General features: G+C 65.1%; 53 protein-coding genes and 1 pseudogene (2 of these 54 cut by a window edge). 39 read left to right on the top strand and 15 right to left on the bottom strand.

Annotated features, from left to right (window positions below; all coding sequences use genetic code 11):
* The 7 genes in view from PFLCHA0_RS03530 to PFLCHA0_RS03500 are tightly spaced (at most 16 nt apart) and all read left to right on the top strand, a layout consistent with a single transcriptional unit that may run on beyond the window.
* A protein-coding gene (locus tag PFLCHA0_RS03530; protein WP_015634014.1) for a type II and III secretion system protein family protein crosses the window boundary here: on the top strand, positions 1-1002 show its 3' portion. It extends 252 nt beyond the left edge of the window; 1002 of the gene's 1254 nt are visible here — the last part of the coding sequence; its start codon lies beyond the left edge, outside the window; the stop codon is at positions 1000-1002.
* Positions 999-2186: an AAA family ATPase gene (locus PFLCHA0_RS03525; protein ID WP_015634013.1), complete on the top strand. Its 1188-nt coding sequence runs from the start codon at positions 999-1001 to the stop codon at positions 2184-2186. The genes PFLCHA0_RS03530 and PFLCHA0_RS03525 overlap by 4 nt, the downstream gene beginning before the upstream one ends.
* The gene (locus tag PFLCHA0_RS03520; RefSeq protein WP_011059064.1) at positions 2183-3457 is read left to right on the top strand and encodes a CpaF family protein; all 1275 of its coding nucleotides are present in this window, start codon (positions 2183-2185) and stop codon (positions 3455-3457) included. Before PFLCHA0_RS03525 ends, PFLCHA0_RS03520 begins: the two co-directional genes overlap by 4 nt.
* Before the next feature lie 16 nt (positions 3458-3473).
* Positions 3474-4355: a type II secretion system F family protein gene (locus tag PFLCHA0_RS03515; RefSeq protein ID WP_015634012.1), complete on the top strand. Its 882-nt coding sequence runs from the start codon at positions 3474-3476 to the stop codon at positions 4353-4355.
* Between the two features lies 1 nt (position 4356).
* A complete protein-coding gene (locus tag PFLCHA0_RS03510; protein ID WP_015634011.1) occupies positions 4357-5241 on the top strand; it encodes a type II secretion system F family protein in 885 nt (294 codons plus the stop codon).
* 11 nt (positions 5242-5252) lie between these two features.
* The gene (locus PFLCHA0_RS03505; protein WP_015634010.1) at positions 5253-5987 is read left to right on the top strand and encodes a tetratricopeptide repeat protein; all 735 of its coding nucleotides are present in this window, start codon (positions 5253-5255) and stop codon (positions 5985-5987) included.
* Positions 5987-6256, top strand: coding sequence for a DUF3613 domain-containing protein (locus PFLCHA0_RS03500; RefSeq protein ID WP_015634009.1), 270 nt, complete (start codon positions 5987-5989; stop codon positions 6254-6256). Before PFLCHA0_RS03505 ends, PFLCHA0_RS03500 begins: the two co-directional genes overlap by 1 nt.
* Before the next feature lie 43 nt (positions 6257-6299).
* Here PFLCHA0_RS03500 and PFLCHA0_RS03495 read toward each other — a convergent pair whose 3' ends face one another.
* Together PFLCHA0_RS03495 and PFLCHA0_RS03490 are read right to left on the bottom strand one after the other, a co-directional pair.
* On the bottom strand, positions 6300-7091 hold the full coding sequence (locus PFLCHA0_RS03495) for a response regulator transcription factor (RefSeq protein WP_015634008.1): 792 nt from the start codon (positions 7089-7091) through the stop codon (positions 6300-6302).
* 126 nt (positions 7092-7217) lie between these two features.
* On the bottom strand, positions 7218-7685 hold the full coding sequence (locus tag PFLCHA0_RS03490; RefSeq protein WP_015634007.1) for a prepilin peptidase: 468 nt from the start codon (positions 7683-7685) through the stop codon (positions 7218-7220).
* Between the two features lie 74 nt (positions 7686-7759).
* Between PFLCHA0_RS03490 and PFLCHA0_RS03485 the strand changes: the two genes are divergently transcribed.
* Positions 7760-8197 carry a TadE/TadG family type IV pilus assembly protein gene (locus PFLCHA0_RS03485; protein WP_015634006.1) on the top strand — a complete coding sequence of 146 codons (438 nt, stop codon included), beginning with the start codon at positions 7760-7762 and terminating at the stop codon, positions 8195-8197.
* A complete protein-coding gene (locus PFLCHA0_RS03480) occupies positions 8194-10962 on the top strand; it encodes a PAS domain-containing sensor histidine kinase (protein ID WP_015634005.1) in 2769 nt (922 codons plus the stop codon). The genes PFLCHA0_RS03485 and PFLCHA0_RS03480 overlap by 4 nt, the downstream gene beginning before the upstream one ends.
* On the opposite strand, the gene PFLCHA0_RS03475 is transcribed toward PFLCHA0_RS03480, so the two are convergent.
* The 5 genes from PFLCHA0_RS03475 to PFLCHA0_RS03455 form a co-directional block, all read right to left on the bottom strand.
* Positions 10947-12965 carry a pilus assembly protein TadG-related protein gene (locus PFLCHA0_RS03475; protein ID WP_015634004.1) on the bottom strand — a complete coding sequence of 673 codons (2019 nt, stop codon included), beginning with the start codon at positions 12963-12965 and terminating at the stop codon, positions 10947-10949. The genes PFLCHA0_RS03480 and PFLCHA0_RS03475 overlap by 16 nt on opposite strands.
* 159 nt (positions 12966-13124) lie before the next feature.
* Positions 13125-13682 (bottom strand): DUF4136 domain-containing protein, encoded by a 558-nt coding sequence (locus tag PFLCHA0_RS03470; RefSeq protein WP_011059054.1) that lies wholly within the window; start codon positions 13680-13682, stop codon positions 13125-13127.
* A gap of 38 nt (positions 13683-13720) precedes the next feature.
* On the bottom strand, positions 13721-14329 hold the full coding sequence (locus tag PFLCHA0_RS03465; RefSeq protein ID WP_015634003.1) for a DUF4136 domain-containing protein: 609 nt from the start codon (positions 14327-14329) through the stop codon (positions 13721-13723).
* Positions 14330-14340: 11 nt separating this feature from the next.
* Entirely contained in the window at positions 14341-15090 is a 750-nt protein-coding gene (locus tag PFLCHA0_RS03460) for a methyltransferase domain-containing protein (RefSeq protein ID WP_015634002.1), read from the bottom strand.
* Positions 15087-15392: a MazG-like family protein gene (locus PFLCHA0_RS03455; RefSeq protein WP_011059051.1), complete on the bottom strand. Its 306-nt coding sequence runs from the start codon at positions 15390-15392 to the stop codon at positions 15087-15089. Before PFLCHA0_RS03455 ends, PFLCHA0_RS03460 begins: the two co-directional genes overlap by 4 nt.
* Before the next feature lie 190 nt (positions 15393-15582).
* Between PFLCHA0_RS03455 and PFLCHA0_RS03450 the strand changes: the two genes are divergently transcribed.
* Positions 15583-15876 (top strand): hypothetical protein, encoded by a 294-nt coding sequence (locus PFLCHA0_RS03450; RefSeq protein WP_011059050.1) that lies wholly within the window; start codon positions 15583-15585, stop codon positions 15874-15876.
* Between the two features lie 67 nt (positions 15877-15943).
* Positions 15944-17290, top strand: a complete 1347-nt coding sequence (locus PFLCHA0_RS03445) for an MATE family efflux transporter (protein WP_011059049.1) — start codon at positions 15944-15946, stop codon at positions 17288-17290.
* Positions 17291-17376: 86 nt separating this feature from the next.
* Here the strand turns inward: PFLCHA0_RS03445 and speA are convergent, their stop codons facing one another.
* The 4 genes from speA to PFLCHA0_RS03425 form a co-directional block, all read right to left on the bottom strand.
* Positions 17377-19290, bottom strand: coding sequence for an arginine decarboxylase (gene speA, locus PFLCHA0_RS03440; RefSeq protein ID WP_011059048.1), 1914 nt, complete (start codon positions 19288-19290; stop codon positions 17377-17379).
* A gap of 222 nt (positions 19291-19512) precedes the next feature.
* Positions 19513-19884 carry a translation initiation factor Sui1 gene (locus tag PFLCHA0_RS03435; protein WP_015634001.1) on the bottom strand — a complete coding sequence of 124 codons (372 nt, stop codon included), beginning with the start codon at positions 19882-19884 and terminating at the stop codon, positions 19513-19515.
* Between the two features lie 184 nt (positions 19885-20068).
* Positions 20069-20605 carry an NUDIX hydrolase gene (locus PFLCHA0_RS03430; RefSeq protein ID WP_011059046.1) on the bottom strand — a complete coding sequence of 179 codons (537 nt, stop codon included), beginning with the start codon at positions 20603-20605 and terminating at the stop codon, positions 20069-20071.
* A 3-nt stretch (positions 20606-20608) separates the two neighbouring features.
* Complete coding sequence (locus tag PFLCHA0_RS03425; protein ID WP_011059045.1) at positions 20609-21676, bottom strand: DUF2333 family protein; 1068 nt, start codon at positions 21674-21676, stop codon at positions 20609-20611.
* Positions 21677-21964: 288 nt separating this feature from the next.
* On the opposite strand from PFLCHA0_RS03425, the gene gcbA reads away from it, so the two are divergent.
* The 18 genes and pseudogenes from gcbA to PFLCHA0_RS03335 all read left to right on the top strand — a co-directional run bounded on the left by gcbA (position 21965) and on the right by PFLCHA0_RS03335 (position 42020).
* The gene (gcbA, locus tag PFLCHA0_RS03420; RefSeq protein ID WP_015634000.1) at positions 21965-23632 is read left to right on the top strand and encodes a diguanylate cyclase GcbA; all 1668 of its coding nucleotides are present in this window, start codon (positions 21965-21967) and stop codon (positions 23630-23632) included.
* A 1499-nt stretch (positions 23633-25131) separates the two neighbouring features.
* Positions 25132-25647 (top strand): annotated as a pseudogene (locus tag PFLCHA0_RS32230) (methyl-accepting chemotaxis protein); the annotation flags it as partial.
* A gap of 230 nt (positions 25648-25877) precedes the next feature.
* Positions 25878-26330, top strand: coding sequence for a type II 3-dehydroquinate dehydratase (gene aroQ, locus PFLCHA0_RS03410; protein WP_011059042.1), 453 nt, complete (start codon positions 25878-25880; stop codon positions 26328-26330).
* A 48-nt stretch (positions 26331-26378) separates the two neighbouring features.
* Positions 26379-26840, top strand: coding sequence for an acetyl-CoA carboxylase biotin carboxyl carrier protein (gene accB, locus PFLCHA0_RS03405; RefSeq protein WP_015633997.1), 462 nt, complete (start codon positions 26379-26381; stop codon positions 26838-26840).
* A gap of 17 nt (positions 26841-26857) precedes the next feature.
* Positions 26858-28219: an acetyl-CoA carboxylase biotin carboxylase subunit gene (gene accC, locus PFLCHA0_RS03400; RefSeq protein ID WP_015633996.1), complete on the top strand. Its 1362-nt coding sequence runs from the start codon at positions 26858-26860 to the stop codon at positions 28217-28219.
* 226 nt (positions 28220-28445) lie between these two features.
* Positions 28446-29324 carry a 50S ribosomal protein L11 methyltransferase gene (prmA, locus tag PFLCHA0_RS03395; RefSeq protein WP_011059039.1) on the top strand — a complete coding sequence of 293 codons (879 nt, stop codon included), beginning with the start codon at positions 28446-28448 and terminating at the stop codon, positions 29322-29324.
* A gap of 30 nt (positions 29325-29354) precedes the next feature.
* Positions 29355-30653 (top strand): DUF3426 domain-containing protein, encoded by a 1299-nt coding sequence (locus PFLCHA0_RS03390; protein ID WP_015633995.1) that lies wholly within the window; start codon positions 29355-29357, stop codon positions 30651-30653.
* A gap of 195 nt (positions 30654-30848) precedes the next feature.
* The gene (gene dusB / locus PFLCHA0_RS03385; RefSeq protein WP_011059037.1) at positions 30849-31862 is read left to right on the top strand and encodes a tRNA dihydrouridine synthase DusB; all 1014 of its coding nucleotides are present in this window, start codon (positions 30849-30851) and stop codon (positions 31860-31862) included.
* On the top strand, positions 31859-32179 hold the full coding sequence (gene fis / locus PFLCHA0_RS03380; protein WP_003186237.1) for a DNA-binding transcriptional regulator Fis: 321 nt from the start codon (positions 31859-31861) through the stop codon (positions 32177-32179). Before dusB ends, fis begins: the two co-directional genes overlap by 4 nt.
* An 82-nt stretch (positions 32180-32261) precedes the next feature.
* Positions 32262-33869 (top strand): bifunctional phosphoribosylaminoimidazolecarboxamide formyltransferase/IMP cyclohydrolase, encoded by a 1608-nt coding sequence (gene purH, locus PFLCHA0_RS03375; protein ID WP_011059036.1) that lies wholly within the window; start codon positions 32262-32264, stop codon positions 33867-33869.
* Positions 33870-34058: 189 nt separating this feature from the next.
* Positions 34059-35348, top strand: coding sequence for a phosphoribosylamine--glycine ligase (gene purD, locus PFLCHA0_RS03370; RefSeq protein WP_011059035.1), 1290 nt, complete (start codon positions 34059-34061; stop codon positions 35346-35348).
* A gap of 98 nt (positions 35349-35446) precedes the next feature.
* Positions 35447-38233 carry a hybrid sensor histidine kinase/response regulator gene (locus PFLCHA0_RS03365; RefSeq protein WP_015633993.1) on the top strand — a complete coding sequence of 929 codons (2787 nt, stop codon included), beginning with the start codon at positions 35447-35449 and terminating at the stop codon, positions 38231-38233.
* Between the two features lie 64 nt (positions 38234-38297).
* Complete coding sequence (locus PFLCHA0_RS03360; RefSeq protein WP_011059033.1) at positions 38298-38894, top strand: MarC family protein; 597 nt, start codon at positions 38298-38300, stop codon at positions 38892-38894.
* A 38-nt stretch (positions 38895-38932) separates the two neighbouring features.
* The gene (locus PFLCHA0_RS03355) at positions 38933-39841 is read left to right on the top strand and encodes a hypothetical protein (protein WP_015633992.1); all 909 of its coding nucleotides are present in this window, start codon (positions 38933-38935) and stop codon (positions 39839-39841) included.
* A 3-nt stretch (positions 39842-39844) separates the two neighbouring features.
* The gene (locus PFLCHA0_RS03350) at positions 39845-40522 is read left to right on the top strand and encodes a hypothetical protein (RefSeq protein ID WP_015633991.1); all 678 of its coding nucleotides are present in this window, start codon (positions 39845-39847) and stop codon (positions 40520-40522) included.
* Between the two features lie 32 nt (positions 40523-40554).
* Positions 40555-41007, top strand: coding sequence for a hypothetical protein (locus PFLCHA0_RS03345; protein WP_015633990.1), 453 nt, complete (start codon positions 40555-40557; stop codon positions 41005-41007).
* Between the two features lie 27 nt (positions 41008-41034).
* Positions 41035-41580: a CPCC family cysteine-rich protein gene (locus PFLCHA0_RS03340; protein WP_015633989.1), complete on the top strand. Its 546-nt coding sequence runs from the start codon at positions 41035-41037 to the stop codon at positions 41578-41580.
* On the top strand, positions 41577-42020 hold the full coding sequence (locus PFLCHA0_RS03335; RefSeq protein WP_015633988.1) for an SMI1/KNR4 family protein: 444 nt from the start codon (positions 41577-41579) through the stop codon (positions 42018-42020). Before PFLCHA0_RS03340 ends, PFLCHA0_RS03335 begins: the two co-directional genes overlap by 4 nt.
* On the opposite strand, the gene cobJ is transcribed toward PFLCHA0_RS03335, so the two are convergent.
* From cobJ to cobG, 4 genes are read right to left on the bottom strand one after another with little or no spacing between them, the layout of a single operon-like run.
* Entirely contained in the window at positions 42017-43738 is a 1722-nt protein-coding gene (gene cobJ / locus PFLCHA0_RS03330; protein ID WP_015633987.1) for a precorrin-3B C(17)-methyltransferase, read from the bottom strand. The two genes, PFLCHA0_RS03335 and cobJ, sit on opposite strands and share 4 nt — an antisense overlap.
* The gene (locus PFLCHA0_RS03325) at positions 43738-44469 is read right to left on the bottom strand and encodes a precorrin-2 C(20)-methyltransferase (RefSeq protein ID WP_015633986.1); all 732 of its coding nucleotides are present in this window, start codon (positions 44467-44469) and stop codon (positions 43738-43740) included. The genes cobJ and PFLCHA0_RS03325 overlap by 1 nt, the downstream gene beginning before the upstream one ends.
* Positions 44469-45095 (bottom strand): precorrin-8X methylmutase, encoded by a 627-nt coding sequence (locus tag PFLCHA0_RS03320; RefSeq protein ID WP_015633985.1) that lies wholly within the window; start codon positions 45093-45095, stop codon positions 44469-44471. Before PFLCHA0_RS03320 ends, PFLCHA0_RS03325 begins: the two co-directional genes overlap by 1 nt.
* Positions 45088-46401 carry a precorrin-3B synthase gene (cobG, locus tag PFLCHA0_RS03315; RefSeq protein WP_015633984.1) on the bottom strand — a complete coding sequence of 438 codons (1314 nt, stop codon included), beginning with the start codon at positions 46399-46401 and terminating at the stop codon, positions 45088-45090. The genes PFLCHA0_RS03320 and cobG overlap by 8 nt, the downstream gene beginning before the upstream one ends.
* 138 nt (positions 46402-46539) lie before the next feature.
* On the opposite strand from cobG, the gene PFLCHA0_RS03310 reads away from it, so the two are divergent.
* The 10 genes from PFLCHA0_RS03310 to PFLCHA0_RS03265 form a co-directional block, all read left to right on the top strand.
* Positions 46540-47754 carry a bifunctional cobalt-precorrin-7 (C(5))-methyltransferase/cobalt-precorrin-6B (C(15))-methyltransferase gene (locus tag PFLCHA0_RS03310; RefSeq protein ID WP_011059024.1) on the top strand — a complete coding sequence of 405 codons (1215 nt, stop codon included), beginning with the start codon at positions 46540-46542 and terminating at the stop codon, positions 47752-47754.
* 93 nt (positions 47755-47847) lie between these two features.
* Entirely contained in the window at positions 47848-48945 is a 1098-nt protein-coding gene (locus PFLCHA0_RS03305) for a cobalt-precorrin-5B (C(1))-methyltransferase (RefSeq protein WP_015633983.1), read from the top strand.
* Positions 48942-49670, top strand: a complete 729-nt coding sequence (locus PFLCHA0_RS03300; RefSeq protein WP_011059022.1) for a cobalt-precorrin-6A reductase — start codon at positions 48942-48944, stop codon at positions 49668-49670. Before PFLCHA0_RS03305 ends, PFLCHA0_RS03300 begins: the two co-directional genes overlap by 4 nt.
* 183 nt (positions 49671-49853) lie before the next feature.
* Entirely contained in the window at positions 49854-50156 is a 303-nt protein-coding gene (locus PFLCHA0_RS03295) for a type II toxin-antitoxin system RelE/ParE family toxin (protein ID WP_015633982.1), read from the top strand.
* Positions 50157-50159: 3 nt separating this feature from the next.
* On the top strand, positions 50160-50450 hold the full coding sequence (locus PFLCHA0_RS03290; RefSeq protein WP_015633981.1) for an addiction module antidote protein: 291 nt from the start codon (positions 50160-50162) through the stop codon (positions 50448-50450).
* A gap of 100 nt (positions 50451-50550) precedes the next feature.
* A complete protein-coding gene (locus tag PFLCHA0_RS03285; RefSeq protein ID WP_011059019.1) occupies positions 50551-50949 on the top strand; it encodes a DUF2946 domain-containing protein in 399 nt (132 codons plus the stop codon).
* Between the two features lie 49 nt (positions 50950-50998).
* Positions 50999-51493: a copper chaperone PCu(A)C gene (locus tag PFLCHA0_RS03280; protein WP_011059018.1), complete on the top strand. Its 495-nt coding sequence runs from the start codon at positions 50999-51001 to the stop codon at positions 51491-51493.
* A 55-nt stretch (positions 51494-51548) separates the two neighbouring features.
* On the top strand, positions 51549-51959 hold the full coding sequence (locus tag PFLCHA0_RS03275) for a DUF2946 domain-containing protein (protein WP_041115676.1): 411 nt from the start codon (positions 51549-51551) through the stop codon (positions 51957-51959).
* An 88-nt stretch (positions 51960-52047) separates the two neighbouring features.
* On the top strand, positions 52048-54180 hold the full coding sequence (locus PFLCHA0_RS03270) for a TonB-dependent copper receptor (protein ID WP_015633979.1): 2133 nt from the start codon (positions 52048-52050) through the stop codon (positions 54178-54180).
* Positions 54181-54279: 99 nt separating this feature from the next.
* Positions 54280-55403: the 5' portion of a PepSY-associated TM helix domain-containing protein gene (locus PFLCHA0_RS03265; RefSeq protein WP_015633978.1), read on the top strand. 259 nt of this gene lie beyond the right edge of the window; only the first 1124 of its 1383 coding nucleotides appear in the window; it begins with the start codon at positions 54280-54282; its stop codon lies off the right edge, out of view.

Genomic DNA, 55403 nt, shown 5'->3' with positions numbered 1-55403 from the left:
ATGGCGCCCGGCGCCACCAGCCTGATGGTCTGGACCGCCTGCGCCAGTACCCCACGCCAGAGCATGGTGTTTGTCCAGGGCCGGGCCACCGCCGACATGAGCACCGGCCGCCTGCCGGCCAGTGACGATCCACTGCTGCCCAGCCAGGTGCAGACCGACATCCGCTTTGTCGAAGTCAGCCGCACCAAGCTCAAGGAGGCCAGCGTTTCGATCTTCGGCCGCGGGCACAACTTCCTGTTCGGCGCGCCCGGCACCGCCCCCGTTACCAGTGGCACCTCCGGCAGCGTGACCCCGACCTTCGGCGGCCGCCGGACCAACATCCCGCTGGACAACGGCACCTTCAACATCGGCTTCGGCAACGGTCGGGTGCTGACCCTGATCAACGCCCTGGAAGGCAGCGGCTTCGCCTACACCCTGGCCCGCCCGTCCCTGGTGGCCCTCAGCGGCCAGAGCGCAAGCTTCCTGGCCGGGGGCGAAATCCCCATCCCGGTGCCCAGCACCGGCAGCAACAGCGTGACCATCGAATACAAGGAGTTCGGTATCCGCCTGACCCTCACGCCCACCATCGTCGATCGCGGGCGTATCTCCCTTAAGGTTGCCCCGGAGGTCAGCGAACTGGACTACAGCAACGCCGTGACCATTGCCGGGACCCAAGTCCCGGCGCTGACCATCCGCCGCACCGATACCAGCATTTCCCTGGCCGACGGCGAAAGCTTCGTCATCAGCGGCCTGATCAGCACCAACAACAGCTCTCAAGTGAACAAGTTTCCAGGGCTGGGGGACATTCCGGTGCTCGGAGCCTTCTTTCGCGACACCACGATCAATCGCGAAGAGCGTGAACTGCTGATGGTAGTGACCCCGCACCTGGTCCAGCCCCTGGCCGCCGACGCCAAGCTGCCGGCCCTGCCCGGCGAACGGCTGCGCAACTACGACCCGAACTTCTACCGCATGTTCTTCCTCGAGAACGGCAACTTCGACAAGCGCAGCGGGTTGTCGCAATGAACCAGGACCTGAGCCAGACGTTTCTCGCCATCACCCGCAACAGCACCGACCTGGAGTGGCTGCAAGGCGCCCTGGCGCCCCTGGGCCAGGTCGTGGGTGCCGACGGCAGTCTCGACGAGCTGCTGGCACTGGTGGATGTGACCTTCGCCAACCTGGTGTTCGTCGGCCTCGATCGCGAACACGTGGTGGCCCAGGCCGCCCTGATCGAAGGCGCCCTGGAAGCCAAGCCGATGCTGGCGATCGTCGCCCTCGGTGATGGCATGGACAACCAGTTGGTGCTCAATGCCATGCGCGCCGGCGCCCGCGACTTCGTCGCCTACGGCTCGCGCTCCAGTGAAGTCGCCGGGCTGGTCCGCCGTCTGAGCAAACGCCTGCCGGCAGTGACACCCAACACGCAACTGGGCGGCCTGACCGTGCTCTATGGCGCCCAGGGCGATGGCGACGGCGCCCTCCTGGCCAGCCACCTGGCGCTGGTGGTGCAGAAGAGTGGCCAGCAGACTCTGCTGCTGGACCTGGGCCTGCCCCGGGGCGACAGCCTGGCGCTGCTGGGCCTGGAAAGCTCGTTCCACTTCGGCGACGCCCTGCGCCACCTGCGGCGCCTGGATGCCACACTGATCGACAGCGCCTTCACCAGCGCCGAGGCGGGCCTGCGGATCCTCGCCTACGCCAGCCACGACGCGCCTCTGGAACACACCAGCGCGGCGGAGCTGTACATGCTCCTCAGTGCCTTGCGCCAGCACTTCCAGCACATTGTGGTGAACCTTGTCGGCCAGCCGGACAGCGAGGCCCTGCGTACCTTCGTCAGCCATTGCGACAAGCTGCTGTGGTGCACCGACCAGAACGTGCTCGACTGCCGGCGCAACCTGGCCATACTCAATCACTGGCGTGAAAAAGGCATGAAACTCGAGCATGCGCGCTTGCTGGTCGACCGCTACCTGCGCACCGTGGCACCGGATTCCGAAACCCTGGGCAAGACCTTCGGCCTGGAGGTGATCGCGGTGCTGGCCTACAGCCCCGAGGTGCGCCTGAACGCCAAGAACCAGGGCGTTACCCTGTTCGAACTGGCCCCGCGCGAGGCCCTGACCCAAAGCCTGCGTACCCTGGGCGAGCGGCTGGCGAAACGCTCCCAGGGCCTGCCCAAGCCCAAGGCCGGCTGGCTCAATCGCATCATGGGGGGCAGATGAGCGGCGAAAAACTCTTTGGCGCACCACCCCGCGCAGGCGCCGGCAACAGCGACCACGAAGGCCTGAAGCTGGTGCTACATCGCTACATCATCGATGCCATCGAAGAGTCGGGGAAAAACCTGCTGGAAAGCTCCCGGCAGAACCTCTCGCAATTCGTCACCGACAAGGTGGCGGAGTACATCGCGCGCATGCACCTGGCGATCTCGCGCTATGAAATGGAGCGGCTGGCCGAAGAGATCGTCGACGAGCTGACCGGCTTCGGCCCCCTGGAAGTGCTGTTGCGCGATCCGGCGGTGACCGAGATCCTGGTGAACGGCCCGCATCGGGTGTTCGTCGAACGTGAAGGCGTGCTGCACCAGAGCGACCTGCGCTTCATCGACGCCCACCATGTGGAGCGGGTGATGCAGCGGATTCTCGCGCCCCTGGGCCGGCGCCTCGACGAGTCCTCGCCGATGGTCGATGCGCGCCTGCCGGATGGCAGCCGGGTCAACGCGATCATCCCGCCCATCGCCCTGGACGGGCCCTGCCTGTCGATTCGAAAGTTTCGCAAGGACATGCTCAAGAGCAGCGACCTGATTGCCATGCAGACCATCGACCTGGCGATCTTCGAATTCATCCAGGAAGCGGTGGGCAAGCGCTGCAACATCCTGATCAGCGGCGGTACCGGCACCGGCAAGACCACCCTGCTGAACATCCTCAGCCAGTTGATCAACCCCCATGAACGGCTGGTCACCATCGAGGACGTGGCCGAACTGCAACTGGGCCACCCCCACGTGGTCCGCCTGGAAACCCGCCCGCCCAATGCCGAGGGGCACGGCGAGGTGAAGGCCAGCGACCTGATCCGCAACGCCCTGCGGATGCGTCCGGACCGGATCATCCTCGGCGAGATCCGTGGTGTGGAAGTACTGGACGTGCTGACCGCAATGAACACCGGCCACGACGGCTCCATGAGCACCGTGCACGCCAACAATGCCCAGGATGCCCTGCTGCGCCTGGAAACCCTGGTGGGCCTGACCGGCCGCCAGATCGCCGAGCGCACCCTGCGGCAGATGATCTGCGCCGCCCTGGATGTGGTGATCCAGTTGACCCGCATGCCCGATGGCCGGCGTTGCGTCAGCGAAGTCGTGGAAGTGGTGGGCATACGTGACGACATCTACGTCACCAACACCCTGTTCCGCCTGGATCGTCGTACCGGCTTCGGCTTCCTGCGCGAGGCAATGAACCCTGCGGGTGACAAACTGCGCCGCGAAAGCGGGCTGGGCGTCAATTGAACCGGCGAGGTGGCCCATGATCGGTCTGCTGTTTACCTTGATCTGCCTGCTTCTGCTGGGGCTTTCCGGCTGGCTGTTCTACCACGGCGTGCGCAAGACCGAGCGGGAACGAGTGCTCAACCGCCTGGCCGAAGGGCAGCCCGACCTGACGCCACAACGCACCTCCTGGGGTGGCCTGGAGCGCGCGTTCGCCCGGGCCGGCCTGGGCCAGCCCAGCGAGCGCCTGGGCCTGTGGCTGGCGGTGTGGGTGGTGCTGATGCTGCTAGGCTATGTGCTGGCGAGCTGGCTCGGCCTGTTGGGCGGCATCCTCCTGCCACCCCTGCTGCTGCGGCTGTATATCGCCTGGCTGTATCAGCGCCGGCTCAAGCGCATGATCGAACAACTGCCGGCCTTGCTCGATCACAGCGTGCGCAGCCTGAAGTCCGGGCGCACCCTGGCGGACGCCGTGCTGGGTGCCATCGAGGCCAGCAACGACCCGCTGAAGAACGCCATGGGCCGCATCCAGCGCAACGTGCAACTGGGGGTCAACCTGCCGGACGCGGTCAGCGATTTTGCCGAGTTCTACGAGCAGGACGAACTGCGCATGTTCGCCCTGGGCCTGAAGGTCAATCATCGCTACGGCGGCAACGCCAGCGAGTTGCTGGAAAACCTGATCAAGCTGATCCGCGAGCGCGAGCAAGGGGCGCGGCAACTGAGCGCGATGACCGGGGAAACCCGCATGACCGCCTGGGTCCTGGGGAACCTGCCGCTGTTGCTGGTGGGCTACTTCATGCTGACCAACCCGGGCTACATGCTGGGCATGTGGCACGACTCCGCGGGGCAGAAAATGCTGATCACCGCGGTGTGCCTGCAGATCTTCGGCTGCCTGGCCCTTTGGCGCATGTTGAGGAGCATCTGAAATGCTGGTTCTGGCCGCTGTACTGATGTTTCTCGGAGCGTTGCTGCTGCTTGGCAACGGTGTGCTGGAACAGCGCCGGCGCGAGCGCCAGATCGCCCAGCGCTTGCAGGGCAACATGACCCGCGACAGCCGCCTGGGCAACTGGCTGCGACTGCTGGGCGACAGCCGCTTCGGGCAGCGCGCGGTGAGCATGGACAGTGAAACCCAGACCCTGCTCAACCGTCTGGGCTGGCGCCGCGCCAGAGAGCGCTCATTGTTCGCCGCCAGCCAGATCGCCACACCGGTGCTGGCCGTGTGCCTGGTGATCTTCATCCAGGAAGTGGCCTTTCCCCAGGCCCAGAGCAAGTGGCTGGTACCCATGCTGGCACTCGGTGCCGGCTACCTGCTACCCAAGCGCGCGCTGGCCTACGCCGCCAAGCGCCGGCAGAAGCACATCGCCCTGGAGATCTCGACCTTCATTCCCCTGCTGCGCATCCTGTTCGAGTCGGGCATGGCAGTGGAACAGGCGTTGCGCGTACTGAGCAGCGAAGCGCAAAAGCTGCTGCCGGAACTGACCCACGAACTGCGCCTGATCCTGGCCCGTGTCGACTCGGGGCTGGAGCTGGGCCATGAACTCAACCAGACCGCCACCCTGCTGGCGGTGGACGAGTTGACCGACACCTGCGTGATTCTCCAGCAACTGATCCTGCAGGGCGGCGGGGCAATGAAATCGCTGCAGGCGCTCAAGCAACTGCTGGACGACCGGCGCCTGACCCGCCTGCAGGAATACATCTCGAAAATGTCCGCAAAAATGTCGGTGGTGATGATGCTGTTTCTCTTCCCCGCCCTGTTGATCGTGCTGGCCGGGCCAGGCTTCACCGCCATCGCCCGGGCCTTCGCTTCCTAAGAGGGAACCTGATGAAAACCATGATTGTCGTTGCCAGCCTGTTGCTGCTCGGAGGGTGCGCCAGCAACGGCCAGACGCCCTGGGCGGCCCTGACCAACTCCAGCAGTTGCGCCAAGCTCAGCTCCGAGCAGGAACTGGCAGTGAACCTCGCCGACGAAATGGCCACCGATGGCAAGCTGCACGCCAGCCTGGCCAACCTGCAGAACCTGCCGGACAACCTCGCCGAGGTGCGCGTACGCAAGGCGCGAGTCTATCGGTTGCTGGGCCGCAGTGAGGCCGAACCCTTGTACCGCAGCCTGCTGGGCTCGTGCCTGGCCGCCGAAGGCGAGCACGGCCTGGGGCAGTTGGCGGCGGCCAGGGGCGACAACGGCCAGGCCCAGGCGCACCTGCAACGGGCCGCGCGCCTGGCGCCGACCAATGAAAGAATCCGCAATGACCTGGGGGTGGTCTACCTCAACCAGTTGCGCATCGAGGATGCGCGCTTCGAGTTCCTCACCGCCATTGAGCTCAAGCAGTCCGAGCCCCTGGCGGCCATCAACCTGGTGACCCTGTTGCTCTACCAGGACAACTGGCAGCAGGCCGCGCAAGTGGTCAGCCAGGCGAGCCTGAACCCGCAGCAGTTCGCCCAGGCCCAGGCCCGCGCCGAAGAGCTCAAGGCCCCGACCGCCCCGCGCGCCAAGGTGACCCAGGTCGCCAGTGGCGCTACCACCTTGCAGCCAGACGCCGCACCCGCCAAGGAGCGCTGATGATGAAACTGCCGATGTTCTATTGCACTGCCCTGCTGGCGCTGCCCCTGGCCGCCCAGGCCATCGAGGCCGGCCCTGCTTCGCCCCAGCAACAGGAAACCGAAGCCTGGCTACTGTTGCAGAACCGCAACCTGGCGTCCTCGCCCCAGCCTCAGACGGCCACGCCCACCGAACGCGAGCTGGCGCTGCAGCGCTGGCTGAAGAAATACAAATACGAGATCCCGGACCTGTACGACCCGGACGCCGGCGGCAAGGTGGAAACCAAGTAGGAGAAAGCCCGCAACCGGCGGCGAACGGCTCGCCGCCGCAGGCTCAGTGGGCAGTCACCCGCTGGCGCAGCCCGGAATTGCTCGGCGACAGGGCCAGGGCCAGCTGTGTGCGGTTATGCATGTGGGTCAGGCGCAGTACCTGGGAGACATACAGCTTGACGGTGTTTTCGGTGATCCCCAGCTCGCAGGCAATCTGGTAGTTGGTCTGGCCCTTGCCCACCAGTCGGGCCACATCCAGCTGCCGTGGCGACAGCTGGTTGAAGATGGCCGGGATCTCGATGGCATCCGTTTCGCCGGCGCCTTCGCCCCGGGGCTCTTCGCTGCGGCTGGTAGCCGGGCTGCGCCGGACCTTGTCCAGGTCCTGGTACAGATCATCGATGGATTCGGAAAGAAACTGCAGCTTCTGGTTGAGGTGCCCCAGGTGCAGGTTCTTCTGCCGTTCCTGCAAGGCGACCTCCTGACGCTGCAGGCCTTCGAGGAGTTCGTCCAGGTCGATGGGCTTCTGGTAGTAGTCGGCGATGCCGGCGCGCAGGGCCTTGATCACGTCCTGCTTGTCGGACTGCCCGGTGAGCATGATGGCTTCGAACACCCGCTGCTTGCCGGCCATCCGTTGCAGTTCCTGGACCAGCTGAATGCCGTCCATATCGGGCATGTGCAGATCGCAGAGCACCAGGGAAATTTCCGAGTCCCTGTTGAAGCACTCCAGCGCCTGGCGGCTGGATTCGCAAGGGACACAACGGTAACCGCTGCTTTCGAGGAACTCGCAAAGCTCTTCGACAATCAGGGGCTGATCGTCGACCACGAGCACCTTCATCTGTGAGGTGAGCTTGTTCACGTGCTACTCCGTGCGGGCCAATCGCCGATTGGCCACTCCTGTGCTGCCACGCATGATCCGGGCAGCCACGACTTAAAACCTAGACCTACTTTCCGACTATGTACATAGCATTAATGGGTCCGGCGACTAGTGGATCACGCTCACAGTTAAGACCATTCCAGCCAGGACAAAGGGGGCAAAAGGGTATTTTTTTGACCCCCTCCCAGCGCGCCCTGCCACGGGGGTATCAAGTGCTTGTTTCTGCTGGGGCCAGAGCCTGAGCACAAGCAGCCAAAGCAGGCTGCACAGACCGGCGGCGATGAACGTCCCCAGCAGATACAGAGGGCCGGAGGCCAGCCCCAGGGCCGCCATCAACTTGACGTCGCCGGCGCCCATTCGTCCGCTGGCGTAGCCGGGCAAGGTGAACAGCAACGCCAGCAACAACGCCCAACCGCCCTGGCTCGCGCCGGCCCCCAGCCAGGTAGTGCCGTTCCACAGCAGGTAGACCGTCGCCAAGAGCGCGGCGCCAAGAGTCAAGCCATTGGCAATATGCCGCTGACGCAAATCCTGCAGCGCACAGATTGCCAACCAGACCCACAAAACCCAGAAATGCATCAGCCAGAACGGTCCCTTTTGCCGGAATGGTCCTATGCTCAATGGACATAGTGGTTGTCAGGGTAGACGCACTCATGAAACCGGGCCTCCCTAGAAAGCAGAAAGGCGCTGTGGCGATCGAATTCGCTGCGGTGTTCGTGATCTTTTTCGCGGTGTTCTACGGTCTTGTCAGCTACAGCCTGCCGCTGCTGATGATGCAGTCGTTCCACCAGGCCACTGCCGAAGCGGTGCGTCGCGCGGTGATGGTCGACCCCAATACCCCGAACTACGCCACCACGGTGCAGAACCTCGCCAACAGCGTGGTGCAGACCCAGACTCAGTGGATTCCCCCGCCCTTCAACTTCGCCGCCACCGACTACAGCGCGGTGTACAGCGCCGGGGTGCTGACGGTCTCGGTGAACTACCCCACCAGCAAGCTGAACCAGGTGCTGCCGCGGCTGGTGCTGCCAGGAATCGGCCCGGTACCCAGCCTGCCCACCTCCCTGACCGCTAGCTCGAGTCTGCAATTTTGACCTCTGGCGACAAGCTGCTCGGACGTCTACTGGGCCGCCAGGCGCTTCCCGCCGCACAGCCGCACAGCCCGCTGCCGCCCCAGGCGGTGGGCCTGCAACTGGTGCTCGATCAACAGGGGCGCATCCTCACCAGCCACGGCCCGCTGCGCCACAGCCTGATCCAGCTGCCCCCCTCCCGCGAGCCACCGCTCCTGCTGGACTACGTATTGCCCGGCAGCGTCCTGGCCCTTGAGGGCGCCCCTGCCGACTGGAGCGGCCAGGTGCTGGACCTGGACCTGCGCGGCGCCGGCGGCCAGCCCCTGCACCTGCGCGGCTGGGTCCAGCGCTGGGGGCAGGAATGGCAGCTGCAACTGCTGGATATCGGCGACCTGGTCCAGCAGCGGCAACAGGCCCTGGGGCGCGAGCAGTGCCGGGTGTTTGCCGCCCAGGCCAGCGAACAGTTGCGCCTGTGCAACCTCACCCGCCTGCCGGACGTGCTCCACGACCAACTCACCGACCTGGCCCGCTATTGGCACATTCCCTGTCTCGGCCTGGCCCTGCTCGACGAGCAGGAGCAGGGCTGGGTGATCCACAGCTGCTACAGCGCCCATGACGCCCCGCGCCTGTGGCAGGAAGGCCAGGCTCTGGGTGCCGGCCTGGACAGCCTGAGCGGCAACACCCCGCAGCACCTGAACCAGATCCAGGGCCTCAACGAACACCCGCGACTGCAAGGCATCTTCGGCCATCGCGAAGGCTTCCTGGTGCCGTATCGGGATGATCACGGCGTCGCCGCCTGGCTCTTGTGCGGCTGCTACGCGGTCCAGCAGCATGCCCCGTACCTGCTGGATCGCGACTGGCTGATGCTCGCCGCAGCCCTCGCCGGGCCCTTGCTCAGTCGCCTGCGAGAGCATCGCCATCACCTGCACCTGGAACGCCTGGAGGCCCTCCAAGGGCTGCTGGGCGCCGGCTGGTGGGAGCTATGCCCGGACACCGCCGAAATACTGCTGGCCAGCCGCCTGGCCGCCAGCCTGCACCTGCCTGAGGATGGCGCTCGCCTGAACGTGCAAGCCTGGCTGGAACTGATTCATCCCGCCGACCGCGGTGAACTCAGCAGCCGCCTGCAGGAACTGAAACTGGGCAAGCCGCTGCTGCTCAATGTGCGCCTGCACGAGCCCGACCCCAGCGCCCCCCAGCGCTGGTATCGCTTGCAGGGCCAGGCCCTGGGCCGAGGGGAAAGCCAACGCCTGGTGGGTTTCATGCTGGACATCAGCGACATCAAGAACCAACAGCAGCAGGCCGCCGCCGCCCATGCCCGGCTGGACAACCTGATCGCCAGTTCACCGGCGGTGATCTACGTCCAGCGTTACCAGGAAGGCGCCTTGCAGCCGAGCTTTTTCAGCGCCAGCCTGCAACCCCTGCTGGGCTGGAGCCTGGCGGACTGCACGGCGCAGCCCCTGGCGGAGTGGGTGCACCCCGACGACCGCGACCTGTATTTCCAGCGCTGCCGCCAGTTGCTGCGCGAAGGCAGTGTGCATACCCGCTATCGGCTGCGCGATCGCCATGGGGCATACCACTGGGTGCTGGACGAAGCCAAGCTGCTGCGCGACGACCTGGGGTTGCCAGTGGAAGCCGTCGGCCTGTGGCTGGACGTCACCGAGGCAACCCTGGCCGCCGAGCAGGTGCGCCAGAGCGAAGAGCGCTATCGGATCCTGGTGGAGGATTCGCCGGCGATGATCTGCCGCTATCGCCCGGACCTGACCCTGACCTTTGGCAACCGGCCGCTGGCGGCCTACCTGGAATGCGCCCCCGAGGAACTGCCGGGCAGCAACCTGGGGCAGTGGCTGTCCGCCGAACAGCGTGAAGGCTTCGAGCGCCGGCTCAAGCTGTTGAGCCCGGAATATCCCGTGAGCACCGCCGAGATCAACCTGCAATTGCCCGGGCGCGAACATGCCTGGTGGGTGTGGTCGGATCGCGGAGTGTTCGATGAACAGGGGCAACTGCTGGAAATCCAGGCCGTGGGCCGCGACAACACCGAAGTCCGGCGCGCCCAGCAGCAGCTCACGCAAAGCGCGAAAATGGCCACCCTGGGGGAAATGGCCACCGGGCTTGCCCACGAGATCAACCAGCCGCTCAACGTGATGCGCATGGCCATCGTCAACGTGCTCAAGCGCCTGGGCAATGGCGACGTGCAGATCGACTACCTCACCGACAAGCTCAAGCGCATCGACGCCCAGGTCCAGCGTGCGGCCCGGGTGGTGGACCACATGCGGGTGTTCGGCCGACGCTCGGAAGTGGAACAGCAGCCGTTCAACCCGGCCCACGCCATCGAAGGCACCCTCTCGCTGCTGGCCGAAGGCATGCGTGGCAAGGGTCTAGAGTTGCGGATCAGCGAGCTGGGGTTCGAGGTCCAGGTGCTGGGGTTTGTCGACCAGTTGGAGCAGGTATTGATCAACCTGCTGGTCAATGCCCGGGACGCCCTGCTGGGCAAACAGGAAAAGCAGCACGACTTCAAACCCTGGATCGCCGTGTACGGCCAGCGCGACGAGCAGTGGGTGCGCCTGTGGGTCGAGGACAATGGTGGCGGTATCGACCCGCGCCTGCTGGAGAGGATCTTCGAGCCGTTCTTCACCACCAAGCCGGTGGGCATCGGCACCGGGCTCGGGCTGTCGGTGAGCTATGGCATCGTGCAGAACATGGGGGGCCGCCTGAGCGTCAGCAACAGCCAGGACGGCGCGCGCTTCTGCATCGAACTGCCGATCGCCGAGGCAGATCAGATCACCAGATAGGCCTTGCCGGTCTGCCCGCAGGTGAGGTTGGTCCCTACTTCCACGTCCATCAGGTTGATCCCCAGCGCCGTCAGCAGGTTGTTCAGCAGCGGATCGAGCAGGGGGCTCAGCAGGTTGCTGATCAACGGCATGATCAGGCTGGTGACACCGTTGATCACTCCTCCCGCTACTGCCACCACCGAGCCAAGGAGGTTGGCGCTGACCGGCTGGTAAACCTGCAGGCTGATCCCGGCAATAGTGCCCGACAGGCTGTTGACGAGGTTGTTGGTCGGGGCGGCGTTCTGGTAGGTCGGCGCCTGGTTGACATTGCGCGGTACGGAAAAATCCGGCGCACCGCTTGAGTAGATCAGATCCCGCCCCACGTTCGGTCCGGTCTGGCTGAGCCCCAGCGAACTATCGACCTTGATGCCGATGCCCCCTGCGGCGAAAGCCGTGCGCGCCGGCCCGCAACTGCCGATCCCCAGAATCTTGTGACAGGTCCAGATACCCAGGTCGATGATCGGCAGCGGCGTCACCACAGGTTCCGTCGAGGAAGAGAACGCGGTGTTGGGATCAATCTGCCCCACCTTGATGTCGGCCAGGGACGACTCGCTGTGCACCGTGAGGCTTTTGGTTCCGGTGTTACCCGTCGGACAACTGTAGTTGGTGACATAGGCCTTGGCGCCCCCCAGCTCCAGGTTGATATCGATTCGCGGAGAAGGCAGCACTTGCGGATCCACTTGCTGGCACCCGGCGCCCAGCAGGCAGCCCAAGGAGTTGATGGTATCGGCCAGATTCAGGCTCAGGACACTGTTGAGGGTCGGAGTCAGCGAGCCCACCAGCCCCAGCAAGGCGTTGGCCAGGCCGGTCACCCCGGACAGGCCTGTGAGGTTGACCGAAACCAGCGTCCGAACCTGGGCTGTGCGCACGTAGATGCGATTGGCCCCCAACGGATCGAGGATGGCCAGCCGAGGGTCACCGACAGCGGAGAACTGAGGCGGCTCAATGACCTTGACCCGGACCGTCACACTGGCCAGGCCCAGCAGGTTGGCCGGTATCACCGCTGCCACTGCGCTCTTGCTGTTGGCCAGTTGAATCATCGCTTGCAGCAGTTGAAAGAGCTGCAAGTTGGCATCCAGCGCGGTGGATGCAGCACCGGTCTGCAGTTTCAGGATGTCTCCCAGTTTCAACTGCGGTATCTGGGCACTCACCGCTACTTGTAGAGCCCCCAGGGCCGCCAGTATGTCGGCGGTCGCGCCATTGGCCTGGACCACGGTGGCGGCGGTCTGGATCAGCCGGGTCAGACTGGCCTGGGTGTTGAGCAACTGGGTGTAGTTGCCGGCGGCGACGCCCAGGTCGATCGCCAGTTGATCGAGGTAGCGCAGTAAATTGATATCGCTGTTGAGCAGGCCATTCCAGCCCACAGCACTGATGTTCACACTGCCGCCGAGCATATTGCCCACCACGGAATTGAGTATCGGTGAATTGGTGCTGTTGACGGTGGCTATGGTGCTGCGAATGCTCAGTTGCGCCAGCGGTGGCGTCGGCGCAGCAGCCACGGCCGTGGCGCTGAGCTGAGTGGTGAGGTTGATCGGGCCTGGCGAGAACAGCGCCCCCACCCCCGACGCCACGCTGATGGGTACGGTGTTGGTGGCGATCACCCGCACGGCCGCCGACTGCGCCGGGTTGGCATTGAAGGTACGCAAGCTGTTGGCTCCGGTGGTCAGAGAGCCACAGGTGGTGGTGAGAGTACTGCCGGTGGCGATGACGAAACCATTGCGCACTGCACTCTGTCCGGCATAGGTGGCGGCAGTCAGGCCGGCCTGGCAATTGCCGCCACGGCTGACGGCTTCCAGGGCCGCGTTGTCCGCGACCCGTTGCAACTTGCGCTGTTCCATGTAGAGCCGACCGCTGTCCACCACCAGCAACATGAGCAACAGCGCCAGACCCAGGGTCACCGCCGCCATCAGGCCAATGGCCCCGCGCTGACGGGCCGGGCCGTAAAACCGCTTCAGGGGAGACATCGGGGCACTCCTTTACCGGCTCGCAGCCGAGCGCTATCTCCATCGATGAAAGCAGTGTAGTCAAAGGCCGTGGCAGACGCCGGCCGGGGCGCAGGGGCGCCGGACTGGCGGCAGCAGGCAGGGCCGCACACCCTGTGCCGCCCTGCCCGGTCGAAGGTTTCAGTGGGGCGGGTAGTTCTGCAGGATGCGCATCACCGTAGTGCGAACCGCGGCGCTGCGATCTGCCGGGTTGGGCGAGCTGCTGAGCATCTGCTCGTCGCTGCCGCGCCACACCAGCTTGCCGTCCTTGCCGTCCAGCAGGTCGATCTGGATGGTTGCTACCTTATAGGTGATGTTGCGGGTTTCGTTGTACATCGGCCCGCCCCAGTAGCCATTCCACGGGCCGCCCCAACCGCCGCCATAGTTGGTAGTGACCTGCTGCTGGCGGTCCTCGACGATCAGGTACGCCTGCACATTCAGGTCGGCCCGGGCACCGCCCTGGGCCGGACGCAGGCCGCGCTGGTCCAGTTGCTCGGCCACCGCCTGGCGGATGCGCTGTTCGGTCAAGTCACTCTTGATCCGTGGATCATCCGGCCGGTATTGCAGGGCGGGTTCTTTCCAGTTCCAACTGCGATAGGCGCCAAAGTCCCGGCTGGCGTCGAAGTCATGATTGACCTGGTTGGCGGCGCAGGCACTGAGCAAGGCGGCACACACCAGTAGAGCGATTCGATGGAACATGCTGTTTCTCCGCTTGAAGACAAAAACCGGGGGCGATCCTAACTGGGAGGATAGGTCGCCATTGCCTTTTGCACCGCCTCACGCAAGGCATCGGCCCGCTCGCCGAGGCTGCCGCGGCTGCTGGTCTCGGCGCTGGCGCTCCAGACCGGTTGGCCGCTGGCGCCGTCATACAGGTTGACCCGCACCACCACCACTTCCACCTCGTAGGTGCGCACCACCGGCACGCTGCCGTACATGCCGTAGCCCGGGCCATAACGGTTATAGCCGCCGTAACCGCCATACCCGTAGTCGTCCTGGACCTGGCGCAGGCGCTTTTCCAGGTGCAGGTCGGCGCTGACCCACAGGTCCGCCGGCCGGTTGTCATGCACAGGGCGCAAACCCTGCTGATCCAGGGCATTGCTGACCGCCTCGGCAATCTGCGCCGAGTCGGCCCAGGCCGAACCGCTGGGCAGGCGGCCATTGAGCCAGGCCCAGTTGCGGTAGCGGCCATAGTCCCGTTGCGGCGCCGGGTAGGCGCTGCGGTCAAAGGTGTTGGCCGCTTGCGGCGGGGCCGGCGGCAGCGGGTTGGAGCTGGCGACATAGGGGTTGCTGCCCTGACAGGCGGCAAGCCCCGAACACAGGAGGATCAGACCCAGGCGGTGTTTCATTGCACACTCCGTTAGACCGGCCGGCACAGCCAATGCAGATAACGCCCAAGCCCGGCGAAACTTGGGTGTCGACGGTGAGCCAGCTCCATTTCCAGCAGATCCGTCAGCTCGGCACGGGCCTGGAACTCCACCGGCATGTAATCGTGGAAAACCCGCACTCCGCTCTGGCTTTCGACTCGCCACAGGCCCTCAAGTTGCGCCGCCAGCTCGCGAGGATCAAGGGGTTGTTGCGGGGTCAGGCTCTGTTTCTCGCCGGCCATGTCGTTCTTGCGCATCTTGCGGAAGTGGCCCTTGAGCAGGTTGCGGTAGACCAGTGCGTCGCGGTTGTAGAAGGCCAGGGACAGCCAGCCATCGGCGGCGGTCAACTGATGCAGCACCGGCAGGATCGCGTGGGGTTCGGCCAGCCATTCCAGCACCGCGTGGCACAGCACCAGGTCGTAGGGTTCGGTCAGTTGCCCCAGCAGTTCCTGCCAGGGCGCCAGGATGAAGGTGGCCTGCTGCCCGGCGTCGGCAAAGCGCTGGCGGGCGCCTTCAAGCATGGGCGCGGCAGGCTCGGCCAGGGTGACCTGGTGCCCGCGCTCGGCCAGCCACAAGGACATGTGCCCCAGCCCGGCGCCGATATCCAGCACCCGCAGTGGCCGCTCGGGCAGCGCTTCCTTGAGATCGGCCTGGAGCACCGCCAGGCGGATCGCGCCTTTGGCGCCGCCATAGATCTTCTCGGCGAAACGGGTCGCCAACTGGTCGAAATGCCGGTCGCTCATGAGCAGAACCGCCGTTCGCTGTCCGCCAGCTTGCTGCGTACCACCTGGTCCATGTCCAACCCCAGCTCGCTGCACAGCAACAGCAGGTAGAGGACGATATCCCCCACTTCCTGGCCGGCATGGGCCAGCTTGTCTGCTGGCAGTTGCCGCGACTGGTCCTCGCTCAGCCACTGGAAGATTTCCACCAGCTCGGCCATTTCGACGCTGGCGGCCATGGCCAGGTTCTTCGGGCTGTGAAATTGCCGCCAATCGTTGCGGTCACGAATGGCGTGCAGGCGTTGGGTCAGTTGCTCTAGGTTCATCGGGGTCTCCTGAAGGCGTATAGCTTCCGGGGGATGGGCGTGGGACGCAAGAGCGCTTTCGCCGGCAAGCCGGCTCCTCCAGAATGCGCAACCCCCGGCAGCTTCTATGCTTAACAGGGAACTCGCCACGGGTGTTCATGGCCCAAGCTTGAGCTCGGGCACTCGGCCCATCTTTCATCAGGACGCACACATGCAGGTAGAAAGTTTCTTCGAATGGCTCGGCCAGGCCATCGGCTCGGTGATCCGCTTTATCGTCGACCTGCTCAGCGGGTTGTTCAATACCCTGACCCACGCCGGTGGCAACTTTGTCGACGGCCTGTCCCGCGCCCTGGGCATGGACACCTCGATCGTCAGCATCATTGCCCTGATCATCGGCCTGATGTTCCTGTACTCGGCGATCCGCGCCTTCATGCGAGCCTCGATCATCCTCGGCATCATCTGGCTGGTGCTCGGCCTCTGGCTGCTGAGCTGGATCATCCACTGATCCCCCCGCACTAACCCCCGGCGCCCGCGGGCGCCGGGTACAATGCCCGCTCTCGCAAGGAGCCTGCATGCCCCCCCTGATTTCCGATTGGCGTCACCGCCCCACCCATCGCCGCGTCTGGGCCCTGGCCGCGCCGATGATCCTGTCGAACATTTCCGTGCCCCTGGTAGCGCTGGTGGACAGCACGGTGATCGGCCACCTGCCCCACGCCCACCAGCTGGGCGCCGTGGCGGTCGGTGCCAGCCTCTATACCTTCCTGGCCTGGGCCATGGGCTTCCTGCGCATGGGCGCCACCGGCTTCGCCGCCCAGGCCGCCGGGCGCGGCGACGGGGCGGCGCTGCGGCAGATCCTGCTCCAGGGCTTGATACTGGCCATGGGGCTGGCGCTGCTGCTGGGCGCCATAGGCGTGCCCCTGAGCGGCGCGGCGCTGCACCTGATGCAGCCCTCGGCGGAGCTGGACCAGATGACCCGGAGCTTTTTCCACACCCGCCTGCTGGGCCTGCCCGCGGCCCTGGCCAGCTTCGCCCTGGTGGGCTGGTTTCTCGGTACCCAGAACGCCCGGGCACCGCTGGCCATCCTGCTCAGCACCAACGTGCTGAACATCGCCCTCAACCTGTGGTTCGTCCTCGGCCTGGACTGGGGCGTGGTGGGCTCGGCCCGGGCTTCGGTGATCGCCGAATGGAGCGGCGCGCTGGTCGGCCTGGCCATGACCCGGCCGGCCCTGCGGGCCTATCCGGGGCAAATCGCCTGGGCGGCATTGCGCCGCTGGCAGAGCTGGCGCCCGCTGCTGGCGGTCAATCGTGACATCTTCATCCGCAGCCTGGCCCTGCAATCGGTGTTCTTCCTGATCACCGTGCAAGGCGCCCGTCTGGGCGATGCCACAGTGGCGGCCAATGCCCTGCTGCTCAACGGCCTGCTGCTTACCGCCCATGCCCTCGATGGCCTGGCCCACGCAGTGGAGGCCCTGTGCGGCCACGCCATCGGCGCCCATGACCGCCCGGCCCTGCGCCGCTCGCTGGTGGTAGCCGGTGGCTGGTCGCTGCTGGCCAGCCTGGGGTTCGCCGTGCTGTTTCTGCTGGGCGGCCACCTGTTCATCGAAATGCAGACCGATATTCCCGACGTGCGCCAGACCGCCTTTACCTACCTGCCCTACCTCGCCGTACTGCCGTTGATTGCGGTCTGGAGCTACCTGCTGGACGGCCTGTTCATCGGCGCCACCCGGGCCCGGGAAATGCGCAACGGCATGTTGCTGACCGTGCTCCTGCTGCTGCCTTTTGCCTGGGCGCTGCAAGGCCTGGGCAACCACGGCCTGTGGCTGACGTTCCTGCTGTTCATGTTCCTGCGCAGCCTGACCCTGGGCGCCTTCGCCTGGCACCTGCAGCGCCGCGACCGCTGGTTCGCCGAGGCTCGCTGAACCTCGTGCCCGCAGGCCGTACAGCCTGAATTGCGGGCAAAAAAAACCCACCGCAAGCGGTGGGTTTCCAGGGTTCGCCGGGGCTGTCAGGAAGACAGGTAGGACGAACGGGTCAGGCCCAGGCGCAATGCGTCAAGGAACTGGGTACGCTCGGCCGCGCTGATCTTGGCGCTGGCCACCTTGTCGCGGTAGTGGGTCATCAACTCCTCCGGCGACAGGTGCACGTAGCGCAGCATGTCTTCGATGGTGTCGTGGGTCTCGATCCCGGCGTGGTACACGCTGCCATTGGCCCGCTGGTAGATGTTCACCGAGTCGGTGTCGCCGAACAGGTTGTGCATGTCACCAAGGATTTCCTGGTAGGCGCCCACCAGGAAGATCCCCAGCAGGTAGTCCTCGCCCTCGTTGAGGCCGTGTACCGGCAGGCTGGTCTCGATGCTCTGCTCGTCGACGTACTGCTTGATCTTGCCGTCGGAATCGCAGGTCAGGTCCTGCAGCACCGCGCGGCGCAGCGGCTCTTCGTCGAGGCGGTGCAGCGGCAGGATCGGCAGGACCTGGCCGATGGCCCAGGTGTCCGGCAGGCTCTGGAATACCGAGAAGTTGCAGATGTACTTGTCGGCCAGCTTGTCGTTGAGTTCGTCCAGCACCTGGCGGTGGGAACGCTGGCGCGCCTTGAGCGAGTTGTGCAGGCGCCGGCATACGGCGAAGTAGCACTGCTCGGCCAGGGCTTTCTCGGCCAGGGTCAGCTTGCCGTCGGCGTACTGGGCGGCCACGTCGCTCATGTAGTGAGTGGCGCGCCAGTAGGTTTCGGTGACCATTTCAATGTCGGTCGGGCCCAGCAGGTCCACCAGCCATTGCACGGTTTCCGGCAGCTCCTGCTTGTTGTCGATCTGCGGCACGTCGTCGTTGTGCTTCTCGACGTCGGTGACCTGCACCACCAGCATGGCGTGGTGGGCGGTCAGGGAGCGGCCGCTCTCGGAGAAGATGTGCGGGTGCGGCAGGCTCTGCGCGTCGCAGAATTCCTTGAGCATGCCCACCACCACGCCGGCGTAGTCGTCCATGTCGTAGTTGATCGAACTGGCGTTGCGCGAGTGGGTGCCGTCGTAGTCCACACCCAGGCCGCCGCCGACGTCGATGTGGTCCACCGGCAGGCCGAGGTTGCGCAGCTCGCCGTAGTAGCGGATCGCTTCCTTGAAGCCGTGCTGGTAGTCCGCCAGGTTGGCGATCTGCGAGCCCATGTGGAAGTGCAGCAGGCGGATGCCCTGGTCCAGGCCGGCGGCGCGGAAACGCTCCACCACCGACAGCAGTTGCGCCGCCGACAGGCCGAACTTGGACTTTTCACCACCGGTGTCGGCCCACTTGCTCGAAGCCAGGGACGACAGGCGCACCCGCAGGCCCACCTGTGGCTTGACCTTGAGGGACGCCGCTTCCTCGATCACCAGGCCCACTTCGGACTCTTTCTCGATGACGATGAACACGTTGTGGCCCAGCTTCTGGCCCATCAGCGCCAGGCGGATGAATTCGCGGTCCTTGTAGCCGTTGCAGACAATGGTGCCGCCCTTGGGCGCCAGGGCCAGTACCGCCAGCAGCTCCGGCTTGGAGCCGGCTTCCAGGCCGATGGAAACATTCTGGGTGGCGATGATGTTCTCGATCACCGCTTCTTGCTGGTTGACCTTGATCGGGTACAGGGCGGTGTACTTGCTCTGGTATTCCAGGCGCCCGATGTTGGCATCGAAGGCACCGGTCAGCTGGCGCACGCGGTCCTGGAGGATGTCCGGGAAGCGCACCAGCAACGGCAGGGACAAGCCGCTCTTGCGCAGTTCTTCGACCTGTTCGAACAGATCGATGGGCAAGCTGCTCGGGCCGTTCGGACGAACTTCGACGCGACCGGCGTCATTGATCGCGAAATACCCGGCCCCCCAATGGCGAATCCCGTAGACACTGCGGCTGTCCGCAACTGTCCATTGGCTGCCATCGTCTTTACGTGTGCGTCGTACGGACATCGAAGTCCCCTATAAAGAAGTCATAGAGCGCCGCCCCACTCCAGGGCTGGCGCAGTCTAAAGAATGAAAATGACGATTAGCCTGCAAGCGCAATAGACCGCGCCCGCCGTGCCGAGTTTAGAAACCGTTCATGAACAGGCTCTGTGAAAACCATGGAGACGACGCCGGTGTCCTGAGCGAATCAAGACAGGGTCCAGTCACAGGTGGTTTTCACAGAGGCTGCTAGCCGCCGGACTTCTTCGCCTTGAAACCGTGCTTGACCAGTTCCGCCAAGAGTAGCTCGACATGGTCGCCCTGGATTTCGATGACGCCGTCTTTCAGGGCGCCGCCGGTGCCACAGCGTTTCTTCAGCGTCGTGGCCAGCTCCTTGAGGGCATCTTCGGCCAAGGGCACGCCGGTGATGGTGGTCACCGTCTTGCCACCACGGCCCTTGCTTTCGCGGCGCACGCGGGCAATGCCGTCGCCGGCCGGGATCACGGTTTGTTTGCAGATACAGGCGGCTACCGGCTGGCTACAGTCCGGGCAATGTCGACCTGCGTCGGTGGAAAATACCAGGCCACCAAGGGCGGCGAAGGATGCGGCTTTTTTGGCCACCGGCAATCCTCTTGGGAGGACAAAGACTGGTCGAAGCACATGGCGGTGCCATCGACCGCGAAGCCCCACTCAGGCAGGGGCAGCGCTACTGAACCAGGGCAGCCTGGTTCAGCTTGAAAAGTCGCGCAGTGTAACGGCAAAAAGCCCGGTTGCTAAGAGCCAATCAGCGCCAATTTATGCAACTTTAGCGACGCCGTGCCAGATAGCGCTGCAGGGCAGCCAGGGAGTCCGGGCAATAGGGCTTTTCGTGGATTTCCCGCAGCACCTGATCCAGTGGCATGAAGTGCGCTTCGAGGACTTCTTCCGGCTGCAGGCGCAGCGGGCCGTCCCACACCGCACAGAACGCCGAGCACCAGAGGCGGTTGCCGGTGTCCTCGAAGAAGAAATGATCGTGGGCGACCAGCTCCACCCCGCTCACCCCCAGTTCCTCCTCCAGTTCCCGGGCGGCCGACTCGGCGTAGCTCTCGCTGGCCAGGACCATGCCGCCGGCGGCGACGTCCCAGTAGCCCGGGTAGATGGCCTTGCTCAGGGTTCGCCGGTGCACGCACAGCTCACCGGCGGAGTTGAACAGCATGATGTAGGTGCCACGCCCGATCAGGCCGCGCTCGCGCAACTCGGAACGGACCATGGCGCCCAGCAACTGGTCTTCGCCATCGACCCAGGCAATCTGTTCTGCATCGGAGGCGGCGCGGTGGGCCGCCTCTTTGTCGGTTGCGACCATGGATCAGCCTTGATTGAGCAATTGACGCAAGTCGATGACCGCCGCGTTGGCCCGGGAAATATAGTTGGCCATCACCAGCGAGTGGTTGGCCAGCACGCCGAAGCCGCTGCCATTGAGAATCATCGGGCTCCAGACCGGCTCCTGGGACGCTTCCAGTTCGCGAATGATCTGGCGCACGCTGACGGTGGCGTTCTTCTTCGCCAGCACATCGGCGAAGTCCACCTCGATGGCCCGCAGCAGGTGCGACAGCGCCCAGGCCTGGCCACGGGCTTCGTAGAACACGTTGTCGATCTGCATCCACGGGGTTTCCACCACTTCTTCATCGACCTGCGGGCCCTGGCCCGGGGCCGGCACTTCGGTCTTCAGAGCAGTATTGAGCTTGACCCGGCCGACGCTGGCCGACAGGCGCTGGGACAGCGAGCCCAGGCGCGTGCCAACGTCACCCAGCCAGTTGTTGAGGTTGTCGGCGCGGGCATAGAACTGCGCGGTCTTCTGGTTCGGATCGGACAGACGCGCCTGGTAGCGGCTCAGGGAGTTGATGCCTTCCTGGTACTCCGATTCGCTGGACGGCAGGATCCAGCTCTTGTTGTCGAAGTTGAAGCGCGGCTCGGCCTTGGCCAGGTCGGCGTCTTCGGCGGACTGCGACTGGGAACGGGCGAAGTCCTTGCGCAGGGCACGGGTCAGGTCGCGGACCTGGACCAGCACGCCGTATTCCCAGCTCGGCATGTTGTCCATCCACAGCCCCGGTGGAAAACGGTCGTTGGAAATGTAGCCACCCGGCTTGTCCAGCAGGGTGCCGACCACGGTCTTCAGGGTTTCCACGGTGGTGTAGCCCACCACCATCTGTCGGCCTTCCTTCTCGGCGGCGATCTGGGCGTTCTGCTGGACCGGGAACAGCGCCGGCTCCTGGCTCCAGTACCAGCCCAGGGCACCGGTGACCAGCAGATACAGGCCCAGCAAGGTGGCCAGGGCACGACTGAACAGCAGGCCACCGAAATAGCTGCGTGTCGCCGACTTGGGTTCGGCAGCACGATCTGGCGCGCTGCCTGCGCGATTCTTCCAATCCAGCATGGCTATGTCCTTTCAATCACTTGAGTTCATCGGTTCGACCACAACCCTACTCCATCGTGCCTTGCCTTGACGGGATAAATCTTCCGGCAAATGCGCGCCGCGCAATGATTGCGAATCAGCTGGCCACTATAAATGAAGCACAGTCCGGAGCCTACGCGACCAGTCGGTCAGGAACTGAATAACGTCGCTTTGCACATTATTGACGTACGACACTCATGGGACACAAAAGTGGTGCTAGCATAGAGCCACCAGTCGATCTCAGCATGCACCCTAACTAGTAGTCAGGATATGACCGAGCCAGAAGACCCCAGCCGTGAGCGCCTCAAGCACCACTTTGCCCAGCGGGTAATTCATCAGGCACGTCAGATTCTTGAGATATGGCAGCGTCTGCAACGTAGCGAATGGTCGACCACCGACATGTCGGAGCTGTGCGAGGCCAACCTGCGCCTGCTGCGCTTCGCCGAACGTTTCGAACAACCCGAACATACCCAGCTGGCCCGCAGCATCAGCCAGTCCCTGGAAGCGGTGGACGCCAACCGTGGCCGCCTCAGCAGCAACCTGATCACCGACCTCAACCGCCTGATGCAGCGCCTGTCGCGCACCGGGCTGCGCCACGGCGACCAACTGGAACAGACCTTCCTGCCGCCCCTGCGCAAGCCGATCTACGTGATGCTGCAGGACCACGACCGGGCCGAGCGCCTGGCCAAGCAGTTGGAATTCTTCGGCCTCAGCGCCCAGTCCCTGGACAGCATTCCGGCCTTTCGTTCGTCCATGGTCGAACGCCTGCCGGCGGCCATCGTCATCGATGTGGATTTCTGCGGTGCCGGCATGGGCCTGACCCTGGCCGCCGAGGCCCAGGTCGGCCTGGAGCAGAAACTCCCGCTGCTGTTCTTCAGCCTGCATGAAACCGACACCCCGACGCGCCTGGCCGCAGTGCGCGCCGGCGGCCAGGAATTCCTCACCGGCACCCTGGAAGCCTCCAGCCTGCTGGAAAAAATCGAAGTACTGACCTGCGTCGCCCAGTACGAACCTTATAAAGTGCTGATCATCGACGACTCCCGGGCCCAGGCCCTGCACACCGAGCGCCTGCTCAACAGTGCCGGGATCGTCACCCGCACCCTGATCGAACCGATCCAGGCCATGGCCGAGCTGGCGGACTTCCAGCCTGACCTGATCATTCTCGACATGTACATGCCGGCCTGCACCGGCACCGAGCTGGCCAAGGTAATCCGCCACAACGACCGCTACGTCAGCGTGCCGATCATCTACCTGTCCGCCGAGGACGACCTGGACAAGCAGCTGGACGCCATGAGCGAAGGCGGCGACGACTTCCTCACCAAGCCGATCAAGCCCCGGCACCTGATCACCACCGTGCGCAACCGCGCGGCCCGGGCGCGCAACCTCAAGGCGCGAATGGTCCGCGACAGCCTCACCGGCCTGTACAACCACACCCATATCCTGCAACTGCTGGAAGACTGCAGTTTCCGCGCCCGTCGCGAGGGCAAGCCGCTGAGCTTCGCCATGCTGGATATCGACCACTTCAAGCGGGTCAACGACAGCCACGGCCACCCCATGGGCGACCGGGTGATCAAGAGCCTGGCGCTGTTTCTCAAACAGCGCCTGCGCAAGACCGACTTCATCGGCCGCTACGGCGGCGAAGAATTTGCCATTGTCATGCCCGACACCGACCAGGACGCCGCGTGCAAGGTTCTGGACGAAATCCGCCAGCGCTTTGCCGAGATCCACTACCCGGCCCAGCCCCAGGACCTGTGGTGTACCTTCAGCGCCGGGGTGGTGGAAATGCAGGAGGATTCCGACAGCCTGATGATGGCCAGCCAGGCCGACGAAGCCCTGTACCGGGCCAAGCATGGTGGGCGCAATCGGGTCCAGGCCGCGCGATCAAGTCAAAGTGCCATCTTTTCATCCGAATCCACCGATTCGGTCATAACCTTGTAATACAAACGCAATAAATTCAGGCGCTTACCATTTAAGCCGTTGGTAGAGCCCCGATGCGCCTGAAGCTGCTGACCAATCTCAATACCCTGCTGCTCGTTGCCGTTTGCCTCGCCCTGGGGGCGACGCTCTGGTGGTCGCAACGGGCCCTGGAACGCCCCTATCTATTGATGGAGCGCTACCTGGGGCTGTCCCAGCAGTTTCAGAACCAGGTGGCGCGCAATATCGAAGACTACCTGGCCAGCGGCGATGCCCTGCGCCTGAGCAGTGCGGCCCAGGCCCTGGAAACCCTGCAGGGCGAGCTGGGCGAACTGCCGCCACCGCTGGCGCAAAGCCTGCGCCCGAGCCTGGCCAGCCTCGACGACTTCAGCAAGACCGACCTGCTGGCCGCCGGCAAGCTGGCAGGCGATCCCCAGGCCCTGCTGTTGCAGGCCGAACGCGAGCTGGGCGCGAACCTGGAGCAGCTCAGCCAGTACGCCAGCGGGGCCAAGAGCGCGGAAGCGGCGAACTACCTGCCTTTATTGCTCACCGCCTCCCAGCACCTGGGCAAGCTCTCCCTGGCCCGGGACAAGCTGGTGAGCAGTGGCCGCAGCGAGCTGGCCGCCGATGTGGAACGGGAAGTGAACAGCATCCGCGCCCAGGCCGATCAGCTCGAAGCCCTGCCTTTATTGGGCGTGGCCGCCAGCAGCGAATCGGGCACCGATGATTTCGCCGCCATGATGGGCCTGGAAAACACCGAAAAAGCCGCCGCCGAAGATGCCGGCATAGGCTTCAAGCGTGAACTCAACAGCCTGCTCAGCCGCTATCCGGCAGAACTGCAGCGCACCCGCGAGCAGATCCAGAAGCGCGCCGACCTGAGCGCCGCAACCCTGCTGAAGATCAACGCCGTGCGCCAGGCCATCGCCGAACTGGAACCGGCGGTACGGGCCCAGCACGGGCAGATCCAGGGCGAAGTGCGGCTGATGCAGGGGCTGATGATCGGCCTGATCCTGTTGATCGCCCTGGTGATCGACACCTTGCAGCGCAAGCTGGCGCGGGTTCTGACCAACCTCGCCCCGGCGCTGTCGACCTGGGCCGAAGGCGACTTCAGCCGACCGATCCAGCTGGGCAAGACCAACCGCGAGCTGCATGACATCGAGGAATCCCTGAACCGCCTGCGCGCCTACCTGGTGGACCTGGTGGGCACCATCCGCCAGAACGCCGAACAAGTGGCCGGCAGCAGCCGCGCCCTGGCCGACCTGAGCAGCGGCCTGCACAGCGGCGCCGAGCGCCAGGCCGGCGACACCGCACAGATCCGCGATGCCCTGGGCGAACTGGAAGCCACCATCCAGCAGGTCGCCGGGGACGCCAGCCAGGCCGCCGACGCCAGCCGCAGTGCTGGCCTCGCCGTGCAGCAGGGGCAGAAAGTCATAGGCCTGAGCCTCACCGGGCTGCACGCCCTTGTCGGGGAAGTCCAGGGCAACGCGCAGATGATCGAACACCTGGCGCAGGAATCCGCCACCATCGGCGGCGTGCTGACGGTGATCCGCTCCATCGCCGACCAGACCAACCTGCTGGCCCTCAACGCCGCCATAGAAGCCGCCCGCGCCGGGGAAATGGGCCGCGGTTTTGCCGTGGTCGCCGAAGAAGTGCGCTCCCTGGCCCAGCGCACCGCCGGGGCCACCGCGCAGATCCAGACCCTGATCGCCGGCCTGCAGGCCGCCGCCCAGCAATCGGTACAAGGCATGCGCGCCCAGGTCGAACACGCCGAGGCCACCGCCGGCCAGGCCCAGGCCGCCGATGGCGCCCTGGACGAAATCGTCGGGGCGATCCAGACCATCGCCGATACCGCCGTGCGGATCGCCGATGTCACTGCCCAGCAGAGCGGCGCGGTGAGCGAAATCCGCGATCACAGCGAACGCATCCACCAGTTGGGCGGCGACAACCTGCTGCGCATCGGCGAAGGCCGGGCCCAGGGCGAGAACCTGCTGGACCTGGGCGGGCAATTGCATACGGCAGTCCAAGCGTTCCGCGTCTAGGCTCTGAAACGGGCGCGCAAACCACAACCCACCGCCATCAGCGACGAAACGGGCGACAAGAAGCACGACCCCCTTCTTGAGGGCAAATGACCGGATTTAACCTGTCGGTCACATATTTTGCGCAAACATCGGTCATCGTGCTGGCTATTGCAGAGAACTGGACAGTCATAAAGTCTTTCCGGCATAGTCGCCGGGTTCTGACAACAGCCCCCGATAACAAGGAACAACCGATGGCCACCCTACTGGTTCTTCACGGACCCAACCTGAACCTGCTCGGCACCCGTGAACCGGGGGTCTACGGTGCAACCACCCTGGCCCAGATCAACCAGGACCTGGAGCAACGGGCCCGTGATGCCGGGCACCATCTGCAGTACCTGCAGAGCAATGCCGAGTACGAATTGATCGAGCGCATCCATGCCGCCCGCGATGAAGGCGTGGATTTCATTTTGATCAATCCAGCAGCTTTTACGCATACAAGCGTCGCATTACGTGACGCGCTGCTGGCGGTGAGCATCCCATTCATCGAAGTGCATTTGTCCAACGTGCACAAACGCGAACCTTTCCGTCATCACTCCTACTTCTCCGATGTTGCGGTGGGAGTGATCTGCGGCCTTGGCGCCAGCGGTTACCGACTGGCCCTGGAGGCCGCCCTAGAACAGCTTGAACGTCAGGCAAACGCTTGAACGACAAGCGATAAACGCCCCTGACCGACCCTTGGGAGTTGATGATTCATGGATATCCGTAAAGTTAAGAAACTGATCGAACTGCTGGAAGAGTCCGGCATCGACGAGCTGGAGATCAAGGAAGGCGAAGAGTCCGTACGCATCAGCCGCCACAGCAAGACTCCAGCCCAGCAGTACTACGCACCGGCTCCGGTTGCCGCTCCAGTGGCTGCGCCTGCCGCTGCCGCTCCTGCTGCTGCCGCCGCTCCTGCAGCACCGGCCGCACCCGCGCTGAACGGCACCGTGGCCCGTTCGCCAATGGTCGGCACTTTCTACCGCAAGTCTTCGCCTACCTCGCCAGCCTTCGTTGAAGTCGGCCAGAGCGTGAAGAAGGGCGACACCCTGTGCATCGTCGAAGCGATGAAGATGATGAACCACATCGAAGCTGAAACCAGCGGTGTGATCGAGTCCATTCTTGTCGAAGACGGCCAGCCGGTTGAGTACGACCAACCGCTGTTCACCATCGTTTGAACCGCGGAGAGTCTTTGATGTTGAAGCCTGCGAAGTTGGAAAAAGTCCTGATCGCCAACCGCGGCGAAATCGCCCTGCGGATCCTGCGTGCCTGCAAGGAAATGGGGATCAAGACCGTAGCCGTCTACTCCAAGGCCGACAAGGAGCTGATGCACCTGGGCCTGGCAGACGAATCGGTATGCATCGGCCCTGCGCAAGCCGCGCAGTCCTACCTGCACATCCCGGCCATCATCGCGGCCGCTGAAGTCACTGGCGCCACGGCGATCCACCCTGGCTACGGCTTCCTCGCGGAAAACGCCGACTTCGCCGAACAGGTGGAAAACTCCGGCTTCGCCTTCATCGGCCCGAAAGCCGAGACCATCCGCCTGATGGGCGACAAGGTTTCCGCCAAGCACGCCATGATCGCTGCCGGCGTACCGACGGTTCCAGGTTCCGACGGCCCGCTGCCGGAAGACGAGGAAACCGCCCTGCGCATCGGCCGTGAAGTCGGCTACCCGGTGATCATCAAGGCCGCCGGTGGCGGTGGTGGTCGCGGCATGCGCGTGGTGCACAAGGAAGAAGACCTGATCGCCTCGGCGAAGCTGACCCGCTCCGAAGCCGGCGCGGCGTTCGGCAACCCGATGGTCTACCTGGAGAAGTTCCTGACCAACCCACGTCACGTGGAAGTCCAGGTGCTGTCCGACGGCCAGGGCAATGCCATCCACCTGGGCGACCGCGACTGCTCGCTGCAGCGTCGGCACCAGAAGGTCCTCGAAGAAGCGCCGGCACCGGGCATCGACGAGACCGCCCGCCAGGAAGTCTTCGCCCGCTGCGTCAAGGCGTGCATCGACATCGGCTACCGTGGCGCCGGCACGTTCGAGTTCCTCTACGAGAACGGCCGCTTCTACTTCATCGAGATGAACACTCGCGTGCAGGTAGAGCACCCGGTATCGGAAATGGTGACCGGTATCGACATCGTCAAGGAAATGCTCAGCATTGCCGCCGGCAACAAGCTGTCGTTCACCCAGGACGACGTCGTGATCCGCGGCCACGCGCTGGAATGCCGGATCAACGCCGAAGACCCGAAAACCTTCATGCCAAGCCCAGGCACGGTCAAGCATTTCCATGCCCCGGGCGGCAACGGCGTGCGCGTCGACTCGCACCTGTACAGCGGCTACGCGGTTCCACCGAACTACGATTCGTTGATCGGCAAGCTGATCACCTACGGGGCCACCCGTGACGAAGCCATGGCGCGCATGCGCAATGCGCTGGACGAAATCGTCGTCGACGGGATCAAGACCAACATCCCGCTGCACCGCGACCTGACCCGTGACGAAGGCTTCTGCAAAGGGGGCGTGAACATTCACTACCTCGAGCACAAGCTGGCCGAGCAACACTGATCGGCACCCGCCACACCGACAAGGCCGCTTTCGAGCGGCCTTGTCGTATCCGCCGCCCCGCAGGAGCGAGCCTGCTCGCGAACCGCGCAGCGGCCATTCCCTGATCAACCGTCCTTGCGACCAAGCACAGGGCATCCCCCTCGCTCCCAAGGGGCGTCTCGCGTAAACTTGCGCGCTTCTCGCGGCCCACTAGGCTGCACATCACATATTTTCAAAGGTGCCCGCCATGCCTTGGCTGCAAGTCCGTCTCGCCATCAGCCCAGAACAAGCCGAAACCTACGAAGACGCTTTTCTTGAAGTCGGTGCCGTCTCGGTCACCTTCATGGACGCCGAGGATCAGCCGATCTTCGAACCTGAACTGAACACCACCCCGCTCTGGTCCCACACCCATCTGCTGGCCCTGTTCGAGGGCGGCACCGAAGCCGCCAGCGTACTCGCCCACATGGAGCTGCTGACCGGCGGCCCGCTGCCCGAGCATCACAGCGAAGTCATCGAAGACCAGGATTGGGAGCGCAGCTGGATGGACAACTTCCAGCCCATGCGTTTCGGCCAGCGCCTGTGGATCGTTCCCAGCTGGCACGCCGCGCCGGAGCCCGAGGCAGTGAACCTGCTGCTGGACCCGGGCCTGGCCTTCGGCACCGGCACCCACCCGACCACCGCCCTGTGCCTGGAATGGCTGGACGGCCAGGACCTGAAGGACTGCAACGTGCTGGACTTCGGCTGCGGCTCGGGGATCCTGGCCATTGCCGCCCTGTTGCTGGGCGCCAAACAGGCGGTGGGCACCGACATCGACGTGCAAGCCCTGGAAGCCTCCCGTGACAACGCCGGGCGCAACGGCATTGCCGACGAGCTGTTCCCGCTCTACCTGCCCGAGCAGCTGCCCCAGGTGCAGGCCGATGTCCTGGTGGCCAACATCCTGGCCGGGCCACTGGTGGCCCTGGCGCCGCAGCTTTCGGGGCTGGTCAAGTCCGGCGGGCGCCTGGCGCTTTCCGGCATCCTTGCCGAACAGGGCGAGGAAGTCGCCGCGGCTTATGCCCAGGACTTCGATCTGGACCCGATCGCCACCCTTGATGGCTGGGTGCGCATCACCGGCCGTCGGCGCTAGAATGGCCGCCTGCATAATCCGGATGGCCGCATGACCGACAGTTTCGTCACCCAGTGCCCGCATTGCCAAACCCGCTTCCGCGTCAGCCACGCCCAGTTGAGCGTGGCCCGTGGAGTGGTTCGCTGTGGCTCCTGCCTGCAGGTGTTCAACGCCGCACGGCAGTTGCTCGAGCAACGCGCGGCCAAGGAAGCTGCCACCTCGAAAGCCGCTGCCAAACCCGTAGCGCCACCGGCTGCTCCCGCAGCGACCGTGGCGCCGGCACCGGCGGCACCGGATCTGCCACCCCCCGCGGCCCCTGCCGCTCCTCAGCGCGCCATCAGCCAGAAGCAATGGTCGGCCGCCGAGATGGATCTGGATCACCTGGACCTCGATGAGGAACTGGCCAAGCTCGAACAGCGCGAAATCCAGCCAGCCAAGGCCTTTGGCCAGGAACGCGAGCACAAGGAAGGCAGCCTCAGCGCCCGGCGCGATACCCAGGACGCCGACGAGGCGCACTGGCCGGACGAACTGTTCGGCAGCGCCGCCGAACGGGACGACAGCGAGCCTTCGCCCCCCAAGGTGCAACCGGACGACGCCGAACCCAGCGCCGAACCACCCAAGCCCAGCCGCACCGAACCGTCGCTGTCGTTCAACCTCGCGGACCTGGACGACGAACCCCAGGCGCCCAGGTTGCGCCTGGACGATGACCTGGAACCTCACTCGCCTGCCAACCCGGAAGACCAGGACGACGAGCCCGCCGTCTCCGGCAAGAAGCGCCGCGAGCGCAACGAGCCCGGGGTCAAGGAAGAGGTGCTGCTGGACCTGGTGGACGACCCGCTCCACCTCGACTGGCAGAAGCGCCGCTCGCCCTGGGGCAAGCGCCTGCTCTGGCTGCTGCTGATCCTGCTGGCCGCCGGCGGCCTGATGGGACAATACGTCGCCTATCACTTTGATGAGCTGGCCCGCCAGGACCAGTACCGTCCCTGGTTCCAGCAACTGTGCCCGGAATTCGGCTGCACGGTACCTTCCCGGGTCGACATCGCCCGGATCAAGAGCAGCAACCTGGTGGTACGCAGCCATCCGGAATTCAGCGGCGCCCTGGTGGTGGACGCCATCATCTATAACCGCGCGCCCTTCTCCCAACCCTTCCCGCTGCTTGAGCTGCGCTTCGCCGACCTCAACGGCCACCTGATCGCCAGCCGCAGCTTCAAGCCCGGGGAATACCTGGGCGGTGACTTGCAGGATGCGGCGGAAATGCCGCCGCAGACCCCGATTCACATCGCCCTGGATATTCTTGACCCCGGTCCGAAAGCGGTGAACTACAGTCTGAGTTTCCACTCGCCTGAGTGAATCGGCTGCACAAGTTCACGGACGACTCTGGATTAACGACAGTTTTATGACTGTTTCGCCTGGATTGCTCCCAGGACGTTACAGAAGAACTGTTCAGATTTTATCCAATTCAGCCTTTATCCGGTCATCGAGAGCGGGTATCATGCCAACCCTTTTTCGAACTCTCATGATCCGGCCCCACAACAGGGAAGTCCTATGTCGGCGGTACGCATCGGCCCATATACAGTGCACAACGGTTTGATTCTCGCCCCGATGGCGGGGGTTACAGACCAGCCCTTTCGTCAGCTTTGCAAGCAATTGGGCGCGGGCCTTGTAGTCTCGGAAATGGTCACCAGCGACATGAGCTTGTGGAACAGCCGCAAATCGCGGTTGCGCATGATCCACGAAGGCGATCCCGAGCCCCGCTCGGTGCAGATTGCCGGGGGTGATGCACAGATGCTGGCAGACGCCGCCCGCGCCAACGTCGAGTTGGGCGCACAGATTATTGATATCAACATGGGTTGCCCGGCCAAGAAGGTCTGCAACAAGGCCGCCGGCTCCGCGTTGCTGAAGGACGAAGCCCTGGTCAACGAGATTCTCCAGGCAGTAGTGGCCGCTGTGGATGTACCGGTCACCCTGAAGATCCGCACCGGCTGGGACCGGGAGAACAAGAACGGCCTGACGGTGGCGAAGATCGCCGAGCAGGCCGGCATCACGGCACTGGCGGTCCATGGTCGGACCCGGGCCGACCTGTACACCGGTGAAGCCGAGTACGACACCATTGCCGCGATCAAGCAGGCGGTGTCGATCCCGGTCTTTGCCAATGGCGATATCGACTCGCCGGAAAAGGCCCGGCGGGTGTTGCACGCCACCGGCGCCGACGGGCTGTTGATCGGCCGGGCCGCCCAGGGGCGGCCATGGATTTTTCGTGAGATCGAACACTTCCTCAGTACCGGTGAAACCCTCCCGGCACCGGAGCTGTTCGAGGTGGAACGTATTCTGCTAGAGCACCTGGCCGCGCTGCATGCCTTCTATGGAGATGTCATGGGCGTACGCATTGCGCGCAAGCATGTGGGCTGGTATCTCGCAACCCTGCCGGGCGCCAGGGAGTTTCGCGCCCACTTCAATCGTTTGGAAGATACGGAAGCACAATGCGCCAACGTTCGTGAGTTCTTTGCCGGACGTTACAAGAGCCTGGAAACAGGGGACGGAGAGGGGGTGGCCGCATGACGATGATGACCGAGACTTTAGTGAGTGGAACAACACCCGTGAGCGACAACGTGAATTTGAAACAGCACCTCAATACACCCAGCGAAGAAGGCCAGACCCTTCGCGGGAGTGTCGAGAAGGCGCTGCACAATTATTTCGCCCACCTTGAGGGCGCTGCCGTCACGGACGTGTACAACCTGGTGCTCTCCGAAGTCGAGGCTCCGTTGCTCGAAAGCGTGATGAACTACGTCAAGGGCAACCAGACCAAGGCCAGCGAACTCCTGGGTCTGAACCGCGGTACCCTGCGCAAGAAACTCAAGCAGTACGATTTGCTGTAAGCATTCAATCAAACCAGAAAGGCGCCCGCGTAAAAAACGGTCGCCTTTTTTGCTGACTCCTTTGCTTTTGATGGAAATTGAGATGACCGACCAGACTACCCGCCTGCCGATCCGCCGCGCCTTGATCAGTGTTTCCGACAAGACCGGGATCCTCGAATTCGCCAAGGAGCTGGAAGCCCTTGGTGTGGAGATCCTCTCCACCGGCGGGACCTTCAAACTGCTGCAGGACAACGGCGTGTCCGCAGTGGAAGTCGCGGATTACACCGGTTTCGCGGAAATGATGGATGGCCGGGTGAAGACCCTGCACCCGAAAATCCACGGCGGTATCCTCGGCCGTCGCGGCATTGACGACGCCATCATGAACGAGCACGGGATCAAGCCGATCGACCTGGTCGCGGTCAACCTCTACCCGTTCGAAGCCACCATCAACAAGCCAGGCTGCGACCTGCCGACCGCCATCGAGAACATCGACATCGGCGGCCCGACCATGGTCCGCTCGGCGGCCAAGAACCATAAGGACGTGGCCATCGTGGTCAATGCCAGCGACTACGCCGGCGTCCTGGAAAGCCTCAAGGCCGGTGGCCTGACTTACGCCCAGCGCTTCGACCTGATGCTCAAGGCCTTCGAACACACCGCTGCGTACGACGGCATGATCGCCAACTACATGGGCACCGTGAACCAGGCCGCCGAAACCCTCTCGACATCCGGCCGCAGCGAATTCCCGCGCACCTTCAACAGCCAGTTCATCAAGGCCCAGGAAATGCGCTACGGCGAGAACCCGCACCAGAGCGCGGCGTTCTACGTTGAGGCCAAGCCTGCTGAAGTCGGCATCGCCACCGCGACCCAACTGCAAGGCAAAGAACTGTCCTACAACAACGTGGCCGACACCGACGCCGCGCTGGAATGCGTGAAGAGCTTCGTCAAGCCGGCCTGCGTCATCGTCAAGCACGCCAACCCGTGCGGCGTGGCGGTCAGCCCGGACGCTGAAGGCGGTATCCGCCAGGCGTACGAACTGGCCTACGCCACCGACACCGAATCGGCCTTCGGCGGCATCATCGCCTTCAACCGCGAGCTGGATGCAGCCACCGCCAAGGCCATCGTCGAGCGTCAGTTCGTCGAAGTGATCATTGCCCCGAGCGTCAGCGAAGAAGCCCGCGCCATTGTCGCTGCCAAGGCCAACGTGCGCCTGCTGGCCTGCGGCCAGTGGTCGGCTGAGCGCGCTGCGGCCTGGGATTACAAGCGCGTCAACGGCGGCCTGCTGGTGCAGAGCCGCGACATCGGCATGATCAGTGCCGATGACCTGAAAGTCGTGACCAAGCGCGCCCCGACCGAGCAAGAGATCAACGACCTGATCTTCGCCTGGAAAGTCGCCAAGTACGTCAAGTCCAACGCCATCGTCTACGCCAAGAACCGCCAGACCATCGGTGTCGGCGCCGGCCAGATGAGCCGCGTGAACTCCGCGCGAATCGCCGCCATCAAGGCCGAGCACGCCGGCTTGCAAGTCGCCGGTTCGGTCATGGCCTCCGACGCGTTCTTCCCGTTCCGCGACGGCCTGGACAACGCCGCCAAGGTCGGCATCACCGCAGTGATCCAGCCCGGCGGCTCGATGCGTGACAACGAAGTGATTGCCGCGGCCGACGAAGCGGGCATTGCCATGGTGTTCACCGGCATGCGCCACTTCCGTCACTGATACGACAACGGTCGCACTGACACCGGCATCTGCTGCGTTGGAGCCCACCTCGATGATGCTCATTGCCAACAGGCAACTGCGCTCATCGAGGTGGGCTCCGCCTTGCATCTACCACTGTCATTGCAACCTCCTGAGGCGTCCAGCTCTTCAGGTTCCAAAACAGAATTAGCGTCATCCGAGGTTTTTGAAATGAATGTACTGATCATTGGTAGCGGCGGTCGTGAACACGCTCTGGCCTGGAAAGTCGCTCAGGACCCACGGGTTCAGAAAGTGTTCGTCGCCCCAGGCAACGCCGGCACCGCCATCGAGGCCAAGTGCGAGAACGTCGCCATCGACGTCCTGGCCCTGGAGCAGCTTGCAGACTTTGCTCAGAAGAATGTGTCCCTGACCATCGTCGGCCCGGAAGTGCCGCTGGTGGCTGGCGTGGTCGACCTGTTCCGCTCCCGTGGCCTGGACTGCTTCGGCCCGACGGCCGGTGCTGCGCAGCTGGAAGGTTCGAAAGCCTTCACCAAGGATTTCCTCGCCCGCCACAAGATCCCTACTGCCGACTATCAGAACTTCACCGAGATCGAGCCGGCCCTGGCTTACCTGCGTGAAAAAGGCGCCCCGATCGTGATCAAGGCCGACGGCCTGGCCGCCGGCAAAGGCGTGATCGTGGCCATGACCCTGGCCGAAGCCGAGGAAGCGGTGCGCGACATGCTCGCCGGCAATGCCTTCGGCGACGCCGGTTCCCGCGTGGTGATCGAGGAGTTCCTCGACGGCGAGGAAGCCAGCTTCATCGTCATGGTCGACGGCAAGAACGTGCTGCCCATGGCCACCAGCCAGGACCACAAGCGCGTCGGCGACGGCGACACTGGCCCCAATACCGGTGGCATGGGCGCCTACTCCCCGGCACCGGTGGTCACTTCAGAAGTGCACCAGCGGGTGATGGATCTGGTGATCTGGCCCACCGTGCGCGGCATGGCCGAGGAAGGCAACGTCTACACCGGCTTCCTCTATGCCGGGCTGATGATCGACAAGGCCGGCAACCCGAAAGTCATCGAGTTCAACTGCCGCTTCGGCGACCCGGAAACCCAACCGGTGATGCTGCGCCTGCAATCGAGCCTGGTGCTGCTGGTGGAAGCCGCCCTGGCCCAGGCCCTGGACAAGGTCGAAGCGCAGTGGGACCCACGCCCGAGCCTGGGTATCGTTCTGGCGGCAGGCGGCTATCCTGGTGACTACGCCAAGGGCGCGGCCATCACTGGCCTGGACGCCGCGGCAGCACTGGAAGGCAAGGTGTTCCACGCCGGTACCGCACTCAAGGATGGCCAGGTCGTGACCTCCGGCGGCCGGGTACTGTGCGCTACCGCCATGGGTGACAGCGTCGACGCGGCTCAGCAACAGGCCTACCGCCTGGCGGCCGAGATCGACTGGCAGGGCTGCTTCTACCGCAAGGACATCGGCTACCGCGCCATTGCCCGCGAGCGCGGCCAGGAGTAAGGCTGTCGTTGACCCCGGCAAGGGCACACGCCCTTGCCGTGCGGTCATTACGCCGCGCATAGTTATAATCAGGCATCAACCAACGAAGGGATTTCGCCGTGCGCTGGCTCAGGATTGCCCTAGGCTTCACCGTCACCTTGCTGACCCTGCTCTGCTTGAACCCGGCCCTGGCCGCTCAAGGCAGTGGCTGGGCGGTTTTGCTCGACGAACAGGCCGACCTGCAGCTCAGTGACATCCGCTCCCCACGCTACACCAACCAGTTCAGCCCGATCGAGCTGGACAAGCTCACCGCCGCCGAGCCCGATGGCGCCCTGTGGCTACGCTTCAAGCTGCAACCGGGAACCCATGAGCAGATCCTGCGGATCTTCGCCCCCGACCTGTCCCACCTGAACCTCTACGTGCTCGAAGGCGACAAGCTGATCGAGCAAGTGAACACCGGCTCCGGCCCGTCGCAGGCGCAAAAGCCCCTGCCCAGCAGCGACTTCATGCTGCCGCTGCCGCAAAGCGCCAAGCCACTGGACGTCTATGTACGCCTGGTGTCCGAACACGAGCTGCGCCCCTTCATCACCCTGCAATCGGCGGTGATGGGCGCGGCCGACCAGAGCCAGACGCTGATCTACGGCCTGCTCTTCGGCTGCCTGGCGATGCTGATCCTGCACAACCTCACCCGCTTCGCCTACACCCGTTCGCGCAGCAGCCTGTGGCTGGCAGCCTGCGAAGGGCTGCTGACCCTCAGCCTGCTGATGCTGCTGAACCTGTTCGGGCCCTGGCTCCCGGCCTGGGAAGCCCTGCAGACGCCGGGGGCCTATATCGCCCTGCTGCTGACCGCGCCCTGCGGGATGATGTTCGCCTACCGCTTTTTCGCCCCCCTGGGCGCCCATCCACTGAACCGCCTGCTGCTGGGCAACATCCTGCTGATCAGCCTGTTCGGCCTGTTGCTGCTGTTCGTCGATACCCTGCCGCTGAACATCATCACCTACGGCCTGGTGGCCCTGGCCGGCCTGAGCATGCTGTTCGTCGGTGGCTATCACTGGCACAAGGGCTATCGCCCGGCGCGCCTGTTCGTCGCCGCCATGGTGATCTTCAACCTCGGCACCCTGGTGATCCTGCCGGCCCTGCTGGGGCTGACCCTGGTGGCCCCGCAAGGCCTGATCGTCACCCTCTTGAGCGTGGTGTGCATCGCCGGGCTGCTGATGAGCATTGCCCTGGGCGAGCGCCAGCGCAACATCACCGAGAACCGCTTCAGCGTCAGCCGCGACCTGGCCGCCAGCACCGCCGAGGTCAATGCCAAGGCCGAGTTCCTGGCCAAGATCAGCCACGAGATCCGCACCCCGATGAATGGCGTGCTGGGCATGACCGAGCTGCTGCTGGGCACCCCGCTGTCGGTCAAGCAGCGCGATTACGTGCAGACCATCCACAGTGCCGGCAACGAGCTGCTGACCCTGATCAACGAGATCCTCGACATCTCCAAGCTGGAGTCCGGGCAGATCGAACTGGACGATGTGCAGTTCGACCTCAACGCCCTGATCGAAGACTGCCTGAGCATCTTCCGGGCCAAGGCCGAACAGCAGAACGTCGAGCTGATCAGTTTCATCCAGCCCCAGGTGCCACGGGTCATCAGCGGTGACCCGACACGCCTGCGCCAGGCCCTGCTGAGCCTGTTGGAAAATGCCCTGAAGAAGACCGATGAAGGCGAAGTGCTGATCGTCGTCGCCCTCGACGAGCGCAGCAGCAAACCGCGCCTGCGCATCGCCGTGCAGGACAGCGGCCAGCCGATGGAGGCCGAAGAGCGCGAAGCCCTGCTGCACACCGAGCTGCACAGCAAGAACTTCCTCGCCACCACCCGCCTGGGGGGCAACCTGGGGCTGGTGATCGCCCGTCAACTGATCCTGCTGATGCATGGCGAGTTCGGCATCAAGAGCGGCACCAACCAGGGCAGCACCCTGTGGCTGACCCTGCCCCTGGATGCCGAGCGCCTGGAACACCCGACCGCCGACCTCGACGGCCCCCTGCAGGGCGCGCGGGTACTGGTGGTGGACGACAACGACACCTGCCGCAAGGTGCTGGTACAGCAGTGCAGTGCCTGGGGCCTGAACGTCAGCGCCGTGCCATCGGGCAAGGAAGCCCTGGCCCTGCTACGCACCAAGGCGCACCTGCGGGACTACTTCGACGTGGTATTGCTGGACCAGAACATGCCCGGCATGACCGGCATGCAACTGGCGGCGAAGATCAAGGAAGACCCGAGCCTGAACCACGACATCCTGCTGATCATGCTCACCGGCATCAGCAATGCGCCGAGCAAGGTGATTGCACGCAATGCCGGGATCAAGCGCATCCTCGCCAAGCCAGTGGCCGGCTACACCCTCAAGACCACCCTGGCGGACGAACTCAATCAGCGCGACAAGGCCCCCGCCGCCCCCTACAACCAGCCGGCGCACGCTGCCCCGGCCCCGGCGCCAGTCACCGTGCCCAGCGACTTCCGCATCCTGGTGGCCGAGGACAACAGTATTTCCACCAAGGTCATCCGCGGCATGCTCGGCAAGCTCAACCTGCAGCCCGATACCGCCAGCAACGGCGAGGAAGCCTTGCAGGCAATGAAAGCCAACCGCTACGACCTGGTACTGATGGACTGCGAAATGCCGGTGCTCGACGGCTTCTCCGCCACCCAGCAACTGCGCGCCTGGGAAGTCGGCAACCAGCGGGTGCGTACCCCGGTGGTGGCGCTCACCGCGCACATCCTCGCCGAGCACAAGGAGCGCGCGCGCCAGGCCGGCATGGATGGGCACATGGCCAAGCCCGTGGAGCTCTCGCAACTGCGGGAACTGGTGGAACACTGGGTGACCCAGCGCGACCTGCGCGAGCGCAGCACCGCGCACACCAGTTGAGCCGACAGGCTCTGCGGCGCCTGTTAAACTCTCGCTCGCCCTCCTTTAGTCGTGAGCTCCCACCATGCTCCACGTGCTGTTCAGCGTTTACCTGAAGATGCTGGTGCTCTACAGCCCCTTCTTCGTGCTCTCGTGCTTCATCAGCCTGACCCGCGGCTATTCGCTCAAGGAGCGCCGGCGCCTGGCCTGGAAAGTGGCCCTGGCGACCCTGGTCTCCAGCATCCTGCTGTACCTGTTCGGCCGGGTGATCTTCGGCGTGTTCGGCATCACCGTGGACGCCTTCCGCATCGGCGCCGGCAGTGTGCTGTTCATCTCAGCCCTGGGCATGGCCCAGGGCAAATCGGCGGTGCAGACCGACAACGTGCAGCAGGACGTGACCATAGTCCCGCTGACCATTCCCCTGACCGTGGGCCCGGGCACCATCGGCGCCCTGCTGGTGATGGGCGTCAGCCAGCCGCACTGGGACGACAAGCTCACCGCCATCCTCAGCATCGCCCTGGCCAGCCTCACCGTGGGGGTGGTGCTGTACCTGTCCAACCGCATCGAACGCATCCTCGGCGACCAGGGCTTGCAGATCGTCAGCCGGTTGATGGGGCTGTTCGTCTGCGCCCTGGCAGCGCAGATCATCTTCACCGGGGTCAGGGGCTACCTGGTCCCTTAGGGCCCCGGCCACCCTCCCATCCAGCGACAGGCAACGGAATGCAGACTCTTCAACGACCCACTGGCACGGGCCCCGCCGCCGCGCGCGCCCTGTGCCTTGCGCAGATCGGGCGCGGCCTGGCCTGCCTGCTGGCCGGGCTCCTGCTCATGCCCCTCCCGGCACTGGCTGGCGAATCGCCCCAGGCCAAGCTCGAGGCCTTGCTGAACAAGACCAGTGAATCCATTGAGCGCTTTGGCGACTTCAAGGTGTACCACCGTCGGGACGGCAGCAGCCCCCGGGAAATCACCTACAAGGGCCAGCTCTATCGGCCGCTGAACGCCTGGCAGATCACCGATGTAAAACCCACCGGGGCGACCCGGGGCGGGCAACCGGTACTGCTGGCCACCACCATCGAATGGATGGGCGTCGGCACGGTGCTGATCGCCGTGCAGAACGACACGCCCCTGGCCCGCATCCTCAGCCCGGTCAAGAGCAAGAGCGAACCCGACTGGGGCCAGCCGCAACCCGGACGCAGCGACCTGCTGCTGTTTCCCGAGGGCGCGCGGGCCCTGGTGCCCTCCACCGGGCAAGTGCTGTGGTTCGACGAGCGGCTGCCCGGCTGGGGGTTCTCCCACTACGCCATGCTGGTGTCGGTGTCGCCGGACAACAGCAGTGCTGCGTTCCTCGGCAAGGAAGGGCTGCTGCTCAGTTCGGCGGAGCAGGGCGTGTATGCCCAGTTGCCGATCAGCAAAGAGCTGAACCTGAGCCAGCTCTGGCCCCTGTTCAACCAAGCCGGCGACCGCGCGCGAAAGGCCCTGGACGAAGGCCGGCGCATTGACCAGAGCCGCCTGCATCACGCCTTGCAGGTGGACTGGGTCGGCCGCCAGTTCAGCTGGCAGCAGGTGCAGGGAAGCTGGCAGCTCAAGGGGCTGGGCCTGAACTCCAGCCCGCTGAAGAAGGAGCATTGAGTGATGACCGTTCTACGTCCATGGCCCGCCCGACAGCTGCTGCAACTGACTACGGCCATGGTGCTGGCCGGTTGCGCCAGCCATGGCAGCGAGCAACCCAGCGATATACGCACCGAGCACGCCAAGGCCTCAGACGCGGTGCTGGAGCTTGAAGTCAGCTTCGCCAAAGCGCCGGACTACAAGCCTGAAACCCGCGGCCCCTATGCATCCAGCCAGTACGTGAAGATCGAGGGCGCACCGGCCCTGGAGATACCCTTCTACCAAAAAGGTATCGGCTTCGAACTGGGCGTGGTGGGTGACCCGCGGGCGCTGCTGGCCCTGCCCTACCCTTCGCCCAAGGCCGACTCATCGAGCAAGAATCTGCGGGTCATCGGCCAACGCCTGGACAGCACCCGCTACCGTTTTGTAGTGCTGCCGCTGTCGGGCTGGAACAGCCTCGACAGCTTCGAGGTGGCCTTCGCCCACAACGACCGGCGCGAGGCCATGACCTTCACCTACAGCACGCAAGTGGCCTGCAACAGCAGCTTTGCGGTGACCACGCCGACCTACGGTTTCGCTATGTCGGTGGAGGCGCGCTTTCCCAAGGGCGTCCAGGGTTGCCTCAAGGCCTGTGATGCACGCCCCGAGTACGCCGGGCAATGCGCCTACAACTCCGGTTTTCGCCAGGTCTCGAACCTGTAGCCCCCCCTTCCAGCAGGAGCAGGAACCACCCAATGCCCTACAGCGCCGATGCCGCTTTCATTCAGGAACAATGGCTGGGCGGGTGTTTCCCCCGGGAAAACACCCTGGTCCTCGGCAGCGGGTTCTACTGCCTGTTCGACCTGCCCTATGAACATCCCCGGCTGATCAACAACGTCTGGATGCCGGCCCTGGACTATCCCCAACAGGATGAGCCTGACTTCGTCACCACCCTGGGCTTGTGCACCGACGGTCCACAGTCGTTCTATGCCCGGGGTGGGGAGACGGCAGGCTACGGCGGCGATGGCTTCCTGGCCTTGCAGGAAAAAGGCTCGGATGCACTGATCTGGCTGGTTGCCCTGCGCGACACCAACCCCTTCAACCGGGTAGAGATCCAGGACCAGTACCTCCATGGCGAATCGACCTCCGGGGTCAGGGTACGAATACCCATTCAGCGCCCTGACCAATTGACCCTGACCTGGCCCTGAACCGCCCCCTCGAAAAGCCGACCCCCCATGGAAAAACTCACCGCCAACGCAGCCATCGACCTTCTGAGCCGCCACAGGTTGCCCGGCCTCGACGCCGCCGCGCGCTTCTCCCACCTCCTGAACTGGTGGGGAATAGACAGAGACAACCTTGAATTCGCGGCACTTGCACCCAGCCTGCAACAACAGATCCTGACCCAACCGGAGCCCCCGCAAGAGGTGCAAGACCCACGCTACGACGCGCTGCTGCTGATCGCCCTGCGCGCCGAATATCGCGGCGTGACCCACCTGTACCTGAGGCGCTGCCTGCGTGAAGCCGGGCTGGGTGACTACACCGTCAGCGCGAACATCGAGTGCCTGGAGGCCTGCCCCTGCTGCGGCTACCTGACCCTGGGCGCACGAGGCGAATACGAGATCTGCGACCTGTGCCACTGGGAAGACGACGGCAGCGAAGCGCTGGATGTGCCGAGCGGGCCGAACCATAAAACCCTGGGCCAGGCCCGGAAACAATTCACCCGCGACATGAACCATCTGCCGCTGGACAAATGGCCACGCGCCACCGAGTACCCGGCATGATTCCAGCGCCACTGATTGCCCTGATCGAAGCCCAGCCCCGCTACCGCCCGCTTCCTGAAAGCGCCGAGGTCACCCTGGCGCTGGAAGCCCTGGGCATTGCCCCGGACAGCGAGTTCGCACAGATCTACCTGGCCTGCCACCCCGCCGATTTCAGCAGCCGCGTCAGCGACGAAGTGCTCCTCGACATTGCCGGGCCCGGCGAGGAAGTTCGCATGGGCACCGAGTTCATCCATGAGGTGTGGGAGCTGCCAGAGAACTTTGTGGCCTTCACCTCATTACAAGGCGAAGGCGGCTACTTGCTGGACAAGGACAGCGGCGGCGTCTGGGATTTCGACCTGGGCGACTGGGAAGCTTTCGTCGCCGGCCGCATCCCCGCCAGATGGGCCGGCTTCTTCGAATTCATCACCTGGCTGCTGACCGCCGAACCCAGCGACTCCTAGAGGGGTTTATTGCCGTACCAGCGCGGGGTGTACACCCAGTCGCCGCCCCCGGCCCGGGGGAAGACGCAGGTGGTGGAGGAGCCCACCAACACCATGGTGCGCATGTCCACCTGCTCCGGGGTCAGCTCGCCCAGGGTGATGACCCGCAGGGTCTGACCCGGGCGGCCAATGTCGCGCCCCAATACCACCGGGGTTTGCGGCGTACGGTGCTGGCGCACGATCTCCAGGGCCCGGCCCAGTTGCCAGGGCCGCGAGCGGGAAATCGGGTTGTAGAAGGCCAGGGCCAGATCCGCCTGGGAGGCGAGGTCCAGGCGCTTCTCGATGATGTCCCAGGGCTTGAGGTTGTCCGACAGCGACAGCACACAGAAATCATGGCCCAGGGGGGCACCGGCCTGGGCTGCGGTGGCCAGGGAGGCGGAGACGCCCGGGAGGATCTCCAGATCGACGCTGTGCCAGGCCGGGTCTCTGGATTCGTGCAGGGCTTCGAGCACCGCCGCGGCCATGGCGAATACTCCCGGATCGCCGGACGACACCACCACCACCGAACGGCCCTGGGCCGCCAGCTCGAAGGCGTGACGGGCGCGCTGCATCTCTTCGCGGTTATCGGTGCAGTGCATCACCTGGTCGGCGCGAAACGGACCGGCCATGCGCACGTAGGTTTCATAACCGAGAATGTCGTTGGCCCGGGCCAGTTCGGCTTTCACCGCCGGCACCATCAGCTCGGCGGCGCCAGGGCCGAGGCCGATCACGGCAAGGCGCCCACGGGGGCGGCCAATCTGCTCCGGGTCCAGGGGCTGGCTGGCCACAGCAATGGCGATGTCCTCGCCCACCTTCAGCGGCGGCAGCAATTGCGGCACGGCCTGTTGCGCCAGTTCGGCGACACTGTCGGCGGCCGGCAGGAAGCGCAGCGGTACGCCCAGTTGCGCTGCTGCCTGGTGCAGGGCACGGTCGGCCATGTCGCGGTCAGCGGCCAGCAGGCACGCCACCGACTGCACCGCGATGCGCGCCTGATGCAGAGCCTGGCGGATGTGGGTGGCCAGGTCGCTATCAGCTTCGCCGGCAAGCCGCTGCCCACGGCAGGCAACCAGCACGCTGCGGGGGTAGATCAGCAGCTCATTGGCCACGGGCTCGCGCTCGGCGGAACCGACCCGGATGGTCAGGCGGGCCTGGTCGTCCTCGGGCAGCTTCGCTGCGGCCAGCCAGGGTGCTGCGCCTTCGATGCGCACGCTTTCGCCACCCAGCAGGTCGGAGACGAACCGCTTGCCCAGCTCCAGGTCACCCAGGGCATAGCCACTGGGCGGGTTGAGCAGGCAGGTGCCGAAGCGCAGTTCACCGCTAGTGGTAATAGCCGCGGCCACTCCAAGGCCCGCAGCGATTTCCCGGGCCATGACGTTGACGCCGCCCAGGCCGCCCAGCAGCGGCACCACGGCGCTGCCGTCTTCGGCCACCGCCAGCACCGGCGGCTCGGCGCCCTTTTCCAGCAGCAGCGGCGCCAGGGTGCGGATCACGATGCCGGCCGCACACAGGGCGATGATGGGCGTGTCCTGCTGATAGAGCTGGCGCAGGGTCGCGCCGAATTCGTGGTAGGCCCGGTCGGCGCCTTCGACCCGTTCCGCCAGACCGTGGATCAACGAGCCGGGATACAGCCGCTGGATCTGCCGTGCGGTGTCGAGGCTGCCTTGGCCAAGGATGACGATGGCCGGAGTTGAACGGGCCATCAGCCTTGCCACCTTTCGCCGGGAACGATGATCAGCGAGAAGTACGGCGAGGACATCGGCTCCACGTCATCCAGCGGCACGATCTTCTGGTTGGCCATGGTGGCGCGCTCGACGTACAGCGCACGCCGCGCCAGCCCCAGTTCTTCCAGGACCTGGCGCACCTTGGGGAAGTTGCGCCCCAGCTTCATCACCACCGCCGCATCGGCGTCCGCCAGGCGACGCTTGAGTTCCTCATGGGGCAGCACCCCGGAAAGCACCGACAGGCTCTGGTTGCGATACACCAGGGGCGCGCCCAGCACCGAAGCGCCGCCCAGCATCGAGCACACCCCCGGCACCACTTCGGCCTGGTAACGCTCGGCCAACCGGTCGTGCAGGTACATGTAGGAGCCGTAGAAGAACGGGTCGCCTTCGCAGATCACAGCCACGTCGCGGCCGGCGTCCAGGTGCTGCGCCAGCTCCTCGCTGGCGCTGTCGTAGAAGTCGCTGATCACTTGTTCGTAGGACAGCGGCGCCGGCAGCACCTCGGTGGTGACCGGGTACACCAGGGGCAACAGGGTCTGGGCCTGTTGCAGATGCCCTTCGATGATGCCGAAGGCATTGCCCTTCTTGCCCTTGGCCACGAAGTAGGCCACCACCGGTGATTCGCGCAGCAGGCGCAGGGCCTTCACAGTAATCAGTTCCGGGTCACCGGGGCCCACGCCAAGGCCGATCAAACGTCCGGGCTGCTGCATCACTCGACCTCCGTGGCCAGGGCATTGACCGCAGCCGCCGCCATGGCGCTGCCGCCCAGGCGGCCCTGCATGATCACGAAGGGCACCCCGCGGCTGTCGGCGGCGAGCATCGCCTTGGATTCGGCGGCACCGACGAAGCCCACCGGGAAGCCGAGGATCAGCGCCGGTTTCGGCGCGTCCGCATCGAGCATTTCCAGCAGGTAGAACAAAGCGGTGGGCGCGTTGCCGATCACCACCACGCTGCCTTCCAGGTGCGGGCGCCACAGCTCCAGGGCCGCAGCGGAACGGGTGTTGCCCAGCTCCCGGGCCAGCGCTGGCACGCTGTCGTCGCGCAGGGTGCAGATCACCTGGTTGTTGGCCGGCAAGCGGGCCCGGGTAATACCCTCGGAAACCATGCGCGCATCGCAGAGAATCGGTGCACCGGCCGCCAGGGCATCGCGCCCGGCCTTGCCGGCGCCCTCGGAAAACTGCAGGCCGTCGACGGCCTCGACCATGCCGCAGGCATGGATCACCCGCACGGCGAGTTTCTCCAGGTCGGCGGGAATGCGCTCCAGCCGGGCTTCTTCGCGAATGATCGCGAAGGAGTTGCGATAGATCTCCTGACCGTCGCGGATGTAATCAAGCATCAAGGTTGCTCCGTGGGCGGGCATCGAGCAATGCCTCTGCCGCGTCAATAGAAAGGTTGCGTGCGTGCAGCGTGCCGAAACCCGGCTGCGCTGCATCGCGCAAATACAAGTCATAGCGCCCTGGGGCCACCGCCAGCAGGGTGGCCGGCGCCACATGAGCGGCGGCGCAGGAACGCGGGCAGGCGGACAGGTGCACATCCAGTTGGCGGCCATGGCGCTGGAGCAGTCCTGCCAGTTGCAGGGCGTCGCTTTTGGTGTCGGCCAGGGCCTTGCCGCAACCACTGGAACCGGTGCAGGCAATCAAGTGAGCCAAGGCCTGTTGCGGGCTGCACAGCAGGCCCAGTTGTTCCAGGGCTGCAGTGGCCGCCGGCGCATCCGCCGCGGCGATCGAGGGCAGCAGCAGGCTCTGCCAGGGGGTCAGGCGCAGGCTGGCGTCGCCGTACTGTCGGGCCAATTGCGCCGCGCCCTTGAGCATGGCCGGATCGAGCCGCCCCAGGGGCGTGCCCGCGCCAACATAGACCTGCCCGGGCGCAGCCTGTGGATAAGTACCGATGTGCAGCCCGGCGTCACTGGCCTGGCGCCGCCAGCCACCGATATTCAACAGCGGCCGGCTCAGGCGGGGCTCCAGTTGAGCGAGGAAATCCTCCCGCGACATGTCCATCAGCAGGTGACGCATGCGCGTCTGTTCCGGCCGCGCCAGGTCGAGAAACAGCTCCAGCACGGCCACCAGCAGCTCGTGACCCTGGTCCTGCGCCACCGCCGCCAGGGGTTCATCCACCGGGCAGCCAGCCAGGCCGAACGCCAGCAGCCCCTGGCCGTCGCGTTCAAGGGCCGACAGCCACAGGTCATGGTGATGTTCGAGCATGGCCAGGGCTTCGCCACCGTCGAGCTGTACGGCGAACTTGGCCGACAGTTGGTGAAAGCGCGGATGGCCCTGCAAGGTGTCGAGAATCTGTGCGGCCAGGGGCCGGGTATCCATCAAGCACTGCCGATCGATCCCGGCGCAGGGGCTGAGCATCAGGTTGCGCACATCGTCACCGGCGGCAGTAGTCGGCCCAAGCCCGGCAGCCAGCAGTGCGGCGATCAGTGCCTGATGCTCCGGGCCGATGCCGCGAATCTGCAGGTTGGCGCGGTTGGTGGCCTCGATCACGCCACCGGCGTAAGCCTGCGCCGCCTCGGCCACTGCCACGGCCTGCTCCGCGCTGATGACGCCGCCAGCCAGCTTGATCCGGCAGATGCCACCGTCCAGCGCCGGGACGATGCGCAGCAACCCCGGGCAGGCCGAGGGGCGGATGGCAGTGGACATCGAGCGTTCGTTCAAGGGGGTGACCGGCCGTGTGGGAAAAGCGCTTCGTCAGCGAAGGCGCGGTATTATGCCTGCTTTGTCCGAAGGCATGAAAAGCCTGCCTGTCGGAACAACAGGTTTTGCGTTCGAGGAATAGAGATGTCGCCCTGGCTGACAGTAGTGGGAATCGGTGAAGACGGCTTCAAGGGCCTTGGCAGAAATGCCCGGCACGCCCTGCTGGGCGCATCAAAGATCGTCGGCGCCCAACGCCAGCTGGACCTGCTGCCACCCTGCATCCGTGGCCAGCGCCAGCTGTGGCCCAGCCCGTTTTCCCTGGAGCCGGTGCTGAGCCAGCGTGGTGCTGCAGTCTGCGTCCTGGCCAGCGGTGACCCCATGCTGTTCGGCGTCGGCGCCAGCCTGGCGCGGCAGCTGCCCGCAGAGGAAATCCAGGTACTGTCTTTTCCTTCGTCCTATTCCCTGGCGGCTGCGCGCCTGGGCTGGCCTTTGCAGGAGGTGATCACGCTCTCTGTGGTCGCGCGGCCGATCAGCGCACTCAGCGCCCAACTGTCCGGCGGGGTACGCCTGCTGGTGCTGAGCAATGACGGCCACAGCCCGGCCGCCATCGCCGGCCTGCTGCGCGAGCGCGGTTTCGGCCCGAGCCGGATCAGCGTGCTGGAACACCTGGGCGGCCCCCTGGAGCGGCGCATCGACGGCACCGCCAATGACTGGGCCGACCCGGCAATCGCCGACCTCAACCTGCTGGCCATCGAATGCCTGGCCGAAGCCAGCACCCCGCGCCTGTCGCGGCTCGCCGGCCTGCCGGACTCGGCCTTTCGCCACGACGGCCAGTTGACCAAGCGCGACGTGCGGGCCATGACCCTGGCGCGCCTGGCACCGGTGCCCGGCGAGCTGCTCTGGGACGTGGGTGCCGGCAGCGGCTCCATCGGCATCGAGTGGATGCGTACCCACCCCAGCTGCCGCGCCCTGGCCATCGAGGCCGACGACGGCCGCCAGCAATTGATCGAACACAACCGCGAGGTACTCGGCGTGCCCGGGCTGCAACTGATACGCGGCCGCGCGCCCCAGGCACTGGCCGGGCTGGAACGCCCGGATGCGATCTTCATCGGTGGCGGCGTGACCCGCGAAGGCGTGCTGCAGGCCTGCTGGGAACAACTCAAGCCCGGCGGGCGCCTGGTGGCCAATGCCGTGACCCTGCAAAGCGAAATGACCCTGATGGACTGGCGAGAACGCCACGGCGGCGAGCTGACCCGCATTCACATCGCCCAGGCCCAGCCACTGGGAGAGTTCGACACCTGGCGCCAGGCCCTGCCGATCACCCTGCTGGACCTGCACAAGCCCCGGGACCTGCCATGAACCTTGCAGGTGCGGGCTTGCTCGCGAATACGTCCGCCCAAGAGACCGAAGTACGCCCTTGGCGAGCAAGCTCGCCCCTTCGAGGGCTGGGACATGCGTGAAGAAACAGCGGAACAGCCCGCGCCCCTGCGCAGCGGCCTGACCACCGGCAGTTGCGCCACCGCCACCAGCCTGGCCGCCGCGCGCCTGCTGCTCGAGGGCAGCAATGCCGACGCGGTGCAGATCATCCTGCCCAAGGGCAAGCAGGTGCAGATGCGCCTGGAATTCTGCCGCCACACCGCCGACGGCGCCGAAGCCGGCACTATCAAGGACGCCGGCGACGATCCGGACGTGACCCACGGCGCCCTGCTGTACTCCCGGGTGCGCCTGACCCCTGAACCGGGCATTCGCTTCGTCGCCGGTCAGGGCGTCGGCACCGTGACCCGCCCCGGCCTGGTGCTGGCGGTGGGCGAGCCGGCGATCAATCCCGTACCGCGCCGGATGATCGGCGAGCACCTGCAACGGCTCGCCGAAGAACGGGCCTACCCCGGCGGTTTCGAGGTCACGGTGAACGTCGAGGGCGGAGCGGAACTGGCCCTGAAAACCATGAACCCGCGCCTGGGGATTCTTGGCGGGCTGTCGATCCTGGGCACCAGCGGCATCGTCCGGCCCTTCTCCTGCGCGGCCTACATCGCTTCGATCCATCAAGGCATCGACGTGGCCAAAACCAATGGCTACCTGCACATCGCCGCCTGCACCGGCAACGCCAGCGAGGACACCATGCGCCGGGTCTACGAGCTGCCGGAAATCGCCCTGATCGAAATGGGCGACTTCGTCGGCGCGGTGCTCAAGCACTTGCGCAAAGTACCGGTGGATAAACTCAGCCTGTGCGGCGGCTTCGGCAAGATCAGCAAGCTGGCCGCCGGGCACATGGACTTGCACAGCCGCCACTCCAGTATCGACCTGTCGCAACTGGCGCAATGGGCCGCCGATGCGGGGGCCGACCCGGCCCTGCAACAGGCGATCCGCCAAGCCAATACTAGCCAGCAGGCACTGGCCATGGCCAGCGCCGCCGGAATCGCGCTGGGCGATGCGGTATGCCGGCACGCCCTGGATTTCGCCCGCAGCGTGGTGCCGCCCCAGGTCCAGGTAGAGGTCTTTGCCATCGACCGCCAGGGCGGCATCGTCGGCCACGCCGGAGGTTTCCAATGACCCGTATCCTGCTGCTGGGCGGGGTCACCGAGGCCCTGGCCATCGCCCGCACCCTGGGCCCGGAACATATCTACAGCCTGGCCGGGGTCGGCCGGGTGCCCGGTGACCTGCGGTGCCAGGTACGGGTCGGCGGCTACGGCGGCGCCGAGGGCCTGGCGCGCTTTATCCGCGAGCAGCGGATCGGCCTGCTGCTGGATGCCACCCACCCCTACGCAGCACAGATCAGCGCCAATGCCGTGGCCGCCGCGAAGAGCGCTGGCGTGCCCTGCTGGGCCTTGCGGCGCCCGGCCTGGCAGCCTCAACCGGGTGACGACTGGCGCGAGATCGACGGCTGGGCGCAACTGGTGGAGGCCCTGCGCCCCTTCAAGCGGCCACTGTTCACCCTGGGCCGCGAGCCCCTGCAGCACCTGGATGAAATTCCCCCCGGGCAATTCTGGACCCTGCGCGCCCTGGAGGCCTGCCCGGGCAACGAGCACTGCGAAGTCATAGGTGCCCGCGGGCCGTTCCTGATCGAAGACGAGCGGCAGTTGTTCGCCCGCCGGCAGATCGACGTGCTGATCAGCAAGAACAGTGGCAGCAGCGCCACCGAACCCAAGCTGGAAGTGGCCCGCGAGCGCGGGCTGCCGGTGCTGGTACTCAAGCGTCCGGACCTGCCCGAAACGGATCGCAATTTCAGCAGCACGGCCCAGTTGCTGCTGGCCCTGGGCTTGCCGGATAAAGCCTGACAGACAAAACCATCGCGCCCCACAGCAACATGGGAAACCCCTGGCAGCGCGCGCCAACTCCTTGCTTTAGCCTTCCTTGAACAGCCTCAGTGACGCCGGCGCCGGGCAGGACCGCCTGTCGCTTCACTGGGTTTTTCGCGGGCAAATGGGTTGCCGCGACGTATCCCAAGGAATACATTCGCCATGTTCGTTTTCGAGCAGACTCCTGAGTTCAGCCGCTGGCTGCTGAACCTGAAGGACCCGCAAGGGAAAACCCGTGTACTGGCCAGGATCCGCGCCGCACAGCTGGGCCGTTTTGGCGACTGCGAACCTGTGGGCGAAGGCGTCCACGAGATGCGCATCCACCGCGGTCCGGGTTACCGGGTGTACTTCTCGCGCCGCGGCAAAGTGATCTACCTGCTGTTGATCGGCGGCGACAAGGCCACCCAGAAACGCGATATCCAACGGGCCAGGCAACTGGCCTGCGACCTCAAGAGCGAGGGCTGAAACATGCGCACCCCAGTGACCCGCTTCGACGCGGCGGAGTACCTCAAGACCCCTGAAGACATGGTCGCCTACCTCAACGCCTGCTTCGAGGAAGACACCGGCGACGGCGTGCTGATCCGCGCCGCACTCAACGACATCGCCCGTGCCCGCGGCATGACCCAGGTCGCCCGTGACACCGGCCTGGGCCGCGAAAGCCTGTACAAGGCCCTCGGCAGCCAGGGCAACCCGGAGTTCGCGACTATCATCAAGGTGATGAAGGCCCTGGGGTTGAAGATCAACGTCAGCAACGCCTGAACCGCTCCTGCGACACCACACCGCACACGGTGTTTTTTTACTTATCCACAGCGATCAGGCTAAATACCCGCCTGATCGCTCAACCGACGGATCGCCCACCATGTCCCGACAACGGCTCGCATTTGCCTGGATCGCCTGCTTCGCAGTGCTGTTCAACATGCTTGCCATGCCGCTTTCCGGGGCCATGCAGCGCAGCGATTCGGGGCTGGACGAGCAACTGCTGTGGGGCAGCTTCTGCTCCTCCACCGGCACCAAGCTGGTGGCCATTTCCCTGGGCAAGCTCGATCAGCAAGCGCCGCAGAACGACGACCATTCCACCATGCAGCACTGCTGGTGCTGCTCCGGCTCGCCGCCGCTGGTGGCCTTGCCCGGGCACGTTCCCCAGCTGTCTTTCACCCGCTTCGCAGTCCAGCCGGGCGCACCGCAACCGCAGGTAGAACGGCTCACCCTGCGCCAGCAATGGCCCAGCCTGAACCCCGGTGCCCCGCCTCTGGCATGATTCCCTTTCGCAAGTGATCTGCGTCTTTGAATCGTTCTGGAGAACTCACATGTCCAAACCATCCCTGGTCAAGCAATCCCTGCTGCTGGCCGCACTGCTGCTGCCTGCCTGTTTCGCCACCGCCCACGACTACAAGGCCGGTGACCTGCAGATCGCCCATCCCTGGTCTCAGGAACTGCCGCCGAACGCGCCCACCGTGGCCGCGTACTTCGTGGTGCACAACCCGGGCAAGAACGCCGACACCCTGCTCAGCGTCGACTCGCCGATCGCCGGCAAGGCCGAGTTGCACGAGCACGTCAAGCAAGGCGACATGATGAAGATGCAACAAGTGGCCAAGGTAGCGGTGCCCGCAGGTGGCGAGGCGACCTTCGCCCCCATGGGCTACCACGTGATGTTGCTGGAGCTCAAGGACCGCAGCCTGCTCACCGACGGCAAGCGTTTTCCGCTGACCCTGCACTTTGAAAAAGCCGGTGACGTCACGGTCGAAGTGGCGGTGCAGAAGCAGGCGCCGGACGCCATGCAAGGGCATATGCACGCCCAGTAAGCACTGACCGGCCCTCTCCGTGAACGCCCCGCACGCGCCTGGCCGCAGGCGGTCCGTGCCGCGCCGCGACTCGTCTGGAGTCCGCCGCGGCAGCTGGATCAGCCTGTTCGCCATGCTGATGATCTTTATCGGCCCGCTGATTTCCCAGTCGATGCCGATGGATCACGCGATGCCGATGAACATGTCCGTTTCCATGGACATGGGCGACGCTGCGCCCGGCTGCCACGGTGAAAGCCCGCACCACGCACAGAAGGGCAGATCCCAGGGCGAAGAGCATGTGCTCTGGGAAAAATGCGGCTATTGCAGCCTGCTGTTCAATTGCCCTGCATTGCCTTCGGCGCTGTCGTTCGCCGCTCTGTTCACGCCGCCCACACCGTATTTCCTGATCCCCGCCACGCGCCTGGGCCACGCCCGGCAGACCGTGTTCCCCGGCGCCCTGACCCGCGCCCCACCGTTCTTCGCCTGAGTCTTCAGCTCATCTCACACGGCCGGCTGTCAGCGCGACAGACGCGTACCTGCGGCCGTGTCATTCAAGACCGAACGATGGAACATCTATGTTTTCTGCCGACTCTCGCCTGGGCGTTGCCCAGCCACTCAAGACCTTCGCCCTGAACCCTGCGCGCCAGCACTTCAACCGCGCCCTCGCGGTCCTCTGCGGCGCTCTGCTGACGCCCCTGGCGCTGGCCGACGATGCCGCAACGGACCACTCCCGGCACAGCACCGAACTGAGCCCGACGGTGATCACCGCCATCGCCCCCAGCTCGCCCCTGACCGTGGTCACCAACCCCAAGGACCCGCGCCAGCCGGTGCCGGCCAGTGACGGCGGCGACTACCTCAAGACCATTCCCGGCTTTGCGCTGGTACGCAACGGCGGCACCAACGGCGACCCGGTGCTGCGAGGCATGTTCGGCTCGCGGCTGAACATCCTCACCAACGGCGGCATGATGCTCGGCGCCTGCCCGGGCCGCATGGACGCGCCGACCTCTTATATCTCTCCGGAAACCTACGACCGGCTGACCGTGATCAAGGGCCCGCAGACCGTGCTCTGGGGCCCGGGCGCCTCGGCCGGCACGGTGCTTTTCGAGCGCGAACCGGAACATTTCGGCGAACTCGGCACCCGGGTCAATGCCAGCCTGCTGGCCGGCTCCAACGGGCGCTTCGACAAGACCCTGGATGCCGCTGCCGGTGGCCCCCTGGGTTATGTGCGGGTGATCGGCAACACCGCCCACGCCGACGACTACCGCGACGGCAACAATGACACCGTGGCCTCGCGCTATGACAAGTGGAACGGTGACGTGGCCCTGGGCTGGACCCCGGACGCCGACACCCTGCTGGAACTCACCGCCGGCAAGGGCGATGGCGAAGCCCGCTACGCCGGGCGCGGCATGGACGGCTCGCAATTCAAGCGCGAAAGCCTGGGCCTGCGTTTCGAGAAGTCCAACCTTGGCGAGGTGCTGGACAAGGTCGAGGCCCAGGTCTACTACAACTACGCCGACCACGTGATGGACAACTACAGCCTGCGCACCCCATCCGGCACCGGAATGATGGCCGGCCCCATGGCCTCCAACGTCGACCGTCGCACCCTCGGGGCGCGGATCAAGGCCACCTGGCGCTGGGCCGACCTGCAGTTGATCGGCGGCCTGGACGCCCAGACCAACGAACACCGCAACCGCGCCAGCAGCGGCGTCGACACCTACAAGGAGCTGCCTCGCACCAAGGACGCCGACTTCCACAACTACGGGGCCTTCGGCGAGCTGACCTGGTACGCCGCCGAGCGTGACCGCATGATCACCGGCGCGCGCCTGGACCGCGCCTCGGCCAAGGACTACCGACAAAGCATCGGCTCGGGAATGATGACCCGCTCCAACCCCACCGCCGGCGACACCCGGGCCGATACCCTGCCCAGCGGCTTCGTGCGCTACGAGCATGACCTGGCCGACAGCCCGACCACGCTCTACGTCGGCCTTGGCCACACCCAGCGCTTCCCCGACTACTGGGAGCTGTTCTCGCCGAAAATGGGCCCGGCCGGCTCGGTGAACGCCTTCGATTCGATCAAGCCGGAAAAGACCACCCAGCTCGACTTCGGCCTGCAATACCAGGGTGAAGACCTGGAAGCCTGGGCCTCGGGCTACATCGGCCAGGTGCGCGACTACATCCTCTTCGACTACAACTCGAAAATGATGGGCATGAGCACCTCTCGGGCCGAGAACATCGACGCCCGGATCATGGGCGGCGAACTGGGCGCGGCCTACAAGCTGACCTCCAACTGGAAAGCCGACGCGACCCTGGCCTACGCCTGGGGCAAGAACAGCAGCGACGGCAAGGCCCTGCCACAGATGCCGCCGCTGGACGCGCGCCTGGGCCTGACCTACAGCGAGGACGACTGGAGCGCCGGGGCCTTGTGGCGCGTGGTCGCCGCGCAGAACCGGGTGGACCTGAACAAGGGCAACGTGGTCGGCAAGGACTTCGGCAAGAGCGGCGGCTTCGGCGTGTTCTCCCTCAACGGCGCCTACCGGGTGACCAAGAACCTCAAGCTCAGCACCGGGGTCGACAACCTGTTCGGCAAGGCCTACGCCGAGCACCTGAACCTGGCGGGCAATGCCGGCTTCGGCTACCCGGCGACGGACCCGCAAGCCATCAAGGAACCGGGGCGCACGCTCTGGACCAAGGTTGACCTGAGTTTCTGATGCCCCTTCGCCGGCACGCCGTCTCCTTGTCGCAGGAGCCGGCTTGCCGGCGAACAGCCCCCATAAGAAAAGATCCACAGCCCTGCGGAGCCTTCCCCGATGAACCGACCCAAAGTGTCTTTCTACAACCTGGCCTGGCGCTGGCATTTCTACGCCGGGCTGTTCGTCGCCCCCTTCATGGTGATGCTGGCCCTGACCGGCATCGTCTACCTGTTCAAACCGCAGCTGGACCCGCTGATGTACCCCAGCCTGCTCAAGGTGCCTGCCGCCCACCACAGCCTCAGCGCCGATGAGCTGTTGCAACGGGTTCAGGCCGCCTACCCCCAGGGCCATATCAAGCAGTACCTGCCCCCTGTGGATGCCGAGCGCAGCGCGCAGTTCGTGGTGCAGCACAAAGGCCAGGAACTCAATGTATTCATCGACCCCTACCACGGCGACGTGCTCGGCGAGCAGGATGCCAAGGGCAACCTGCAGGCCATGGCCCGGGCCATTCATGGCGAGCTGATGATCGGCACCCCGGGTGACCGGCTGGTGGAACTGGCCGCGAGCTGGGGCATTGTCCTGGTGGTCTCGGGCCTGTACCTGTGGTGGCCGCGGGGCAAGTCTTCGGCCGGGCTACTCTGGCCACGCTGGAATGCCCGCGGCCGCCTGTTCTGGCGTGACCTGCACGGTGTGCTGGGTTTCTGGGGCTCGGCCTTCCTGCTGCTGATGCTGCTCAGCGGCATGACCTGGACCGGCTTCTGGGGCAAGCAGTACGCCGACCTGTGGAACCGCTTTCCGGCGGCCATGTGGAACGACGTGCCGACCTCCGACCAGCAGGCCGGAGAGCTCAACAGCGCCAGCCGCCAGACCGTGCCCTGGGCCCTGGAAAACACCCCCATGCCGATGTCCGGCGACCACGCCGAGCACATGGCCCACAACGCCGGCAATACCGCTCCGGCCGCCCCCGCCATCAGCCTGCAGGCTGTGCAGGACATCGCCCGTCAGCGCCAGGTCGAAGCGGGCTACAGCATCACCCTGCCGAGCACGGCGACAGGGGTATTCACCATCGCCGTATTCGCCGACGACCCGCGCCACGACGCCACCGTGCATGTCGACCAGTACAGCGGCCAGGTGCTCGCCGATGTGCGCTGGAAGGACTACAGCAACGTGGCCCGGGCCACCGAGCTGGGAGTGATGCTGCACGAAGGCAAGATGTTCGGGCGCTTCAACCAGATCCTGGT

Source organism: Pseudomonas protegens CHA0, from assembly GCF_000397205.1.
GTDB lineage: Bacteria > Pseudomonadota > Gammaproteobacteria > Pseudomonadales > Pseudomonadaceae > Aquipseudomonas > Aquipseudomonas protegens.
Note: the sequence above shows the minus strand (reverse complement) of the source record. Positions and strands in the feature narration are given on the sequence as shown.

What these genes read in the sequence shown, in the direction of transcription:
- PFLCHA0_RS03525 (WP_015634013.1), top strand. Translation starts at nt 999, where the DNA reads ATGAACCAGGACCTGAGCCAGACGTTTCTCGCCATCACCCGCAACAGC.
- PFLCHA0_RS03520 (WP_011059064.1), top strand. Translation starts at nt 2,183, where the DNA reads ATGAGCGGCGAAAAACTCTTTGGCGCACCACCCCGCGCAGGCGCCGGC.
- PFLCHA0_RS03515 (WP_015634012.1), top strand. Translation starts at nt 3,474, where the DNA reads ATGATCGGTCTGCTGTTTACCTTGATCTGCCTGCTTCTGCTGGGGCTT.
- PFLCHA0_RS03510 (WP_015634011.1), top strand. Translation starts at nt 4,357, where the DNA reads ATGCTGGTTCTGGCCGCTGTACTGATGTTTCTCGGAGCGTTGCTGCTG.
- PFLCHA0_RS03505 (WP_015634010.1), top strand. Translation starts at nt 5,253, where the DNA reads ATGAAAACCATGATTGTCGTTGCCAGCCTGTTGCTGCTCGGAGGGTGC.
- PFLCHA0_RS03500 (WP_015634009.1), top strand. Translation starts at nt 5,987, where the DNA reads ATGATGAAACTGCCGATGTTCTATTGCACTGCCCTGCTGGCGCTGCCC.
- PFLCHA0_RS03490 (WP_015634007.1), bottom strand. Translation starts at nt 7,685, where the DNA reads ATGCATTTCTGGGTTTTGTGGGTCTGGTTGGCAATCTGTGCGCTGCAG.
- PFLCHA0_RS03485 (WP_015634006.1), top strand. Translation starts at nt 7,760, where the DNA reads ATGAAACCGGGCCTCCCTAGAAAGCAGAAAGGCGCTGTGGCGATCGAA.
- PFLCHA0_RS03475 (WP_015634004.1), bottom strand. Translation starts at nt 12,965, where the DNA reads ATGTCTCCCCTGAAGCGGTTTTACGGCCCGGCCCGTCAGCGCGGGGCC.
- PFLCHA0_RS03470 (WP_011059054.1), bottom strand. Translation starts at nt 13,682, where the DNA reads ATGTTCCATCGAATCGCTCTACTGGTGTGTGCCGCCTTGCTCAGTGCC.
- PFLCHA0_RS03465 (WP_015634003.1), bottom strand. Translation starts at nt 14,329, where the DNA reads ATGAAACACCGCCTGGGTCTGATCCTCCTGTGTTCGGGGCTTGCCGCC.
- PFLCHA0_RS03460 (WP_015634002.1), bottom strand. Translation starts at nt 15,090, where the DNA reads ATGAGCGACCGGCATTTCGACCAGTTGGCGACCCGTTTCGCCGAGAAG.
- PFLCHA0_RS03455 (WP_011059051.1), bottom strand. Translation starts at nt 15,392, where the DNA reads ATGAACCTAGAGCAACTGACCCAACGCCTGCACGCCATTCGTGACCGC.
- PFLCHA0_RS03450 (WP_011059050.1), top strand. Translation starts at nt 15,583, where the DNA reads ATGCAGGTAGAAAGTTTCTTCGAATGGCTCGGCCAGGCCATCGGCTCG.
- PFLCHA0_RS03445 (WP_011059049.1), top strand. Translation starts at nt 15,944, where the DNA reads ATGCCCCCCCTGATTTCCGATTGGCGTCACCGCCCCACCCATCGCCGC.
- speA (WP_011059048.1), bottom strand. Translation starts at nt 19,290, where the DNA reads ATGTCCGTACGACGCACACGTAAAGACGATGGCAGCCAATGGACAGTT.
- PFLCHA0_RS03430 (WP_011059046.1), bottom strand. Translation starts at nt 20,605, where the DNA reads ATGGTCGCAACCGACAAAGAGGCGGCCCACCGCGCCGCCTCCGATGCA.
- PFLCHA0_RS03425 (WP_011059045.1), bottom strand. Translation starts at nt 21,676, where the DNA reads ATGCTGGATTGGAAGAATCGCGCAGGCAGCGCGCCAGATCGTGCTGCC.
- gcbA (WP_015634000.1), top strand. Translation starts at nt 21,965, where the DNA reads ATGACCGAGCCAGAAGACCCCAGCCGTGAGCGCCTCAAGCACCACTTT.
- aroQ (WP_011059042.1), top strand. Translation starts at nt 25,878, where the DNA reads ATGGCCACCCTACTGGTTCTTCACGGACCCAACCTGAACCTGCTCGGC.
- accB (WP_015633997.1), top strand. Translation starts at nt 26,379, where the DNA reads ATGGATATCCGTAAAGTTAAGAAACTGATCGAACTGCTGGAAGAGTCC.
- accC (WP_015633996.1), top strand. Translation starts at nt 26,858, where the DNA reads ATGTTGAAGCCTGCGAAGTTGGAAAAAGTCCTGATCGCCAACCGCGGC.
- prmA (WP_011059039.1), top strand. Translation starts at nt 28,446, where the DNA reads ATGCCTTGGCTGCAAGTCCGTCTCGCCATCAGCCCAGAACAAGCCGAA.
- PFLCHA0_RS03390 (WP_015633995.1), top strand. Translation starts at nt 29,355, where the DNA reads ATGACCGACAGTTTCGTCACCCAGTGCCCGCATTGCCAAACCCGCTTC.
- dusB (WP_011059037.1), top strand. Translation starts at nt 30,849, where the DNA reads ATGTCGGCGGTACGCATCGGCCCATATACAGTGCACAACGGTTTGATT.
- fis (WP_003186237.1), top strand. Translation starts at nt 31,859, where the DNA reads ATGACGATGATGACCGAGACTTTAGTGAGTGGAACAACACCCGTGAGC.
- purH (WP_011059036.1), top strand. Translation starts at nt 32,262, where the DNA reads ATGACCGACCAGACTACCCGCCTGCCGATCCGCCGCGCCTTGATCAGT.
- purD (WP_011059035.1), top strand. Translation starts at nt 34,059, where the DNA reads ATGAATGTACTGATCATTGGTAGCGGCGGTCGTGAACACGCTCTGGCC.
- PFLCHA0_RS03360 (WP_011059033.1), top strand. Translation starts at nt 38,298, where the DNA reads ATGCTCCACGTGCTGTTCAGCGTTTACCTGAAGATGCTGGTGCTCTAC.
- PFLCHA0_RS03355 (WP_015633992.1), top strand. Translation starts at nt 38,933, where the DNA reads ATGCAGACTCTTCAACGACCCACTGGCACGGGCCCCGCCGCCGCGCGC.
- PFLCHA0_RS03350 (WP_015633991.1), top strand. Translation starts at nt 39,845, where the DNA reads ATGACCGTTCTACGTCCATGGCCCGCCCGACAGCTGCTGCAACTGACT.
- PFLCHA0_RS03345 (WP_015633990.1), top strand. Translation starts at nt 40,555, where the DNA reads ATGCCCTACAGCGCCGATGCCGCTTTCATTCAGGAACAATGGCTGGGC.
- PFLCHA0_RS03340 (WP_015633989.1), top strand. Translation starts at nt 41,035, where the DNA reads ATGGAAAAACTCACCGCCAACGCAGCCATCGACCTTCTGAGCCGCCAC.
- PFLCHA0_RS03335 (WP_015633988.1), top strand. Translation starts at nt 41,577, where the DNA reads ATGATTCCAGCGCCACTGATTGCCCTGATCGAAGCCCAGCCCCGCTAC.
- cobJ (WP_015633987.1), bottom strand. Translation starts at nt 43,738, where the DNA reads ATGGCCCGTTCAACTCCGGCCATCGTCATCCTTGGCCAAGGCAGCCTC.
- PFLCHA0_RS03325 (WP_015633986.1), bottom strand. Translation starts at nt 44,469, where the DNA reads ATGCAGCAGCCCGGACGTTTGATCGGCCTTGGCGTGGGCCCCGGTGAC.
- PFLCHA0_RS03320 (WP_015633985.1), bottom strand. Translation starts at nt 45,095, where the DNA reads ATGCTTGATTACATCCGCGACGGTCAGGAGATCTATCGCAACTCCTTC.
- cobG (WP_015633984.1), bottom strand. Translation starts at nt 46,401, where the DNA reads ATGTCCACTGCCATCCGCCCCTCGGCCTGCCCGGGGTTGCTGCGCATC.
- PFLCHA0_RS03310 (WP_011059024.1), top strand. Translation starts at nt 46,540, where the DNA reads ATGTCGCCCTGGCTGACAGTAGTGGGAATCGGTGAAGACGGCTTCAAG.
- PFLCHA0_RS03305 (WP_015633983.1), top strand. Translation starts at nt 47,848, where the DNA reads ATGCGTGAAGAAACAGCGGAACAGCCCGCGCCCCTGCGCAGCGGCCTG.
- PFLCHA0_RS03300 (WP_011059022.1), top strand. Translation starts at nt 48,942, where the DNA reads ATGACCCGTATCCTGCTGCTGGGCGGGGTCACCGAGGCCCTGGCCATC.
- PFLCHA0_RS03295 (WP_015633982.1), top strand. Translation starts at nt 49,854, where the DNA reads ATGTTCGTTTTCGAGCAGACTCCTGAGTTCAGCCGCTGGCTGCTGAAC.
- PFLCHA0_RS03290 (WP_015633981.1), top strand. Translation starts at nt 50,160, where the DNA reads ATGCGCACCCCAGTGACCCGCTTCGACGCGGCGGAGTACCTCAAGACC.
- PFLCHA0_RS03285 (WP_011059019.1), top strand. Translation starts at nt 50,551, where the DNA reads ATGTCCCGACAACGGCTCGCATTTGCCTGGATCGCCTGCTTCGCAGTG.
- PFLCHA0_RS03280 (WP_011059018.1), top strand. Translation starts at nt 50,999, where the DNA reads ATGTCCAAACCATCCCTGGTCAAGCAATCCCTGCTGCTGGCCGCACTG.
- PFLCHA0_RS03270 (WP_015633979.1), top strand. Translation starts at nt 52,048, where the DNA reads ATGTTTTCTGCCGACTCTCGCCTGGGCGTTGCCCAGCCACTCAAGACC.